The organism is Rhodopseudomonas sp. BAL398 (assembly GCF_033001325.1).
In the GTDB taxonomy this organism is placed as follows: domain Bacteria; phylum Pseudomonadota; class Alphaproteobacteria; order Rhizobiales; family Xanthobacteraceae; genus JARJEH01.
The window spans coordinates 5,876,360-5,932,822 of the sequence record NZ_CP133111.1; the positions used below are offsets into that span (position 1 = coordinate 5,876,360).

The window sequence follows — 56,463 nt, forward strand, 5'->3', positions numbered from 1 at the left end:
CGAGATCGCCGTCGAATTCGCGGCCCATCGCCACCAGCCCGATCCGGCGCAGCCGGGCGATGTTGAGCGGCGCGTCGGTGCGATGCGGCGCGAATTGCGCAAATGGCAGCTCGATCGTGGTCCATTGCGACGGCGCGACGAATTCCTGCCGATAGGATTGTTGCGGCCGGTCGAGATCGGTGCTGCGCAGATGCGCGCCGTAGCGCTCGCCAGTGCCGAACACGTCGAGAACGATGCCGGTGAGGCCGCTCGCATCGATCGCGCCGCCGTCGGGCGCCAGATCGAGCGCGATCTGGATGAAGCCGCCATTATTCTCGGTGCTGACGCGGCCGCACATCTGCACGGCATCACGGCCCGCGATCGCCATCTCGGCGATGCTGCCGCGCGACACCCCGCCCATCACCGCGTCGGTGACCAGCCGCCAGCACAGCGCGCCGGTCGCGGGCCATAATTCGCCGGGAGTCATCGGATCACCATCGGGAACGTCACCGCGATCGCCCACGCGAAGATCGCCGCATTGGCGAGCGCGCCGGGCAGCGGGTGATTGGTCGCCCTGTAGCTCCAATTGCTGATCAGCCCGAACGCCAGGAACAACAGCAGGATCGCCGGCACGATGATGATCAGGAAGAATAATTTGTGCAGATTGAGCGCCACCGCCGCCGCCAGCGAGGCGAGGAAGCAGAATTTGGCGAAGGCATAGCCGCCGCGCGGCGCGTGTGCCCCGTGCGCCATCCATTCCGCGGTGAGGAAATACGGCACGGTGCCGCAGGCCACCGCGGCGATCAGATGAATCCGCGGTTCGATCGGCAGGAACGAGAAGACGTAAGTATCGAGCGGCAGACCGAAGGCGAGGATGTTGTAGGCGGCCACGGCGGCTGCGGCGATGACGAGCGCCTTGATACTGACCGTCGGACGTGCGTGCTGGCTGTCGGCATCCAATTTCGTCATGCCCGGGCTTGACCCGCCTGCGGGGCCGAAGCCGCTTTGGCGCGGCGAAGGCCCGGGCATCCAAGCCTTGGCGGCATCGCCTTGTGTCCGTGGATGGCCGGGTCGAGCCCGGCCATGACGAAGGAAAGGCATTTGTCCAGGCAAGACCAGCAGGATCGCGCCGGTCAACAGTCCATAGAGCAGAAAATGCAGCGTCAGATAATCGCCGAGCAGGATGATCAGGAAGTCTGTCGGCGCCTTCCACAATATCAAGGGCGTCAGCACCGCGGGCAGGATCGCGGCGATCAGCAATTGCTTCCAGCTCAGGCTGGCGCCCATCGGCACCGGCGCGGCTTTCGGCAGCAGCGTCGACAATGGCCAGGCCAGCGCGATCAGTCCGAAGAACAACAGGCCCAGCGCGCTTGGCCGGCGGTCGATCCAGCCGGAGCTGGTGCGACCGAAGCTCTCATTCATCCATTGCAGCGCTTCGCGCATGCTATCCCGGCTGTACAGCACGCCGATATGTTCGACACCGGACGACAGCGCCAGCCGCCGCGCGCTGCCGTCGTTGAAGTCGCCATAGCTGCGGCCGGCCACGGCGCCGCCGCCGGTGGTCTGGTTGACGATGCGCAAGCCTTCGTCCTTCAGCATCTGCGGCTCGAGCGCGCCGACGATCACCAGGAGATTATGCGGCAGCGTCGCGGTCGATTTCCGGGTGAACACCGAGACCGCGACGGTGGCGCTTATCTCCGGATGGGCGACGGCATATTGCACCACGATATCGGAGGCCATCGAATGGCCGAGCACCGCGACCCGGCCGTCATTGTCCGGCAGGGTGCGGGCGAAATCGGTGACGCGGCCGAGTTCGGCGACCAGCACGCCGGTCACATTGGTCGGCTCGTCGATATCGCCGCGGATCGGCACCGGGTTGCGGCCGTGCCCGGTAAAATCGAAGGTCACGGCGATATAGCCGTTGCGCGCCAGCGTGTCGGCGAAGGGCTGCATCAATTGCTGCGAGCCGGCAAAGCCATGGGCGATCACCACCACCGGCGCCGGGGCGTCGGAGGCCGGCCGATAGATCGTCACCGGAGTCTCGCCGACGTGGGCGGTCGACACCCGTAGCCCGTCGGTCATGCCATGCAACTGCCACAACGCCACCGCCAGCGCGGCGAGCGCGACGATAGCGACGACGATGCGCAGGGGCTTGGCGAAGCGGCGCATCAATCCTCGTCCGCGATGTGTTTCTTGCGGATGCTGCGCACCGTCCACCAGATCGACACGGCGGCGATCGGCACGAACAGGGCGGTTGCGACGCCGGGGTCGATCGGCAGTCGGCCGCTTTCGCTGGCGCCCTTCACCAGATAGCCGAACAACCCGACCACGTAATAAGTGATCGCGGCGGTGGACAGGCCCTCGACCGTGGTCTGCAGCCGCAATTGCAGCCGGGTCCGCGCGTTCATCGATTTCAGCAGGTCCTGGTTCTGCTGTTCCAGTTCGACGTCGACCCGCGTGCGCAGCAGATTGGCGGCGCGCGCCAGCTTCAGCGACAGGTCGGACTGCCGCGCTTCGGTGGTGATGCAGGTCCGCATCGCCGGCTTCATCCGCCGCGCCAGGAATGACGACCAGGTCGGCAACCCGCCGACCTTGCGTTCGCCCAGCGTCGCCAGCCGTCCGGTCATGATTTCATCATAGGCCCGACTGGCGCCGAAGCGATACTGGCTGGCGGCGGCGCCGGCCTCGACCTCGGCGGCCAGCGCGGTCAGTTCCTCGAGCAGTCTGTGATTGCTGGCGAGGTCGCCGGCGCCGCGCATTTCCTGGGTGACCTCGGCCAGCCGGCGTTCGGAATTGGCGATCGACGGCGTCAGCCGCTGCGCCTCGGGCAGGCCGAGCAGCGCCAGCGTCCGATAGGTTTCGACCTCGAGCACGCGCTGCACCAGCGCGCCGGCGCGCTCCGGCGCCATGCCGCGATCGACCACCAGGATGCGGACAAAGCCCGAGGGGCCGGGCTGGAAGTCGGTGGCATACAACGCCGCGCCGTCGGAATTTTCGGCGACCGCGAGGCTGGCGCGATCGAACAGCCGCTCCGGCGCGGTGCGCGGCGGGTCGTCCTTCATCAGATGCAGATCGACCGCGACCAGCACCGGGCCGGGCTGCGGCAGCAGCCGCATCGGCGAGGCGATCGACGACGCATCGGGATGAAACGGTGCCGCCGCGGTGTCGGCGGGGATCTCCCAGGTGTAGGTGGTGAATTCCGAATGCTGCTCCCAACGCAGGATCGTGGTGCCGAACGGCGCGCGATGCTGCTTCTCGCCGGGCGCCGGCGGCGGCAGGCCGCGCGATTCACAAAATGCGATCAGGTTGGCGCGGTCGGCCTGTCCTGCTGCGCCTGCGGTGTCGAAGGCGAAATGCACGATGCGCGATGGCCCGTGCAGCGCCGTAAACGGCCGCGCATGAACCTCGCCGAGCACGGCCGCGCGCAATGGATGCGGCGAAAGTCTTACGTTGCCGTCGCCGATCAATATCCCAGTCGTCATCTCGCTTTTGACCTTGCTCAATACGTCTATCGTTGACTTGAGTAGCATTGCACTGCGACAGACAGAAGCCGAAAGGTTGTACCTGCGATACTTCGTGTTAAGTCGTCGCAGGATCCGGAACTGCGGTCAGAACAGTGGCTTGACGCGCGGTAATTGTTTCTCGTAAGCCGGGTCATTGGTTTGCAATCTGGTGCGGGCCGGTTCTAAGGTTCGGCCAAACTTCGCCGCGGGCCCTTCGCGGTTGTCGAATGGAGCGTGTGGTGGCAGTTTCAGTCCGGATCGGCACTCGCAAGAGCGTCATGGCCCTTGCCCAGACCGAGGACATCGCAAAGCAGCTCAGAGCAGCCGCCAGCGAACTCGAAGTCGAAATCGTCAAATTCGAAACCGTCGGTGATTCCGACCAGATCAGCAAGCTGCTGCCGCATGGCGGCAAGGGCGGGGCCTTCGTCGCCGAGATCCGCGCCGCGGTGATCGCCGGCAAGCTCGAAGCCTGCATGCATTCGCTCAAGGACATGCCGGGCAATGAAGACACGCCGGGCCTGGTGATCGGCGCGACGCTGGCGCGCGATCCCGCCACCGACGCGCTGGTGCTGCGCAAGGGCTTGACGCTCGACGAGCTGAAGGCATCGCGCGGCAAGGGCTACACCATCGGCACCAATGCGGTGCGGCGCGCGGCCTATGCCAGGCGGCTGTTTCCCGAGATCAACATCATTCACTTCCGCGGTGCCGCCGATACGCGCATCCGCAAGCTCGACAATGCCGAGAAGCAGAAACTGCCGGACGGCGGCATGGTCGGCCCCGCCGATGCGCTGATCATGGCGCGCTCCGGGCTGCAGCGGGTCGGCTTCGCCGATCGCATCGTGCATGATTTTACGCCGCAGGAGATGCTGCCCTCGGCCGGGCAGGGCATCGTCGCGGTGGAGTGCGCGGCTGATAATTGGCAGGTCCGCAAATATCTGGCGATGATCGATGACCCCGCGGCGCGGCTGTGCTGCGACGCCGAGCGCGAAGTGCTGTGGGTGCTGAACGGCCACTGCAATTCGCCGATGGCGGCGTATTCGACCATCGACGGCGCGCAGATGACGCTCAGTGCGTCAGTGCTCGACGAAGAGGGCGGCAGTTTCATCGAGGCCTCGCGCGTGGGTCCGGCAAATCGCCCCCGCGAACTCGGCCGCGCCGTCGCGCTGGATCTTCTCGACAAGGGCGCCGCGGCGATCATCGAACGCACGCGGCCGGAGTAACCATCACATGGCGACAGTTTTTCCGTTTTCCGCCATCGTCGGCCAGGAAGAGATGAAGCTCGCGCTGCTGATCGCGGCGATCGATCCCAAGGTCGGCGGCGTGCTGGCGTTCGGCGACCGCGGCGCCGGCAAGTCGACCGCGGTGCGCGCGCTGGCGGCACTGCTGCCGAAGATGAAGGTCGTGGTCGGCTGCCGCTATAATTGCGATCCGGAGCTGCCGAAGGCGTTCTGCGACGAGTGCAAGGAAAAAGAGAAGCACGGCAAGCTAAAAACCGCGCAGGTGCCGGTGCCGGTGGTCGATCTGCCGCTCGGCGCGACGGAAGACCGCGTGGTCGGCGCGCTCGACCTGGAGCGCGCGCTGGCCAAGGGCGAGAAGGCGTTCGAGCCCGGGCTGCTGGCCCGCGCCCATCGCGGCTTTCTCTATATCGACGAGGCCAATCTGCTCGAGGATCATCTGGTCGATCTGCTGCTCGACGTTGCCGCTTCGGGCGAGAACGTGGTCGAGCGCGAGGGCCTCAGCATCCGCCATCCGGCGCGCTTCGTGCTGGTCGGCACCGGCAATCCCGAGGAAGGCGAATTGCGCCCGCAATTGCTGGATCGGTTCGGCCTGTCGGTCGAGGTCAAGACTCCGGACACGCTGCCGGAGCGGATCGAGGTGGTGCGCCGTCGTGACTCTTTCGAGAATGACTCGGCGGCATTCCTGACCCATTGGGCCAAGGAAGAGACCAAGTTGCGCAAGAAGATCACCCAGGCCCGCGAACGGCTGCCGGAGGTCACGGTGAGCGACGCGGCGCTGGAGCGCGCGGCGACCTTGTGCATGGCGCTCGGCACCGACGGCCTGCGCGGCGAATTGACGCTGATGCGCGCCGCGCGCGCGCTGGCGGCGCTGGAGCACGACAAGACCGTCACCGACGATCATCTCAAGCGCATCGCGCCCTCGGCGCTGCGGCACCGGCTGCGGCGCAATCCGCTCGACGACGCCGGCTCGTCGGTGCGGGTCGACCGCGCCATTGCCGAAATCTTCGGATGAGCATCGCGCTCGCATGGTCCGATGCGGCGACCGCGGCGCAATTGTTCGCGGTCGATCCGGTCGGCACCGGCGGGGTGCTGTTGCGCTCGCGCGCCGGCCCCGTGCGCGACCGCTGGCTGGCGCTGCTGCGCGCCGCGCTGCCGCCGGACGACGCCCATAAGCATCTGCCGCTGCATATCGGCGACGGTCGCCTGCTCGGCGGACTCGACCTGTCGGCGACGCTGCTGGCCGGCCGCCCGGTCGCCGAGCGCGGCTTGCTGGCCGAAGCCGATGGCGGCGTGCTGGTGCTGGCGATGGCCGAGCGGATGTCGTCGTCGACCACCGTGCATGTCACCGCCGCGATGGATGCCCACGAGACATTGGTCGAGCGCGACGGGCTGTCGCTGCGGATGCCGGCCCGCTTCGGCGTGGTGGCGCTCGACGAGGGGCTCGAGGACGAATTCGCGCCGGCGTCGTTGCGCGACCGGCTCGCCTTTCATGTCGATCTCGATCAGTTCTCGTTCCGCGACACCGACGACTTCCCGATTTCGCTCGACGAGATCGTCGCGGCGCGGGCGCGGCTGTCGGCGATCCAGGTCGACAGCGAGCAGATCGAGGCGATCTGCACCGCCGCCGCGGCACTCGGCATCGTGTCGCTGCGCGCGCCGCTCTTGGCACTGCGCGGCGCCCGCGCCGCCGCGGCGCTGAACGGTCACGACAAGATCGAGCAGGACGACATCGCGATCGCCGCAAGGCTGGTGCTGGCGCCGCGCGCGCTGGTCTTTCCGCAGGCCGATCAGCCCGATGCCGAGGAGCCGCCGCCGCCCGAACCGCCGCCGGAAGATGATTCCGAAGACAATAACACGGAGCAGCAGACCCCGGATATCGACAAGGCGCTCGACGAAGTCATTCTCGCCGCGGTGCAGGCGGCGATTCCGCCCGGCGTGCTGGCGGCGCTGCGCGCCTCGTCGGGCCGCGCGCGGTCGCGCTCCTCCGGCAAGGCCGGCGAGTTGCAGAAATCGAAGAAGCGCGGCCGCCCCACCGGCTCGGTGCGGGGTGAGCTGCGCGACGGCTCCAAACTCAACGTGATCGAGACATTACGCGCGGCGGCGCCGTGGCAGCCGCTGCGACGGCGTCAGGCCGCGGGCCGCGAAGGCGCGCAACCGCGCATCCTGATCGAGAAGGACGATTTCCGCATCGCCCGGTTCAAGCAGCGCACCGAGACCACCACCATTTTCGTGGTCGATGCCTCGGGTTCGGCGGCGCTGCATCGCCTGGCCGAGGCCAAGGGCGCGGTCGAATTGCTGCTGGCGGATTGCTATGTGCGCCGCGACCAGGTGGCGATGATCGCGTTTCGCGGCACCATCGCCGAGATCCTGTTGCCGCCGACTCGCTCCTTGGCGCGCGCCAAGCGCAGCCTCGCCGGGCTGCCCGGCGGCGGCGGCACGCCGCTGGCGGCCGGGCTCGACGCCGCCTTCATGCTGGCCGACTCGATCCGGCGCAAGGGCCAGACGCCGACCGTGATCGTGCTGACCGACGGCCGCGCCAATATCGCCCGCGACGGCGCGCCGGGCCGGCCCAAGGCCGAGGAAGACGCGATGGCGTCGGCGCGGCAGATGCGCGCCGCCGGCATCAATGCGGTGTTGGTCGACATGTCGCCGCGCCCGGGGCCGTTGGCCGAACAAGTCGCCAAGGAAATGGGCGCGCGCTATCTGCCGCTGCCCTATGCCGACGCCACCGTGCTGTCGCAGGCGGTGCTGGCGTCGACGCAGACGGCGTAGCCGGCGCTGCGGCCAAGTACACAAATTAACCAGTCTTAACGACCGCGTCGCAAAGTATTAACGCAGCGAGCGGCCGCGCCGGCACGATTTATGCCGTCGTGGCGGAACGGATCGGCCGCGGCGATCTTGTCATCACGCGCGCCGTCGGCCCGCATTCACATCAGGCAAGACTTACATGAATCGCTGGATCGTCGCTCTTGGGTTTTTGTTAGTTCCGTCGCTGCCGGCCGTCGCGGCGGACCTGACACCCGACATGATCAACGCGGCCAGCTTCAGCGGCGAGATTCCGAAAGTCGACGACATCAGTCCGCTGGCGGTCAAGGTCCAGGTGCTGCTCGACCGGGTCCGGTTCTCGCCCGGCCAGATCGACGGCCGCTTCGGCGAGAATGTCGAAAAGGCGCTGAGCGCCTTCGCCACGTTCAACCAGCTGCCGCCGGGCAAGGCGCTGACGCCGGAAATCTGGTCGCGGCTGCAGGCCGTCGCCGACGACGCGGTGGTGACCTCCTACAGCATCAGCCAGGACGACCTCAAAGGTCCGTTCCTGAAATCGATTCCGGCGCAGATGGAGGACATGAAGTCGCTCGACCATCTCGGCTATACCGGTCCGAAGGAGGAGCTCGCCGAACGCTTCCATATGAGCCCTGAACTGTTGAGCGCGCTCAACCCCGGCCAGAACTTCGATCACGCTGGCGACAGCATCAACGTCATCGATATTTCGGTCGACGCTGTCGCCGGCAAGCTGAACGAGACCGCCAAGGTCGCGCGCATCGAGGTCGACAAGGATCGCCAGACCGTCGAGGCCTTCAACAAGGACGGCGCGCTGATGGCATTCTATCCGGCCACCGTCGGCAGCGAGGAAAAGCCGACGCCTTCGGGGACCTTGAAGGTGGTGATCGTGCAGCCCGATCCGGTCTATCACTACAATCCGAAATACAAATTCCGCGGCGTCGACACCGACAAGCCGTTCGAAATCGCGCCGGGGCCGAACAATCCGGTGGGCGTGATCTGGATCGGCCTGTCCGCCGAGGGCTATGGCATTCACGGTACCGCCGAACCCTCCACCATCAGCAAGCGCGGCTCGCATGGCTGCGTCCGCCTCACCAATTGGGACGCCAAACGGCTCGGCGCGATGGTCGACAAGGGCGTCGAGGTGACCTTTGTTGGCGACGTGGCGGCGGCGAAGTAGTTACTCCGCGGCACTCGGCAGCGGGCGCGCGCGGTTGATCCGCTGGCGCTGCAGCGGTGAATGCATCGCGGTCCACAAATCGCTGCGTCGCTGCACGTTGAGCCAGAACTCGGCGCTGTTGCCGAACACCCGGGCGAGGATCAGCGCGGTCGGCGCGGTCAACGCCCGGCGATTGTTGCAAAGTTCATTGACATGCTTGCGCTGCACCCCCATCGCCTCGGCCAGCGCGACTTGCGTCAGCCCAAGCGGTTCCATGAATTCGGCGACCAGGATTTCGCCGACGCTCACCGGCTTGCGTTTCGTCGTCAACATGGCTCTCACCTATAGCTGTGGTCGTCGAGATAGATGTCGGACGCTTCACCCAACCCGCCGTCCCATCGAAAGATCAACCGCCACTGCTGATTGACGCGGATCGAGTGAAAGCCTGCCAGTTTCCCGCGCAGCTTCTCAAAATGGTTGCTGGGCGGAACGCGCAAATCCTGATCGCTGGTTGCGTCCTCGATCATTTGGAGCTTGCGGAACGGGCGGTTCTCCAGGCCGACCGGGATGTGGCGCGAGCGAACGTCATCCACGAAAAAGGCGCGAAGCCAATCGTCACGGAAGTTGACGAGCATCGGGGCCTCCGGCAATGGATCATTGTACCACTCGGCGGGACAGGCGGCAAGCGCCGTGCACCGGCATGGCCAGGACATGAAAATGGCCGGGACAGGCCCGGCCATCTCAAATTCTGCGGCTGGACTTCGCGGACTCAGCCCTTAAACGCCCGCACCCGTTTGACCATCTGCTCGACATGGGCGACCGGGGTTTCGGGTTGGATGCCGTGGCCGAGATTGAAGATGTGGCGGCCGGCGGAGAAGTTCTTCAGCACGTCGTCGATCGCCTCGTCGAGCGCCGCGCCGCCGGCGATCAGCACCAGCGGATCGAGATTGCCCTGCACCGCGACCTTGGTCTGAACCTGCTCGCGGACCATTTTCGGGTCGGTGGTCCAGTCGATCGACACGCCGTCGACTCCGGTGCGTTCGACGAAGCCCGGCAGCAGCCCGCCGGCGCCGCGCGGGAAGCCGATGATCTTGGCGCCCGGCACCACCTTGCGCACGCCCTCGACGATCCGCCGGGTCGGCTCCACCGACCAGCGCTCGAATTCGCGCGGCGGCAGCACGCCGGCCCAGGTGTCGAAGATCTGCAGCACGTCGGCGCCGGCCTCGAGCTGCTTCAGCAGATATTGGATCGAGCTGTCGACCAGCACGTCGATGATCTTGGCGAAGGCGCCGGGATGCCGATAGGCCATCATCCGCGCCGGGCCCTGATCCGGGGTGCCGCGGCCGGCGACCATATAGGTCGCCACCGTGAACGGCGCGCCGCAGAAGCCGATCAGCGTGGTCTCGGGGGCGAGCTCCTTGCGCACCATCCGCAGCGCCTCGAACACCGGCTCGAGCTTGGACAGGTCGATGGCGCCCGCCAGCGTGCCGACCTTGTCGGGCGAATCCAAGGGATCGAGCCGCGGACCTTCGCCGACCTCGAAGCGCACGGCGCGGCCCAGCGCATAGGGCACCACCAGAATATCGGAAAAAATGATCGCGGCGTCGAATCCGAAGCGGCGGATCGGCTGCAGCGTCACCTCGGCGGCGAATTCCGGATTGAAACACAGATCCAGAAAACCGCCGGCCTTGGCGCGCACCTCGCGGTATTCCGGAAGGTAGCGGCCGGCCTGCCGCATCATCCACATCGGCGGCGAGGCTTGCCGGTTGCCGGAAAGCACTTCAATGAATGGTTTGGTCACGAGTTTCTGTGTCAAGACATGTATCCATTGCTATACGACAGGCAGTCTTGACGGGTCTGATACACTGTCGACATCGTCTTGACCACGCCGAGATGCAGCCGCAGGCCGCGAACAGGAATTTCCAGATGAATGCAACCGCACCCACCCATGGATCGAACCTCGGATCAAGCGCGACGTCCGCGACCCCCGAACTGCCGGCGCCGGTCTCCGGGGAGCGCCATGACATCGACAGCTTCGCCGGCCGGCTGACCTATTGGGCGGCGTCGTCCGAGGCCAATGCCGCCGGGACGCCGCTGCTGCTGATCCACAGCATCAACGCCGCCGGATCGGCCTATGAGATCAAACCGATCTATGAACACTACGCCAAAAGCCGCCCGGTCTATGCAATCGAGCTGCCCGGCTTTGGTCATTCGTCGCGCGGCAAGCGTCAATACACAATTCGGATGATGACGGACGCCGTGCACGCGGCGGTTGGTGAAATCCGCAAGCGCCATGGCGAGGCGCCGATCGACGCGGCGGCGCTGTCGCTGGGCTGCGAATTCCTCGCCCGCGCCGCCGAAGAGACCCCGGGCGTGTTCCGCAGCTTGGCGCTGATCAGCCCCACCGGATTCGACGGCCGTTCGGTGCGCTGGGTGCGCGGCTCGCGGGCGATTCCGTGGCTGCATTCCTTCTTCGAAGTGCCGCTGTGGAGCGAGGCATTCTGGCGCCTGCTGACCACGCGCGCGGTGATCGGCTGGTTCTTGAAGAAGACCTTCGGCTCGCCGAAATTCGACAAGGGGTTGTTGGACTACGACTATGTGACGACGCATCAGCCCGGTGCGCAGCACGCGCCGTATTATTTCGTCTCCGGCTATCTGTTCAGCCAGGACGTGTTGCGGATCTATCAGGAGCTGCCAATGCCGGTGTGGTTCTCGCACGGCGTCCGCGGCGATTTCGTCGATTACGCCCGCAAGGACAGCGTGGAGGGAAAGCCGAACTGGAGCGTCACGGTATTTCAGACCGGCGCGATGCCGCATTTCGAACTGCCCGAGGATTTCATGCGCAGCTATGATGAATTTCTCGCCCGCGTGTCGATCGCGCCGGTCGCGGAGACGGTGTGATTGGTGATGACACGGCATTTCATCCTGCCGCTTCGTAACCCGACCGGCCTCATCCTCAGAGTCTGACTCTAAAAGGGATCAATAGAATGAGGCCTCCAAGGTCGTCATTGCGAGGAGCTGTTGCGACGAAGCAATCCAGTCTGTGCTTGGCGCCCCTGGATTGCTTCGCGTTCGGACGGCGCGATGCGCCGTCCTCGGCTCGCAATGACGAAATCACTTCTGATTTTATTGGCTTGTTTTTCAGTCAGACGCTGAGGAGCGGCCCACCGGGCCGCGTCGCGAAGGATGACGCCGAATATCCTCATGGTTCGAGACGCCCAAGGGGCGGGCTCCTCACCATGAGGCGCAATCACCCGGGCTGATCCATGTCCGATCTGCTGTGGAGCAAGGATGGCCATGACTGGCCGCATCGCGCGGCCAGCGCCTTTGTCGAGGCCGCGGGATTCCGCTGGCATGTGCAGCGCATGGGCGATCCCCAGGCGCCGGCCATGCTGCTGGCACATGGGACCGGGGCGGCGTCGCATTCCTGGCGCGGCTTGGCGCCTCTGCTGGCCCGGCACTATGATGTGATCGCGCCGGATCTGCCCGGTCACGGCTTCACCCAATCGCCGAAATCGCAGCTTCTGTCGCTGCCCGGGATGGCGGCGGATCTCGCCGCGCTGCTGCGCGTGCTTAAAGTCGCGCCGCGGATCGTGGTCGGCCATTCGGCGGGCGCGGCGATCCTGGCGCGGATGTGCCTCGACGGCAGCATCGATCCGAAATTGCTGGTCAGCCTCAATGGCGCCTTCCTGCCCTATGGCGGGGCCGCCGCCAATTTCTTTTCGCCGCTGGCCAAGATGCTGGTGATGAACCCGCTGGTGCCGCAGCTGTTCGCCTGGCAGGCCGGCAGCCGCGGCGCGGTCGAGCGGCTGCTCGGCAATACCGGATCGGTGATCGATCCGGCCGGTGTGGCGCTCTACGGTAAATTGGTGCGCAGCCCGGGCCATGTCGCCGCGGCATTGCGGATGATGGCGAATTGGGATCTGGAGCCGCTGCTGCAGGCCTTGCCTGGATTGAAGCCGCTGCTGCTACTGGTCACCGCCGAGAATGATCGGGCGATCCCCCCGGCGCAGGCGCTGCGGGTGCGTCAGATCCAGCCCCGCGCGGCGATCGAGCGGATCGCCGGGCTCGGCCATCTCGCCCATGAAGAACAGCCGCAATTGCTAGCTAATCTCATCGAACGCTATACGAAAATCGCAATGCAAGCTGAGCAGACTGATTGAATGTGTAATGGAGATTTGACATATTCGTGCTAGGCATATGTCAATTTTACGTTACAGTGCGCAAATGCTAGATCCAGGCCCCAAACCGGTTTCTCAGACCTCCCGTGATCGCCAGCCGCATGCGGTGGTGATCGGCTCCGGATTCGGTGGCCTCGCCGCCGCGGTGCGGCTGGGCGCCAAGGGCTATCGGGTCACCGTGCTGGAGAAGCTCGACGCGCCGGGCGGCCGCGCTTACGTCTACAAGCAGGACGGCTTTACCTTCGACGCCGGCCCCACCATCGTCACCGCGCCCTATCTGTTCGAAGAGCTGTGGAAATTATGCGGCAAGCGGCTCGGCGACGACGTGACGCTGGTCCCGATGAAGCCGTTCTACCGGATCCGGTTTAACGACGGCTCGGTGTTCGATTACTCCGACGACAAGGAAGCGGTGCTGCGCCAGATCGCGCAATTCTGCCCGGAAGATGTCGATGGTTATGATCGCTTCATGAAAGCCTCCGAGGCGATCTTCAAGGTCGGCTTCGAGCAGCTCGGCGACATGCCGTTCAACAACTTCACCGACATGGTGAAGATCGCCCCCGACATGATCAAGCTGGAGAGCTATCGCAGCGTCTACAGCCTGGTCTCGAAATATTTCCGCGATCCGCGGCTGCGCATGGTGTTCTCGTTCCATCCGCTGCTGGTCGGCGGCAATCCGTTCAGCGCCACCTCGGTCTATTGCCTGATCACCTTCCTGGAACGGCAATGGGGCGTGCATTTCGCGATGGGCGGCACCGGCCGGCTGATCACCGGCCTGGTCGGGTTGATCGAGGGCCAGGGTAACAAGGTGTTGTGCGGCCAGGATGTCCGCGAGATCGTCGTCGAGAATGGCGCGGCGCGTGGCGTGCGGCTGGCCTCAGGCGAGATCGTCGAGGCCGACATCGTGGTGTCGAACGCCGATTCGGCCTCGACCTATCGCTATCTGTTGCCGGCCTCGGTGCGCTCGCGCTGGACCGATCGCAAGATCGAGAAGGCGCGCTACTCGATGAGCCTGTTCCTGTGGTACTTCGGGACCAAGCGGCGCTATGACGACGTCAAGCACCACACCATCCTGATGGGGCCGCGCTACAAGGAACTCGTCACCGATATTTTCAAGCGCAAGATCTGCGCCGATGATTTCAGCCTGTATCTGCACCGCCCGACCGCCACCGATCCGTCGCTGGCGCCGGAAGGCTGCGATACGTTCTACGTGTTGTCGCCGGTGCCGCATATGCAAAGCGGCATCGACTGGCAGGTCAAGGCGGAAAGCTACCGCAAACTGATCGCGCAATCGCTCAGCGACACCGTGCTGCCCGATCTGGAAAACCAGGTGGTGAGTTCGCGCATGCTGACGCCGCAGGATTTCCAGGATCGGCTGTCGTCGTTCCGCGGCGCCGCCTTCGGGCTCGAGCCGGTGCTGACGCAAAGCGCCTGGTTCAGGCCGCATAATCTCAGCGAAGACGTCGATCGCCTGTATCTCGTCGGTGCCGGAACGCATCCCGGCGCCGGATTGCCCGGTGTGCTATCCTCGGCACGGGTACTCGATTCCTTGGTTCCCGATGCCCATGACCTGGTGAGTACATGACGACAAATTCCGACATGGTCGCCTGCCGCGAAATGATCAAGGAAGGCTCGCGCACCTTCCATGCCGCCTCAAAGGTGTTGCCGCGGCGGATCAGCGATCCGGCGATCGCGCTCTATGCGTTCTGCCGCGTTGCCGACGACGCCGTCGATCTCGGACTCGACCGCGCCGCCGCGGTCGAAGTTCTGAAGGACCGGCTCGACCGCGCCTGTCGCGGGCTGCCGATGGCCTATCCCTCCGACCGCGCCTTCGCCGATGTGGTGGCGCGGTTTTCGATTCCGCCGGCGATTCCCGAGGCGCTGATCGAAGGCCTGGAATGGGACGCCGAGGGACGGCGCTACGAGACGCTGTCGGATCTCTACGCCTATGCGGCCCGCGTCGCCGGCACCGTCGGGGTGATGATGACGCTCGTCATGGGCCAGCGCGCCCCCGATATCGTGGCCCGCGCCTGTGATCTCGGCTGCGCCATGCAGCTCACCAATATCGCCCGCGACATCGGCGAGGACGCCCGCGCCGGCCGGCTCTATATCCCGATGGCGTGGATGCGCGAGGCCGGGCTTGATCCGGATCAATGGCTCGCCAATCCGACCTTCACGCCGGCAATTGCCGGCATCGTCAAGCGGCTGATCGACACCGCCGATGCGTTGTACGATCGCGCTACGCTGGGCATCGCCAATCTGCCGAAATCCTGCCGTCCCGGCATTTTCGCCGCGCGCGCGCTCTATGCCGAGATCGGCCGCGAGGTCGAACGCTCCGGGCTCGATTCGGTCTCCAGCCGCGCCGTGGTGTCGACCGGGCGCAAGCTGGCGGTGCTGGCGCGGATGCTGGCATTCCAGGAAACCGAATGGGCACCGGCGAAATATCTGCCGGCGAAATTCGGCGACATGGCCGAAACCAAATTCCTGATCGACGCCATCATCGCCACGCCGCTGCGCGAACCCGCGCCGGCGCGGCCAAAGGTGCGGCCGGTGGAAGCCAAGGTGGCCTGGCTGGTCGAGCTGTTCTCGCGGCTGGAACGCCGCGACCAGATGCTGCGCAGCCGCGCGTAGGTCAGATCACGCCGCCCCGTGTCCCGGGCGCGATGCGGCACGCAGTGCCGCTTCGCAGAACCGGGACCCCGCTTTCGCGCCGCTTCAACCGGGGCCCCGGCTCTGCAGCGCACCACGCCGCATGCGCGGCGCGTTGCACTGCGTCCGGGGCACGCGACCATTGATCGCGCTGGACTTTGTGAGCGCAGTCTCTCGCCGCTACCCATTCGCAAAAAGCCTCGAAGCCGGCGCGCTTGCATGATACCGATGCGGTGATACGCAACGAAAGCCAATGATGACCATCGACACCGAGACCGAACCGCAAAGCCGCGTCGAGCGCCAGCGCGCCCAGGCCAGGATCTGGTTCGAAAGCCTGCGCGACCGGATCTGCGCCGAGGTGGAAGCGCTGGAGCGCGAGGCGCCGGCCGATCTCTTCCCCGGTGCGCCTGCGACCTTCAGCTACAAGCCGTGGACCCGGCAGACCGGGCAGGGCGGCGGCGTCGGCGGCTTTCTGTCCGGCGGGCGGCTGTTCGAAAAGATCGGCATCCACACCTCGTCGGCCAATGGCCGGCTGACGCCGGAGATGGCCAAGACGCTGCCGGGCGACGGCGTCACGCTGGACTACGTCTCCACCAGCATCAGCCTGATCATGCATCCGCGCAGCCCGCGCGTCCCCACCGTGCATATGAACACCAGGTTTCTGTCGACCGCGCAGGGCTGGTTCGGCGGCGGCGCCGATCTGACCCCGATGCTGCCGGAACAGCGCCGCGACGATGCCGAGGACACGGTGACGTTCCACGCCGCGATGAAGCGCGCCTGCGACGCCCATGATCCGGGCTACTACGCCAAGTTCAAACCCTGGGCCGACAAATATTTCTACCTGCCGCATCGCGGCACCGCGCGCGGCGTCGGCGGGATTTTCTACGATCACCTCAATACGGGGGATTTCGACAAGGATTTCGCCTTCACCCGCGACGTCGGTCTGGCGCTGCTCGATGTCTATCCGCGGATCGTGCGCCAGCGCATGATCGAGCCATGGGGCGAGGCGGAGCGCGCCGCGCAGCTCGCCTGTCGCGGGCTCTATGTCGAATTCAATCTGTTATACGACAAGGGCACGATGTTCGGGCTGCAGACCGGCGGCAATATCGAAACCATCCTCAGCTCGATGCCGCCGCTGGTGAGCTGGAGTTAGAAGCGTTTTCGAGCGAAGTGGATACCGGTTCGCGCGAAGAAAACGCGTCAAGACAAGAATCGAGAACTCCGGTTCTGATCTATCAGAACCGGAGTTCTAGAAGCCGGCGAGGGCGCGATGGAGAACTATCTCGGCCTGATCGAACTCGGTGTCGTGTTTCTGTGCCTGATCGCCGGCTGGGTGCTGCTGGAGCGCCAGGGCCGCCGCCTCGATCGCGAGCGCGACGCGCGGCGCGACGATAAAGACTAGCCGGCCGTCGCGGAGCAACGCCATGAACGCCGACAGCGCATTCAACTATTTCGAATTGATCATCCTCGGCCTGATCGTCGCCTCCTGGGGCGTACTCGAATGGCAAGGCAAACGCCTCGACAAAAAACGCGCGGCCGACCAGAAGCAAAGCGAGCCCAGCCCGAAATAGCAAAGCGGAGAAATCCTCTCGTGTCCCGGACGCGATGCGGCATTCTTCATGCCGCTTCGCAGAGCCGGGACCCCGGTTGTGGGCCTCTCCAAGCGGGACCCCGGTTATACCAATGGACTTTGCCGTTGACTCTCAATCTTGTCATGGCCGGGCTTGTCCCGGCCATCCACGTCTTTGATCAGGCACTGCTTTCAAGGCGTGGATGCCCGGCACAAGGCCGGGCATGACGAACGAGAGGCAACGACCGTTGGTATTACGCACCTGCCCAAGCGGGGCCCCGGCTCTGCAGCGCACCACGCCGCTGCGCGGCGCATTGCGCTGCGTCCGGGGAACGTGGCCGATGCGAATGGGGTAGCCGGTCAGCGCGTCACCAATTCGCGCTGGCAAAGATGTTCGTGTCCCGGACGCGATGCGGCATTCTTCATGCCGCTTCGCAGAGCCGGGACCCCGGTTGCACGCCTCTCTAACCGGGACCCCGGTTACGCACCTCCCCAAGCGGGGCCCCGGCTCTGCAGCGCACCACGCCGCTGCGCGGCGCGTTGCGCTGCGTCCGGGGAACGTGGCCGATGATTCAGCCCGTGGTGGTCACCAGCTCGCGCTGGCCTTCATGGTCGGGGCGCCGGCGGCATTGGCGGTCCATAGTTCCATGCCGGTCGCGGTGTCGTTGGCGTTGACGGAGAATTCGGCGCCGTCGAACAGCGGCTGCACGCCGCGATAGCTGAATTTTTTCGGTGCCTGGCCACCATGCAGCCTGGCGGCAAACTCCACCATCAGCGCGGCCTGCATCGGGCCGTGGAACACCAAGCCCGGATAGAGCTCGACCTTGGTGGCGTAGTCGCGGTCGTAATGGATGCGGTGGCCGTTGAAGGTCAGCGCCGAATAGCGGAACAGCAGCACCGGATCGGCGAAGTGGGTTTCGCGATGCGCCGCGGCCGGCGGTGCCGCTGCGGGCTTGGCGGGCGCCGCCATGGCGGTCGGATTGTCGCGATAGACCAGATCCTGGCGCTCGCGAATGGCGACGCCGCGCGCCGTGGTGATCTCGTGATTGACCGAAACGAAGCACAGCGCCCCGGTCGAGCCGGTCTTCAGCGTCACGTCGGCGATGGTCGAGGTTCGCGTCGCCTCGTCACCGACCCGCAATGGCTCGACGAATTCGATCTCGCCGCCGGCCCACATCCGGCGCGGCAGCGGCACCGGCGGAAGAAACCCGCCGCGGGCAGGGTGGCCGTCGGGGCCGAGCATCGCCATCGGATAGACCGGCTGCGCCAGGCACCAATGCGCGGTGAAGGGTGCGGCGTCGCCTGGGACCGGCGTGCCGATGTCGCAAAACAGCGTCGCCCGCAGCCCCTTCACCAGCTGCGCGGTGACAATGTCGCTGGCCTGTTCGGAGCGGCCGATCCATTGCCGCAGATGGTCGAGATCGATGGTGGTCATGATAAAGGCTTTCCCGGTTTGGCCTTGTCGCCGATCCCCGGCACCGCGCCATAGCTGCGCGGCGCGTCGACCACGATCGCGGCCGGCGCCGGATAGCTGACCACGCCCGCGGGACTATCCACCGAAATCCGCCGCAGATGCGGGTGGCGGGCGAGATCGGCCATGCTGTTGACCTCGGCGAAGGCGATGTCGGCGCTGGCCAGATGCGCCAGCAGGTCCTCGCGGCTCAGCGCGCCGAAGGCGTCGGCCACGGTCCTGTCGGTGAAGGCGCGATTGCGCACCCGCTCGACGCCGTTGCACAGCCGCGGATCGTCGATCAGCTGCGGCTGGCGCAGCACTTCGGCGCAGAGCTTCTTCCATTCCCGCTCGCTCTGGATCGAGATCAGGATGTCCTTGCCGTCCTTGGAGGTGAACACGCCGTAGGGCGCGATCGACGGATGCGCCAAGCCCATCCGCTGCGGCGGGTTGCCGGCCTCGGCGTTGAGCAGCGGCACCGTCAGCCAGTCGGCCATCACGTCGAACATCGAGATCCGGATATCGGCGCCCTGGCCGGTGCGGCCGCGCCCGATCAGCGCTTCGAGGATCGCCGCATGCGCGGTGGCGCCGGTGGCGACGTCGACGATCGACATCCCGACCCGCGACGCGCTTTCCGGCCCGCCGGTGATCGAGGCGAGGCCGCTTTCGGCCTGGATCAGCAGATCATAGGCCTTGCGCTCCGCATAGGGGCCATCGTCGCCATAGCCCGAAATGGTGCAGATGATCAGCGCCGGATAATCCTTGCGCAGCCGTTCGCGGGTGAAGCCGAGGCGGTCCATCGAGCCGGGCTTCAGATTCTGCAGCAGCACGTCGGCGCCGGCGATCAGCGTCTCCAGATCGGCACGGCCGGCCGGGGTGGCCAGATCGATCACCGCGGATTCCTTGCCGCGGTTGAGCCAGACGAAGTAGCTGCTTTGCCCTTTGGCGGCGGCGTCGTAGCCGCGGGCGAAATCGCCCTCCGGCCGCTCCACCTTGACCACATGGGCGCCGGCATCGGCCAGCCGCGAACTACAAAACGGCGCCGCCACCGCCTGTTCGACGGCGACAACGGTTAGGCCTTCAAGCGGCAGCATGGCAAATTTCCGTTGTTTCGCATCCGCGATCAAAAATCATGGCAGGGTGTCGCACCGCGACGAGGCCTGCTCCCTCTTCCCTCCGGGGAGAGGGTTGGGGTGAGGGGGGTCTCAACGCAACGAAGCGCCCCCTCACCCGGCGCTGCGCGCCGACCTCTCCCCGGTGGGCAGAGGTGCAGGGCTTCCGCATGGCGATGCCTCGATCGAGCGTCATGAGCCGATCAATACGAGCGCGGCATGCCGAGCACGTGCTCGGCGAGATGCGACAGGATCAGATTGGTGGAGATCGGCGCCACCTGATACAGCCGCGTCTCGCGGAATTTGCGCTCGACGTCGTATTCCTCGGCGAAGCCGAAGCCGCCGAAGGTCTGCACGCAGGCATTGGCGGCGTCCCAGGAGGCGTCGGCGGCCAGCATCTTGGCCATATTGGCCTCGGCGCCGCAATCCTGCCCGGCCTCGTATTTGCGCGCGGCTTCCTTGACCATCAATTCGGCGGCGCGCATCTGCGCATAGGCCTTGGCGATCGGAAACTGCACGCCCTGATTCTGGCCGATCGGCCGGCCGAAAACCACGCGCTCCTTGGCATAGGCGGTGGCCTTGGCGATGAACCATTTGGCGTCGCCGACGCATTCGCTGGCGATCAGGATGCGTTCGGCATTCATCCCGGACAGGATGTAGCGAAAGCCCTTGCCTTCCTCGCCGATCAGATTCTCCGCCGGCACTTTGAGGTCGGTGAAGAATACCTCGGTGGTGGCATGGTTCATCATGGTGCGGATCGGGCGGATCTCGAGGCCGTTGCCCTTGGCCTGTTTCATGTCGACCAGGAACACCGACAGCCCGTCGGTGCGCTTGGCCGACTGGTCCTTCGGCGTGGTTCGCGCCAGCAGGATCATCAGGTCGGAATATTCGGCGCGGCTGGTCCAGATCTTCTGGCCGTTGACCACGTAGTTGCCGTCCGCATGCTTCTTGGCGAAGGTTTTCAGCGAGGTGGTATCGGTGCCTGAGGTCGGCTCGGTGACGCCGAACGCCTGCAGCCGGACTTCGCCGGTGGCGATCTTCGGCAGCCATTGCGCCTTCTGGGCGTCGTTGCCGTGCCGCAGCAGCGTGCCCATGGTGTACATCTGGGCGTGGCAACCGCCGCCATTGCAGCCGGCGCGCTGGATCTCTTCGAGGATTGCGGCGGCGGCCGATATCTTCAGGCCGGAGCCGCCATATTCTTCCGGAATCAGCACCGACAGATAGCCGGCCTCGGTCAGGGCATCGACGAAGGCCTTGGGATAGGCCATCTCGCGGTCGAGCTTGCGCCAATATTCGCCGGGAAACTGGGCACATAATTTGGCGACGGCATCGCGGATGTCATGGAACTCGTCCTGTTCCGCGGCTTGGTTTTTCATCAAGGAAATTGCACTCTGGTCTGGGATCGCGGTGCAGAATTCCGCGATCCGGGATGGTCAGGAGATCCGGGATGGTTAGGAGACACGAACCGGCAAGGCCTCATAGCCTTTGACGAAGCTCGAATACACCCGCTTCGGCTCTCCGACAACTTCAATACGATCGAACCGCTTGAGCATTTCCTCCCACACGATCTTGAGTTGCAATTCGGCGAGTCGCATCCCGACGCAGCGGTGAATACCGAAGCCGAACGACAGATGGGTGCGCGGGCGGGCGCGGTCGATGATGAAATCGTTGGGGTTCTCGATCGCCTCCTCGTCGCGATTGCCGGAGACGTACCACATCACCACGCGGTCGCCCTTCTTGATCTGCTTGCCGCCGAGTTCGGTGTCGACCAGCGCGGTGCGCCGCATATGCGCCAGCGGCGTCTGCCAGCGGATCACCTCGGGCACCATGGTATCGATCAGCGCCGGATTGGCGCGCAGCTTGGCGAATTGATCCGGGTTCTCGTTCAGCGCCAGCACCGAGCCCGACATCGTATTGCGGGTGGTGTCGTTGCCGCCGACGATCAGCAGGATGATGTTGCCGATCAGATTGTCATGGGTCATGTGCCGCGTGGCGTCGTGATGCGCCATCATCGACAGCAGATCGTTGCGCGGCTCGGAATTGACGCGCTCATTCCACAGCTTGGTAAAGTACGTCGCGCATTCGCTCATCTCGGCGCGGCGCTGCTCCTCGGATTCCACGATCATGCTTTTCGGCAGCGCGGTGGCGACGTCGGACCAGCGCGTCAGCTTGCGGCGCTCCTCGAACGGAAAGTCGAACAAGGTCGCCAGCATCTGCGTCGTCAGTTCGATCGAGACCCGGTCGACGAAGTTGAAGGTCTCGTTGCGGGGCAGGGCGTCGAGCACTTTTCCGGTGCGCTGCCGGATCAGGATCGCCAGCTGATCGAGATGATCGGGCGTGAACATCGGCGACACCGTCTTGCGCTGTTCGGCGTGGCGCGGCTGATCCATCGCGATGAAGCTCGGCCAGTCATAGCCGTCCGGAGCATCCCGGATCGAGATGCCGCCCAGACTCTGGTCCGAGGAGAAGATGCCGTGATTGGTATCGACATGCATGATGTCGTTGTATTTGGTCACCGACCAATAGGGCTCGATCGGCGCGTTGGTGCAGTAATGCACCGGCTCCTCGGCGCGCAGCCGCTCGAACCACGGCCACAGCGTATCGTCGCGGAAATGCCGCGGCGCGCCCGGATGGAATTGCGCCAGCGGGGTGGCGTAGGCTTCGGCGCGGGCGGCGCGCTGGCGGGCGGCCTTTTCGGATTCGATGGTGCCGTGCATCGCGGATCTCCCTCACGGCCGGATTTGCACCCGGCGATTATTGCGGCCAATTACATCCGGTTGCGGCGCCAAGGGCAAGGCGCCGGGTCAATTGCGCTGCGCACGATATTGCGACGAGGCGCGCTCGGTGATTGCTGCAAGCGCGTTGGTGCGCCGCCCGCGCCAAGGCCAATCCGGGCCTTCTGAGACGGCTTTCGGGCCAGGCTGTCTTGCGCCCAGGCGCTGGCGTGCCGGCCGCTTTGTCGCCCGTGACATCACCTGCGCCAGGCCTTATGGCTGGTTGCTGCCGCGACGGCCTTGACCGGAGACAGACATGATCCCCAATGCGCAACGGATGTTCAATTTCGACCTCGGCGAGACCGCGGACGCGATCCGCGAGACGGTACGGGATTTTTCGCAGAACGAAATTGCCCCGCGCGCCGACGAGATCGACAAGAGCAATCAGTTCCCGCGAGACCTGTGGCCAAAGCTCGGCGCGCTCGGGCTGCACGGCATCACGGTGGAGGAGGAGTATGGCGGCTCCGGGCTCGGCTATCTCGAGCACTGCATCGCCGTCGAGGAGGTGTCGCGCGCGTCGGCCTCGGTCGGCCTGTCCTATGGGGCGCATTCCAATCTCTGCGTCAATCAGATGCGCCGCAACGGCAATGAAGCGCAAAAGCGCAAATATCTGCCGAAGCTGATCTCCGGCGAACATGTCGGCGCGCTGGCGATGTCGGAGCCGGGTGCCGGCTCCGACGTGGTGTCGATGAAGACCCGCGCCGAGAAGAAGGGCGACCGCTACGTGCTTAACGGCAGCAAGATGTGGATCACCAATGGGCCGATCGCCGAGACGCTGGTGGTCTATGCCAAGACCGATCCGGCGGCGGGCGCGCGCGGCATCACCGCCTTCATCATCGAGAAAGGCATGAAGGGCTTTTCCACCGCGCAAAAACTCGACAAGCTCGGGATGCGCGGCTCCGACACCGGCGAATTGGTGTTTACCGATTGCGAGGTGCCGGAGGAGAATGTGCTCGGCGAAGTCGGCCGCGGCGTCAACGTGCTGATGAGCGGGCTCGACTACGAGCGCGCGGTGCTGGCGGCCGGGCCGCTCGGCATCATGCAGGCCTGCCTCGACGTGGTGATGCCCTATGTGCATGAGCGCCAGCAATTCGGCCAGCCGATCGGCATGTTTCAGCTGGTGCAGGCCAAGGTCGCCGACATGTATGTGACGATGAATGCCTGCCGCGCCTATGTGTATGCGGTGGCGAAATCCTGCGACCGCGGCGAGACCACGCGCGAGGATTCCGCCGGCGCCATTCTCTACGCCGCCGAAAAGGCCACCCAATGCGCGCTGGATGCGATCCAGCTGCTGGGCGGCAACGGCTACATCAATGATTATCCGACCGGCAGATTGTTGCGCGACGCCAAGCTTTACGAAATCGGCGCCGGCACCTCCGAAATCCGCCGCATGCTGATCGGCCGCGAATTGTTCGAAAAGACCGCGTGAGGTCGCTTCACCCTCCCCTGGAGGGGGAGAGTCGCTTGCGCAGCGAGCATGGTGGGGTGATGAAGCGTTCAACTGCGGTGCTTGCGGCTTCACCCCACCCCGTCTCGCATCGCGCTGCGCGCGCTGCTCGCCGACCCTCCCCCTCCAGGGGAGGGTGCCCCCGCTACTCCCGCAGCTCGTTCACCCTCGCCACCCATGCCCGCACCTCGACCAGCACCTGCGGCAGCACCGCCTTCACCTCGGCCACTGTCATCCCGGCTCGGATCGCCGGGAAACGCGAAGCGCAAGGTTAGAGGCTTCTGAGGTTGTGATCAGTTTGGCAAAATTCGCACATGGTCGCCATGAGAACAATTCTGACGATAGGTCATTCGACCCACTCTTACGAAGAGTTTCTGCACCTTCTTCGGGGGGCTGGCGTTACTGCCGTGGCCGACGTGCGGAGTTTGCCGTTTTCTCGTCGTCAACCCCAATTTAACAGGCCGGAACTTAAGCGAAAATTGAAGTTGGACAAGATCGATTATGCCTTTCTCGGTGATGAGCTAGGGGGACGCCCAAAGGCAAGGGACTTGCTCCGTGAAGGAATGGCTGACTACGAAAAGATGGCGCTCACGAGAGGATTTGCGAGAGGACTTGACCGAATTAGTGAAGGCGCAAAAAAATATAAGATCGCTCTCATGTGCGCTGAGCGTGATCCGTTAGAATGCCATCGTTGCCTTCTTGTCGGGCGGGCTTTGAAAACGCGCGGGTTCGCTGTACGGAATATACTTTTTGACGGACATCAAAAAAGCCAGGAAGAAATTGAAAGCGATCTGGTCGAAATGCTTAAGCAAAGCGGAGCTGATCTTTTTCCAACTGATCAGATCGCTAGTGCGTACAGAGATCGCGCGAATCGGGTCGCATTTTCTGCACTTGAAAAGCCATCCTCCGATAAAGTCGAAGCGGCGGAGTGAATGTCATTGTCGACTGCCATCAAGGTTGCCACCATTGGATTTACGCAATCCACAGCGGAACGTTTTTTTACCCGGCTGAAGAGTGCCGACGTTCGGACAGTTATTGATGTCCGTCTTCACAACACGTCTCAATTGGCGGCCTTCGCCAAGGCGGATGATCTCGCTTTCTTCCTAAGTGAAATCGGCGGCATCAGTTACGTTCATCAACCATTGCTTGCGCCGACCGACACGATGCTCAAAACATACAAGAAAGAAAAAGGTGATTGGGGCGTCTATCAGGGGCGGTTTCTTCAGCTGATGGAAGAGCGAAGAATCGAGGAGAGATTGAGCCCTGACATGTTTGATGGGGCGTGCATGCTTTGCTCAGAAGCGCTTCCCCATCATTGCCATCGACGGCTAGTTTGCGAGTATTTGAATGAGAAGTGGGGTGGAATCTTGCACGTTCGCCACCTTTGATCGCAGTTGCATTGACGTCTCAGACTTAAAAGTGGCTGAAACAATTCAGTCCTACTCCCGCAGCCCGTTCACCTTCGCCACCCATGCCCGCACCTCGACCAGCACCTGCGGCAGCACCGCCTTCACCTCGGCCACGGTCATCCCCGCCTTGATCGCCGGGTGATACAGGATGTTGAGGATGTACTGATCATAGACGTCGAAATACCCCATCTGAACGTCGTCATTGAACATCGTCCACGGCACCGAATCGGTGTCGTTGATCGGCCCCAGCGACTGCAGCAGCTCCTCATAAGCGCAATCGAGAAACACGAAGTCGCCATTGTCGACGGTGAGGATCACGTCGGAATGCTGGATCTCGTAGCGCTCGTTCTTGCGGAAGCCGGACAGGCATTGCGGATCGAGAGAATCGTGGATCTCGCGGGCGCGGTCGGCGCCGTAGAAGCGGGCGATGGTGCTGTCGAGATCGCGGTCGCGCACCAGCCGGACGCTGACATTGGCGGCGTCGGCGCTGTCCGCCATCGCGATGTCGAGGTGCTGCACCCGGGCGGCGATGTCGGCGATCACGCGGGCGAGCTGCGCCCTGCGCGCGGGGCTGTCGGCGCCATCGGCGAACACCCGGACCGGCGTGTCATATTTGCGGATGCGGTCGACCCGGCCGGCGAGATGGAATTCGGCGCCGAACGCGGTCTTGAAGAAGCCGTCGAGGATCTCGGCATCGCTGAAGATCTTGCGCTCGACGCGCTGCTTGGCGGCGATCGCCGCCGGTTCAGCCCCGGCGGGGCAGGGCGCCACGAGGGCGCCGAGCATCGTGGCGGTCAGGACGACCGCGAGCAGTCGTCGAACCTGCCGGGACCGCGGAGCGTTTTGCATCGCCGCAACGCTGCCGCAATCCGCTGGATCGCGCAAGACGATCCTGCGCCGCGGCGCCCGGCCGTGGATCAGTTGTTCTTCACCACCACCTTGGCGCCGACCCGGACCCGGTCATAGAGGTCCTTGACGTCGTCATTGGTCATGCGGAAGCAGCCCGACGACACCGCCTGGCCGATCGTCTCGGGCTCGTTGGAACCGTGGATGCGGTACAGCGTCGAGCCCAGATACATCGCGCGGGCGCCGAGCGGATTGTCGATGCCGCCGGGCATGAAGCGCGGCAGATCGGGACGGCGCGCCAGCATCTGTGCCGGCGGGGTCCAGCTCGGCCATTCCTTCTTGGCGGTGATGCGGTGCACGCCGCCCCAGCGGAAGCCGTCGCGGCCGACGCCGATGCCGTAGCGCAGCGCCTGGTCGGGGCCGGTGACCAGATAGAGCCGCCGCTCCGCGGTGCTGATGACGATGGTGCCGGGCTCGTAATTGCTGTGGAAGCCGACCACGGTGCGCGGAATCGGGCCGCTGCCGGTGGTGCCGCCGGCGCCGAAATTGGCGAAGAAATTGGCGAAGGACGGCGAATCGTCGACCTGGAAGTCCTGGCTCGGCTGCTCCCGCCGTTCACGGGCATCGGCGGGCACCGCCACGGTGATCAACGCGGCGACGGCGACAAGCAGGGCAAGCAAACGTTTCATCATGGTCCTCGCGATAAAATCGGTGCCCGAGAGAGGCCACAATTCGTCCGGTTTCGCAAGCCACGCCCGCGTGAGACGCGCTGGCGGCGCCATGGTTGCCGGCAATGGTGGGAAAACCGCAACAGCGCGCTCCCCCCGAAGGCGATAGCAGCAATGCGCGGAAGCCTTTGACGCGACCGTGGAACAATGTTTGATCGATCGAGCAACAAATCCAACGGGGAGTGAACGATGAACGGTGCGGAAAGCCTGGTGCGAACCTTGGTCGCGGGCGGAGTCGATGTCTGCTTTGCCAATCCGGGAACCTCGGAGATGCATTTCGTCGCCGCGCTCGATCGTGTCGAGGGGATGCGCTGCGTGCTCGGCCTGTTCGAGGGCGTCGTCACCGGCGCCGCCGATGGCTATTACCGCATGAAGGGCTCGCCGGCCTCGACCCTGCTGCATCTCGGCCCCGGCCTCGCCAATGGCCTTGCCAATCTGCACAACGCCAAGAAGGCATCGTCCGGCATCGTCAACATCGTCGGCCAGCACGCCACCTATCATATCGATTACAACGCGCCGCTGACCTCCGACATCGAGGGCCTGGCGCGGCCGATGTCGTCCTGGGTCCGCACCTCGCCGGATGCCAAATCGGTGGCCGGTGATGGCGCCGCCGCGATCGCCGCGGCGAAGAGTTCGCCGGCGCAGATCGCCACGCTGATATTGCCCGCCGACACCGCCTGGAACGAGGCCGACGGCATCGCCGCGGTGCCGGAGCCGTCGCAGCGCGCCAGCTATTCGCCGCGCGCGGTGGAAACCGCCGCCAAGATCCTGCGTGGCGGCGCCCAGAACCTGCTGCTGCTGACCGGCGGCGCCTTGACCGAGCACGGCCTGGCGCTGGCGGCGCAGATCGCCGGCAAGACCGGCTGCAAGGTGATGGGCCAGACCTATAATCCGAAAATGGCGCGCGGCAGCGGCCGGTTTGCGATCGACCGGATTCCTTACGTGATCGAGGCCGCGCTGCCGATCCTGAAGGACTTCAAGAACATCGTGCTGGTCGAGGCCAATGATCCGGTGGCGTTCTTCGCCTATCCGAACAAGCCGAGCCTGCTCAAGCCGGAGGGCTGCGAGGTCCACCGCATGACCGAGGGCGGCGAGAATTCGGTCGCAGCCCTGGAAGCGCTGGCCGGCGCGCTCGGCGCCAAGCCGTCCGATGTCCAGCCGCAAAAGATGGTTGAACTGGCCCGGCCGAGCGGCGCGCTGACCCACGCCTCGATCGCGATGGCGATCGCGATGGCGATCCCCGAACGCGCCATCGTGGTCGATGAATCGATCACCACCGGCCGCGGCTTCTTTCCGCCGACCGCGGCCGCCGCGCCGCATGACTGGCTGCAGAATATGGGCGGCTCGATCGGCTTCTCGACGCCGGTCGCCACCGGCGCCGCGGTTGCGTGCCCCGATCGCAAGGTGATCTGCATGGTCGGCGATGGCAGCGCGATGTACACGCTGCAATCGCTGTGGACCCAGGCGCGCGAAAATCTCGACGTCACCACCATCGTCTTCGCCAACCGCACCTACCAGATCCTGAAGGGCGAGTTCGACGGCGTCGGCGCCGGCGAGATGGGCCGGCGCGCCGCCGACATGCTCAATATCGACCGCCCGGCGCTGGACTGGGTGTCGCTGGCCAAGGGCATGGGCCTGCCGGCGCGCTCGGTGACGACCGCGGAGGAATTCAACAAGGCGCTGGCCGACGGCCTCGCCGGCGGCGGCCCGAACCTGATCGAGGTGCTGATGTAGCCGGCGCCGCGCCCGAATGGTTTTGCGCCTGGGCGCGGTCTGGGCCATGATGCCCGAATGGAGCTGCAACTCTGGAACCCGGCACGCGTTTCTTGAACTGTCGGTCCAGCGTCGTCGTTCCGGGGCCGCAAGCCTGGAGCCGGGATGAAGCGATATCTGATTTTTGGTTTGCTCGGTCCGCTGATTGGCGGGCTGCTGCTGTTGTTCGCCACCAGCTATCTGTCGGGCTATTGGGCCAACGCCGATCTGATGGAGATCCAGAAATTCTTCGTCGTCCTGTTCAAGTCGCTCAAATACAGCTACCTGTTTGGCATCCTGCCGGCGCTGATGGTCGCCGCATTGGATGAGATCTTCTCCAATATCAGGCGGATCAGTCCGCTGCTGCGGATGCTGCTGATCGGGCTGATCGGATTTCTCGCCACCGCCTTGATGTATAGCAACCGCGGCCCGGACAGCGGCACGTTTCAATTTTTCCTTTACGGGCTGGTCGGCTTGGTGCCCGCGACGCTGTCGTCCTTTCTGGCGCACAAATTCATCGACGCCCCGGCAAACGCGGCCGTGCCCTCGGCGCGGTGACTTGGCATGGCGGGGCGCGCGCCGTTGCGCGCGAACTGGAATTCATACTGACGACCGAGTAATCGACAGCGTGCCCCGGATGCAGTGCAACGCGCCGCGCAGCGGCGTGGTGCGCTGCTAAGGGTCCCGGTTGGGGCGGCGCGCAAAGCGGGGTCCCGGTTCTGCGACGCAGCGCTGCGCGCTGCATCGCGCCCGGGACGCGGGCACTGCGAAAATTTCACGCCGGCTTCATTTTGCACACGAGGCCACGGACGCGTCCCGCGTCCGGCGTTCCGCGCGCCCTCTTGGCAAGAGGGCGGAACGTTCACCGCAAAACCCGGGCGCAAACGCGCCGCGGGATCGCGAAGGTGTATCTAGAATTTCGTGGTTGTTTGACAATCAAATCCGAATTCGTGTCCCGGGCGCGGTGCAGCGCGTAGCGCTGCTCCGCAGAACCGGGACCCCGCTTCCACTGCCGACAACACCACCGGGGCCCCGGCTCTGCAGCGCACCACGCCGCTGCGCGGCGCGTTGCGCTGCGTCCGGGGCACGGACGACAGCGATTGCGGGTAGCAGCCGTGGCGGCGGTTGCAAGAAGTTCAGAGCATGCTCACCGGCTCACGCCTAGCATCGACGTCGTAAGCGCTATTTGAAAATCGAATCCTAACTCACCGCCCGTGTCCCGGGCGCGATGCGGCACGCAGTGCCGCTTCGCAGAACCGGGACCCCGGTTCAACCGTCGCCGAAACCAGCGGGGCCCCTTCTCAGCAGCGCACCACGCCGCAAGCGCGGCGCGTTGCACTGCGCCCGGGGCACGACGACAGCAATTGGCGGAATTCAGCGGGACAGCCGCCATGGAGCGTCGGCGCGTCATGCAGAACGCGTCGCCGCCCGCGTCAGGGAGCGGCACGCGGCGCGGCTATGGCCGCGGCGCGTCGCCCCAGGAGCTCAGGCTTTCGATCGCGTCTTCCTGCAATGCTTCTTCCAGCCGCGCCTTCAGCGCCGCATGGCGATCGCTGATCGCCCTGGCATCGGCGGCAGTGATCCCGGCATCGCGACTCTGGACCAGCCGGCTGAGGCGAAGAAACTCCTCGGTCTCCTCCGCCGACAGGCCGATGATCACGGTGCCGCCCGCGCTGTCCCTGGTCAGCGCGCGTTTCTGCTCCAGCCACAGCCGCATCGGCGTTTCCTGCTCGAGCAGCGCGGTGATCTTCTGTTCGTATGAATGAGGCATTGGTTTCGATCCGCTTCCAACCCTGTCGGTCTCCCGACCCTGACGATGGTCTCGTGAGCCATCTGTCGGCTGGCTAGCCCGAGCTGCGCTACGGCCGCATTGTGCCGAATCAAATGTGGTTGAGACTGCCCTGCGGCATTTTTGCGCGGAAGGTAGTGGGGTGGGGCGGAATGGTGGGCGCACAAGGGATCGAACCTTGGACCTCTCCCGTGTGAAGGGAACGCTCTCCCGCTGAGCTATGCGCCCGGGATGATCGCGAAACACGGCAACGGCCGGTCCCCAACGATCTCGTGGCGGGATTTACGGAGTGCAGGGCGGGGGTGTCAAGCGCTCTGCAGTCCGAGGGCCGTTATTCAGCCGATCTGGCTGGCGCGGGAGGCATGCGACTGCAGCGCCCGGATCCGTTGCGCCAGCGTGCCCTGGGCGGGCTCGACGCCATTGACCGGCTCGGCGCCATTGGGGCGGCTGGTTCGGGCCGGTTCCGCCGCCAGGATCGCCTCGATCGGCGAATCCGGGCCTTCCAGCGTGATCGCCAGCTTGGCAACCTCGGCGGCGATGTCGTTGATCCGCTCGCGCAGCAGCGCGTTCTCCATCCGCTCGGTGGCCCAGCTGGTTTCGGCCTGTTGCTGGATGGCGTTGAGTTCGCGCTGGGTCTGGGCGCGCTCGGCGAGGGCGACGCGCAACTGCTCCTCGAGCGCGGCCTTCTCGCTGCGCAACCGGGCCAGTTCGGACGTATTGCCGCCCTTCTTGGCGGCGTCGTCGCGCAATTGCTTGTTCTCGACGTCGCGCTCGACCAGCAATTTGGCCTGGGCGGCAAGCTGAGCCTCGAGCTCGCTGACGCGGCCGCCAAGCATCTCGGCTTCCTTGACCTGGGCGATCAGCTGGCGGTCGAGATCGTTGACGCGCTGGCTGAGGCTTTGCACGCGGTCGCGCGCCTGATCCAGTTCGCGGGTGGCGGCTTCGGATTCGTCGCGCTGCTGCTCCAGCCGCGCCTGGGTGGCGGCGAATTCCTGCTCGGCGTCGTCGACGCGGCTTTTCAGCGCATCGATCTGGGTCCGCACCGCGATCAATTCGACCTGGCGGCTGTCCGCCATCATCGAGCGGTCATTCAATTCGGAGTTGATTCGTGCCAGCTCGGCCTGTTTCTCGGTCAAGGCGGCTTCGGCGCCGCGCAGCGCCTGGGTCTTGGCGGCGAATTCCTCCTCGGTGGCGCGCAGCTGGTCCTTGACGGCGGTCTCGCGGGCTTCGAGCGTGAGGATCGCGGCGTTCTTCTCCTCGAGCTCGAGCTTGAGGCGGTTGATCGCGTCGCTTTTCTTGCCGAGTTCGGCGAATTGGCTGGTGGTCTTGTTCTTGAGCTTGTCGACGCTCATCTCCAGCCGCCGCGCCGACATCGCGAATTCGGCGCGCAGCTGGTCCTTGTCGGCCTGGATCTCGGCCATCGACAGCGGCGTGGCGGCTTCCAGTCGCTTGGTGGTCAGCCGCACCGCGCGGTTATGGACCAACGGCACGACCATCAGCCAGCACAGCATCGAGATCAGAAAACCGATCGCCAGATACATGATCGGTTCGATCATGGATGTCTCCTCTACGCGGAATGGTCGTGCCCGCTCCGCAACGCCAAAGCCGGCGTGGCGGATTGCGTCGGCGCAGTCACGGTTTCAAAGCGGTCTGTCGCGGCCAATGCACTCGCATCGCCCAAAACCCGCCGCGGACCATGCCATGAGGCGCAAGGCCAATGCCAGCGCAATGCTGCGTTAACGTGAATCCGTAACCAGTCCCGGCGCCCGGCCGGGGCCGGTCAGAACGGGTTCCAGGTCGCCTTCGGGGTGTATTTCAGATAGCCGATATTGGCGCCCAGCCGCAGCCCGATGCCGGAGCGGATCGGCACCAGCACGATATTGTTCGCGGTCAGCGCGGTCATGCCGAAGCCGCCGACGATATAGGCGGAGCCTTCGATGCCGGCGAAGCGCTGATAGATCGCGTTGGTCGACGGCAGATTATACACCAACGTCATGCTCCTGGCACCGTCGCCGCCCCAGTCGAAGCCGACCGACGGGCCCTGCCAATACACCCGCAGATCGCCGGCATTCTTGGTGTAGAGCGTGCCTTCGCCGTAGCGCAGCCCGGCGACAAAGGCGCCCGAGCCTTCCTCGCCCAGGATATATCCGTTCGGCAGGCCCCATTGGCTGACCGCGCGCTCGATCACCGAGGCGAGCCCCCTGGAGACATTGCCGAAGAAGCGGTGGCCGGCATTGGTCAATTCGTCTGGCCGATAGGTGCCCTGGCTCTGCGCCGTGCGCACCGGCGCAGGCTGCTGCCGAGGCCGATAGGGCTGCTGCTGCGGCTGGTATGGCGGTTGGTATTGCGGTTGAGGCTGATATTGCGATTGCGGCTGATAGGGCGGCTGGCCTTGCTGCGCTGCTGCAGGCGCGATCAAGGCCACCGCGGCGAGCGTCCGCGCTGCGAGGCGTAAAGCGAAGCTCATGAAATGTACCCCTGGGTATTGAAATGGTCGCGCCGGCTTTAACCGGATGCTGACCGGCATCCGTTACGCTGCGTCGATCGTCCCTCGACTCGAGCGTTATCGGCATCAACTATGACGGCACAACGGCAGGAAAGAAAAGGCTGGCGCCCAACAATGGCCCTGATCTGGTTGCTGGCGGCCACGGCTCCGGCGATGGTGGCGCAGGCTGCGACCACCGAACGGGTGGTGGTCAATCGCCATACCGGGCTGGCGATCGGCGGCTTCGACCCGGTAGCTTATTTTACCGATCACGAAGCCACAATGGGCGACGGCCAATTTGAAGCTTCGGCGCGCGGCGCGGTGTGGCGCTTCCGCAATGCCGACAATCGCGCCTTTTTTCTTGCCCGTCCCGACATTTACGCCCCGCAATTCGGCGGCTATGACCCGGTCGATGTGGCCCGCGGCGTGACCGTTGCGGGCAATGCGCTGGTCTGGCTGGTGGTCGGCCAGCGGCTCTATCTGTTCGGGCGCGAGCAAAGCCGCGATGCCTTCGCGGCGGACCCGGAGCGGTATCTGCGCGCGGCGGCCCGGCAATGGCCGCTGTTGCTCTCGACGCTGGCGGAATAGCGGTCAGGGCACCGCATTCGGATCGCCCCAGGCGACAAATTCCGGCACAATGAATTTCTCGCCCGGCTCGTCGAAGCGCAGCGCGGCGCCCTTGCTGTCGGTCACCCGGCCGCCGGCCGCGGTGACAATAGCGTGCCCGGCGGCGATATCCCATTCGCAGGTCGGCGCCAGACGGGGGTAGATATCCGCCCGGCCTTCCGCGACCCGGCAGAATTTCAACGCGGAACCCATCATCTGTCGTACCGCGCCCGGCCTGCCGTCGATAAAGGCGATGGTTCGGTCGTCGAGATGCAACCGGCTGATGGCAACGATCCAGTCATGGCCGGCGGCGGGAAGCGGCCTGACATGGACCGGCTCCGTCGCATAGGTCGCGCCGTCGGCGTGGATGGTTAGCCGCTCGGCACCATTGCCCACCAGCCCGCGCCAGGCCAGGCCCAAAGCGGGCGCGCCGACGATGCCAAGCAGCGGCTTGCCATCGGTGACCAGCGCCAGATTGACGGTGAACTCGTTGCGGCCGGCGACGAACTCCTTGGTGCCGTCCAGCGGGTCGATCAGAAAAAAGCTGCCCGAGCCGGGCCGGCCGAGCGCGGCGCGTTCCTCGGACAGCGCCGGAACGCCCGGCATCAGACGCGCCAGCCCCTCGGCGATGATCCGGTCGGACAGCAGATCCGCCTCGGTGACCGGTGAGCCGTCGGGCTTGCCCTCGACCGCCATCGCGTTGCGGTCGACTTTGAGCGTGGCAGCGCCAGCGCGCAGCACCAGCTCCGTGAGCGGGTCCATCAACGCCGCCGCTTGGTCGCGACCGATCTGTGGTCCGGGCAAATTCGCCTTATTCATGAACGTTGTCTTCCCTAAGATGCCCCGACCGGTAGCCGATGTGTTGGCAGCACAACCGCTCGCAGTGTATCAAGCCAACGAGCATGGCTGATTCGTCCCGCCCGAGCCGAGCGGCTTTCGAGGAACATATGAATGTCTGACATTGCCTCTCCCGCCCAAACCCCCGCTCAGGTTCCTGCGCCCGACGCGCTCGAGCTTGCCGCGCTTTTGTGTTCGCGGGTTTGTCATGATCTCATCAGTCCGGTTGGCGCAATCGTCAATGGACTTGAGGTGCTCGATGACAGTCCGAAGCAGGAAGATCGTGAATTTGCCCTCGATCTGATTCGAAAGAGCGCCAAGACGGCGTCGGCTCGGTTGCAATTCTGCCGGCTTGCGTTCGGCGCGGCGGGCTCGGCCGGCGCGCAGATCGACCTCGGCGATGCACAGAACATGGCGCGCGGCCATCTCGAGGACGAAAAGACCAAGATCACCTGGAATTTGCCGCGCATCCTGCTGCCCAAGAACCGGGTCAAGCTGCTGCTCAATATGATGGTGATCGCGCAGCAGACGATTCCGCGCGGCGGCCTGCTGACGGTCGATTCCGTTGGCGAGGGCGAGGCGATTGGCTTCCGGGTCACCGCGTCCGGGTTGAACGCACGCGCGCCGCAGAACATCATCGATCTGCTGAGCCCCGGCCACAACGGGGCGGTGGAATCCCATGCGGTTCAGCCCTACTACACCAAGCTGCTGGCGCAGTCCTGCGGGTTGAACGTAGTACTTGCTCCCGAAGGCGAGACCGTCGTCGTCAGCGCGTCCTGACCCACCGGATCATGGTTAACCGTGCGTTAATTCTCCCTGTTAAGGGAGAAACCGATCTCTATTGTCTGATCGGATGCGGCTCGACCGAAATACTCAACCAATATTAAACGCTTTCCGCACACAGTGACCGCAATGTTTTGAGCGTGACGAGTTTCACGCGTCACTGCGATCGAAGGCGTGTGTCATGGACGATCTCTTGCGGGAATTTCTGACTGAGACGAATGAGAGCTTGGACACGGTTGACAATCAACTGGTCCGGTTTGAGCAGGATCCGAACAACGCAAAGATCTTGGACAATATTTTCCGGCTTGTTCACACCATCAAGGGAACGTGCGGATTCCTGGGTCTGCCACGCCTCGAAGCGCTGGCTCATGCGGCGGAAACGCTGATGGGCAAGTTCCGGGACGGCATGCCGGTGACCGGTGAGGCGGTGAGCTCGATCCTGGCCACGATCGACCGGATCAAGGAAATCCTGGGTGGCCTGGAAGCCACGGAGACGGAACCTGAAGGGGTCGACGCCGATCTGATCGACGAGTTGCAGCTGCTGGTGGAACGCGGCATGGCGGCGATGACGCACACTGAAGCTGTAGCTGAGCTCGAACCTGAACCCGAAGCAAAGCCGGATGCTGTGACGGCGGCGGTTGCCGACCCCCATGCGGTGCCGCAGATTTTAGAACGGGAATTGCGTCCTGGCGAAGTATCGCTGGATGAGCTGGAGCGGGCGTTCCAGGAGACCGCGACGGAAGTCGTAACTCCCCCGATCGCCCCGGCGACCGCGCCGGTTGCCGAGGCCGAAGCGGCGACAGCGCCGATCGCGGCCGAGCCCAAAGCCGCCGTCAAGCTGGTGAAGCCCGCGGCGAAAAAGACGGCCGTCGAAATCGAGACGCCGGAAGGCGACCGGGTCGCCAACCAGTCGATCCGCGTCAATGTCGACACGCTCGAGCATCTGATGACGATGGTGTCGGAGCTGGTTCTGACCCGCAATCAGCTTCTGGAAATCAGCCGTCGCCACGAGGATACCGAGTTCAAGGTGCCGTTGCAGCGGCTCTCGACGGTGACGGCCGAGCTGCAGGACGGCGTGATGAAGACGCGGATGCAGCCGATCGGCAATGCCTGGCAGAAATTGCCGCGGATCGTGCGCGATCTGGCTGGCGAACTTGGCAAGCATATCGAACTGGAGATGCACGGCGCCGACACCGAGCTAGATCGTCAGGTGCTGGATCTGATCAAGGATCCGCTGACCCATATGGTGCGCAACTCCGCCGATCACGGCCTGGAGACCCCCGCCGAGCGCGCCGCCTCCGGCAAGCCGGAGCAGGGCACGATCCGGCTGTCGGCCTATCACGAAGGCGGCCACATCATCATCTGCATCGCCGATAACGGCCGCGGGCTCGACACCGACCGGATCAAGGCCAAGGCGGTGGCCAATGGCCTGGCTTCGGAAGCCGACATCGAAAAGATGACGGAAGCGCAGATCCACAAATTCATCTTCGCGCCCGGCTTCTCGACCGCAGCGGCGGTGACCAGCGTGTCGGGCCGCGGCGTCGGCATGGATGTGGTGCGCACCAACATCGACCAGATCGGTGGCACCATCGAGATCAAGTCGGTGGCGGGCGAGGGCTCCAGCGTCACTATCAAAATTCCGCTGACGCTGGCGATCGTGTCGGCGCTGATCGTGGAGGCCGGCGGTGACCGGTTTGCGATTCCGCAGCTCGCGGTGGTCGAGCTGGTGCGGGCGCGGGCCAATTCGGAACATCGCATCGAGCGCATCAAGGATACGCCGGTGCTGCGGCTGCGCGACAAGCTGCTGCCGTTGATGCACCTGAAGAAGCTGTTGGAAATCGACGACGGCGCTGCGCTGTCCGACCCGGAGAACGGCTTCATCGTGGTGACCCAGGTCGGCAGCCAGACCTTCGGCATCGTGGTCGACGGCGTATTCCACACCGAGGAAATCGTCGTCAAGCCGATGTCGACGAAGCTACGCCATATCGGGATGTTCTCCGGCAACACCATTCTGGGTGACGGCGCGGTGATCATGATCGTCGATCCGAACGGCATCGCGCAGGCGCTCGGCACCTCGGTCGCGGCCCAGCACGACATGTCCGAGCAGAACGCGGCGGCGCGCGGCGGCAATGTGGAGCAGCTGACGTCGCTTCTGGTGTTCCGCGCCGGATCGCCGCAGCCCAAGGCGGTGCCGCTGTCGCTGGTGACGCGCCTTGAGGAGATCGCGTCCGATAAGATCGAGTTCTCCAACGGTCGCCACATGGTGCAATATCGCGATCAGCTGATGCCGCTGGTGCTGATGGATGGCGTCAGCGTCGCGACCTCGGGGGTGCAGCCGATCCTGGTGTTCGCCGACGACGATCGCACCATGGGCCTGGCGGTCGACGAGATCGTCGATATCGTCGAGGAGCATCTCACCATTCAGGTTGGTTCGAGCCGCGAGGGTGTGCTGGGGTCGGCGGTGATCAAGGCGCTCGCGACCGAAGTGATCGACGTCGGTCACTTCCTGCCGATGGCATTCGCCGATTGGTTCAGCCGCAAGGAAATGAAGCAGTCGACCACCGCGCAGTCGATCCTGTTGGTCGACGACTCGGCGTTCTTCCGCAACATGTTGGGCCCGGTGCTGAAGGCGGCCGGCTACAAGGTGCGGCTGGCGACCAGCGCGGTCGAGGGGCTGGGCTTGCTGCGCAGCGGAGGCCGCTACGACGTTGTTCTGACCGACATCGAGATGCCGGAGATGAACGGTTTCGAGTTCGCCGAGGCGATCCGGGCCGACACCAAGTTGGCGACGACGCCGATCATCGCGATCTCGTCGCTCGTCAGCCCGGCGGCGATCGAGCGCGGCCGCCAGGCAGGCTTCCATGACTACGTTGCCAAATTCGATCGCCCTGGGCTGATTGCGGCGCTGAAGGAACAGACGGCCCAACAGGCAATGGCCTCCGAGCTGGAGCAGGCGGCATGAAAGACGCAACCATGATCAACATCATCGACAATGTCGGCGGCGGCTCCACCCAATACGCCACCGCGATGATCGGCGGACAATTGTTTGGGTTGCCGATCAGCCGTGTGCAGGACGTGTTCATGCCCGAGCGGCTGACGCGGGTGCCGCTGGCGCCGGATGACGTCGCGGGCGTGCTCAACCTGCGCGGCCGGATCGTCACCGCGATCGACATGCGGACCCGATTGGGACTGCCGAAAGCGACCGACGGCAAGCCGCCGATGGCGATGGGCGTCGATCTGCGCGGTGAATCCTACGGCCTGTTGATCGACGCGATCGGCGAGGTGCTGACGCTCCCCGACTCCGGCCGCGAGGTCAATCCGGTCAATCTCGATCCGCGCATGGCCAACATGTCCGACGGCGTCCACCGCCTCGACGGACAGCTCATGGTCGTGCTCGACGTTGATCGCGTCCTCGACATCGGAACCGCGAGATTGGCGGCGTGATGCGTCATTGTGGTCATGGCGATCGAACTGCACGCGTCCATGCGGGCGCGTACAAACCCAATAGGGGCGGAATATGAAGACATGTCTGGTCGTTGACGATTCAAGCGTCATCCGAAAAGTCGCTCGGCGGATTTTGGAAGGTCTGGATTTCGAGATCGTCGAAGCCGAGGACGGCGAAAAGGCGCTGGAGGTCTGCAAGCGCGGATTGCCCGACGCCGTGTTGCTGGACTGGAACATGCCGGTGATGGACGGCTATGAATTCCTGCGCAATCTGCGTCGGATGCCCGGCGGCGATCAGCCCAAGGTGGTGTTCTGCACCACCGAGAACGACGTCGCCCACATCGCGCGCGCGCTGCACGCCGGTGCCAACGAATATATCATGAAGCCGTTCGACAAGGACATCGTCACGGCGAAGTTCCAAGAAGTCGGCCTGATCTGATCCCTGCATCGATCCGGAATCCGCAACCGCCTTCGCGTCGTTCGACGCGTAGCGCGGTCATGACTTGCTGTTGCGTTGGTGTATCATGAGTATAGCTTTGGCCCGTGAATCGACGGTTAGTCCGACGCAGTTCGAGCCATTGCGGGTCATGGTCGTCGATGACTCGGTGGTGATTCGCGGGCTGATTTCGCGCTGGATCGAAGCCGAGCCGGACATGGTGGTGGCGGCGTCGCTGCGGACCGGGCTGGACGCGGTGAACCAGGTCGAACGCATCAAGCCGGACGTCGCGGTGCTCGATATCGAGATGCCGGAGCTCGACGGCATCGCCGCGCTGCCGCAGCTGTTGGCCAAGAAGCGCGATCTGATCGTGATCATGGCCTCGACCCTGACCCGCCGCAATGCGGAGATCAGCTTCAAGGCGTTGTCACTCGGCGCTGCCGACTACATTCCGAAGCCGGAAAGCACCCGCGAGCCCGCCGCCGCCGACATCTTCAAACATGACCTGCTGCAGAAGATCCGCAGCCTCGGCGTGAGGGTCCGCCGCAAGGTCTCGGCCGCAACCACCGCGACGGCGGTCGCTGCCCGGGTCCGCGACACCAGCCCGGTCGTGCCGCACCCGGTCGCCTCGGCTCCGCTGGTGCGCCGGTCATTCGGTGCGATCGCGCCCCGCGTGCTGCTGATCGGCTCGTCGACCGGCGGGCCGCAGGCGCTGATGACGCTGGTCGCCGAGCTCGGCAGTCTGATCGATCGGGTCCCGGTGCTGATCACCCAGCACATGCCGCCGACCTTCACGACGATTCTCGCCGAGCACCTGGCGCGAACCAGCAAGCGGCCGGCGCATGAGGGCGTCGAAGGCGAGGTCATCAAGGCCGGCCAGATCTATCTGGCGCCCGGCGGATGCCATATGCGCGTCGCCCGTCAGGGCGCCAATGCGGTGATCGCCCTCGACAACGGGCCGCCGGTGAATTTCTGCAAACCCGCGGTCGATCCCTTGTTCATGTCGGCGATCGATTACTGGCAGGGCGCGATCCTGGCCGTGTTGCTGACCGGCATGGGCTCCGACGGCATGCGTGGCGGCAAGGACATCGTCGCCGCCGGTGGAAGTGTCATTGCCCAGGATGAGGCCTCGAGCGTGGTCTGGGGCATGCCCGGCGCCGCCGCCAATGCCGGCATCTGTGCGGCGATCCTGCCGCTGAATCAGATCGGGGCGAAGCTTGTCCGGGTGTTTTCGGGGGATCGCACATGATGCCTCTCGATTACGACTATTTGCGCAAACTGCTGAAGGAGCGCTCCGGTCTCGATCTGTCGGTCGACAAGCAATATCTCGTCGAAAGCCGGCTGCTGCCGCTGGCACGCCGCCTTGGCCTCGCCGGGCTGCCCGAGCTGGTGCAGAAATTGAAGGGCAACGCCGAGGCGATCATCGCGGATGTGGTCGAGGCGATGACCACCAATGAAACCTTCTTCTTCCGCGATAAGCTGCCATTCGATCATCTGACCGAAGAGATGCTGCCGGCGCTGCTGGAGGCCCGCGCGGCGCGGCGGTCGTTGCGGATCTGGTGCGCGGCGTCCTCGACCGGGCAGGAACCGTATTCGATCGCGATGTGCCTGAAGGAAGCAGGCGCCGCGCTGAACGGATGGCGGGTCGAGATCGTCGCCACCGACCTGTCGCAGGCGGTGCTGGAGAAGTCCAAATCCGGCCTGTTCAGCCAGTTCGAGGTGCAGCGCGGCCTGCCGATCAATCTGTTGATGAAATATTTCAAGCAGGTCGGTGATATCTGGGAGATCAGCCCGGAGCTCCGCGCCATGGTGCAGCACCGCCAGCTCAATCTGCTGCAGGATTTTTCCCAGCTCGGCACCTTCGACCTGATCTTCTGCCGCAACGTGCTGATCTATTTCGATCAGCGGACCAAGAGCGCGATCTTCAACAGGCTGGCGCAACGGCTAGAAAGCGACGGCTATCTGGCGCTCGGCGCCGCCGAAACCGTGGTCGGACTGACCGACGCGTTCAAGCCGCACGCCTCGCGGCGCGGGATCTATCGGCCGAACCTGGTGCGCGCCCCGGCGCTGGTGCCGGTGATGCGGCCGGCGCTGCAGCTCGCCGCGCGCGCGGGCTGAGCGGGCCTGCGATCGCCACCACAGGCGACGATCACCAACGCCATCGCACTTCACAACAAAAACCCCGCCGTTGCCGGCGGGGTTGGAGTTTGGAGGCGAGAGCCGGGCAGGCTCTCCATGGAACTTGTCTGGACGAAATTCGTCAGGCCGGGATGCGGACTTCTTCTTCGTGCGGCTCGCGCAGCACGTAGCCGCGGCCCCACACCGTTTCGATGAAGTTGCGGCCGTCGGAGGCGTTGGCGAGCTTCTTGCGCAGCTTGCAGATGAAGACGTCGATGATCTTCAGCTCGGGCTCGTCCATGCCGCCGTAAAGATGGTTGAGGAACATTTCCTTGGTGAGCGTCGTGCCCTTGCGCAGCGAGAGCAGCTCCAGCATCTGATATTCCTTGCCGGTCAGATGCACGCGCTGGCCGCCGACCTCGACGGTCTTGGTGTCGAGATTGACCACCAGATCGCCGGTCTGGATGACCGATTGGGCGTGGCCCTTGGAGCGGCGCACGATCGCATGAATGCGGGCGACCAGCTCGTCCTTGTGGAATGGCTTGGTCATGTAGTCGTCGGCGCCGACGCCGAGACCTTTGACCTTGTCCTCGATGCCGGCGAGGCCGGAGAGGATCAGAATTGGGGTCTTGATCTTCGAGACACGCAACTGCTTGAGAACGTCGTAGCCGGACATGTCCGGCAGGTTCAGATCGAGCAGAATGATGTCGTAATCGTAGAGTTTACCGAGATCGACGCCCTCTTCCCCGAGGTCGGTCGTGTAGACATTGAAACTCTCGGATTTGAGCATCAACTCGATCGACTGCGCGGTGGCGCTATCATCTTCTATCAGCAAAACGCGCATGCCAGTCCCCTAATAGTCGCCGCTCCGGGCGTCAGGCGTCCGCACTACCGGCGGCACTGGAAACGCCTCTGAACAACTGATTCGGATCCTGACCTCATATGGTTAACAAAACCTGATTCACGTCCGCAAGCTCTATCCGTGCTTTTTTCCACGAATCGACCTAAGATATTGCGTCGAAGCAGTTTTTTGCCACCTTATTCGTTCAGGTTCCACATTAAGAGGCGGGCCTAACCGACTCTCACGATTCGCACCTTCGTTCTGATGGGCGAACGCTTTCAGCCACCAAAGACAGTGACGTAATGATTAACGATGCGGGTAAACACGAAGTTAAGACCCGCTCGACACAACGAGGAAACTTAAGGGTTTCACCATGAAAGCGCTGGCGGAGCAGATTGGCGACATCGACGGCGTCAACATTTACGGCCGGGTCGTCGGCGTCCGCGGTCTGATGGTGGAAATCGCCGGGCCGATCCATGCGATGTCGGTCGGCGCGCGGATCGTGGTCGAGACCGGCGGCGATCGTGTCATTCCCTGCGAGGTGATCGGCTTCACCGGCAACAATGCGGTGGTGATGCCGTTCGCCGGCCTTGATGGCGTTCGGCGCGGCTGTCGCGCGGTGATCGCCAATGCGGCGGCGCAGGTGCGGCCGTCGCCATCATGGCTCGGCCGGGTGCTCAACGCGATGGGGGAGCCGATCGACGGCAAGGGGCCGCTGACCCAGGGGGCCTCGCCGATGTCGTTTCGCAATTCGCCGCCGCCGGCGCATTCGCGCAAGCGGGTCGGCGTGCCGCTTGATCTCGGCGTGCGCGCGCTCAATACGTTTCTGACCTGCTGCAAGGGGCAGCGGATGGGCATTTTCGCCGGGTCCGGCGTCGGCAAATCGGTGCTGCTATCGATGCTAGCGCGTAATGTCGATGCCGACGTCTCGGTGATCGGCTTGGTCGGCGAGCGCGGCCGCGAGGTCCAGGAGTTCCTGCAGGACGATCTCGGCGAGGAAGGCATGGCGCGCTCGGTCGTGGTGGTGGCGACCTCCGACGAGCCGGCGCTGATGCGGCGACAGGCGGCCTATCTGACGCTGGCGATCTCCGAATATTTTCGCGACGAAGGCAAGGACGTCATGTGCATGATGGATTCGGTGACGCGTTTCGCCATGGCCCAGCGCGAGATCGGTCTGTCGGCCGGCGAGCCGCCCACTGCCAAGGGCTACACGCCGACGGTGTTCACCGAGTTGCCGAAACTGCTGGAGCGCGCCGGGCCGGGGCTGGGCGAGGGGACCATCACCGGAATCTTCACGGTGCTGGTCGACGGCGATGACCACAATGAGCCGGTGGCCGACGCGGTTCGCGGCATCCTCGACGGCCACATCGTGATGGAGCGCGCGATCGCCGAACGCGGGCGCTATCCTGCAATCAATGTGTTGAAATCGGTGTCCCGGACGATGCCGAAGGCGTGCGATCCCGCCTATCTGCCGACCATCAGGCGAGCGCGGCAGATCATGGGCACCTATGCGGACATGGAAGAACTGATCCGGCTGGGTGCCTACCGTCCCGGTTCCAGCGCCGAGGTCGACGAGTCCATCCGGTTGCATGAACCGCTGCAGAATTTTCTGCGACAGGGCAAGGACGAGGCTACCGCCTTGCAGGCCGGCTATGCACAGCTCGAGCAAATCCTCGGCAGTTTAGAAACGGAAAGCTAACTTTGTCCGGCCATTATCCTTGTCACATGAGTCGGTTGGCCGGCTGGACCCTTTCGGGAGGCCGGTATTGTCCCGCGTTGATTTGGGACTTCTGGGGAGTACGAGTCGATGAAGTCACGTGAAACGTTGATCCGGCTGAAGAAGTTCCAGGTCGACGAAAAGCGCCGACGTGTCGCGCAGATCGAAGGCATGATCGCGGATTTTCAGCGGATGTCGGTCGATCTGGAACGCGAGATCCAGATCGAGCAGGAACGCGCGGGCATCAACGATCCCACGCATTTTGCCTATCCGACCTATGCCAAGGCGGCGATTCAGCGCCGCGAGAACCTGACCCGCTCGGCCGATGAACTGCGCATCCAGCTCGAGGATGCCAGGTCGTTGCTTTCCGAGGCCTTCGACGAGCTGAAGAAGGTCGAGCTGCTTGACGAACGCGATCAGGCGCGCGAGCGCGCCGAGGAAAGCGCCCGCGAGCAGGCCGATCTCGACAGCATCGGCCTGATGCGCGCTCGGATCGGGGTCGTCGCCTGACCGACGACAGGTGGGTCCGCGATCTCGCCTCATCCGAAAGTTCAAACATTACAACCCGGGCTCGATTGGCCCGGGTTTTTCATGATCAGTATCAACAACCTCTGCCCGCAACATGGTGGATTGTCCGCGCGCAGGATATGCTACGGATCACATGCGGCCGCAGGGCCTGGATAGAGTGGCGGTGGGGCATCGCCTAGTTTGGGGACGTCGAATGCTGACGCCGGCTGAGTTGGTCTGGCTGATTGCCGCCGTTGCGAAGGGCGATCAGGCCGCGTTCGAGCGATTGTATGTCGCCACGCGCGCGAAACTTTTCGGAGTGGTGCTGCGTATCTTGCGGCGACAGGATCTCGCGGAGGAGGTCATCCAGGAAGCCTACGTCAAGATCTGGAACAACGCCGGACAATTCAATCCCGGCCTAGCCTCGCCAATTACCTGGATGACGTCGATCGCGCGCAATCGGGCGATCGACGTGGTGCGCAAGCGCGGCGAAGTGTCGATCGAGGAGGAGCCGTCCGCGATGGATGTCGCGGCCGACACGCCCGATCCATTGGCTCGTCGGGAAATGACGGAAGAGTTGAAGCGCCTGCTTGAATGCGTCGGGCATTTGCAGCCGGACCGGCAGAAACTCGTCCTGCTTGCTTACTACAATGGCTGGAGCCGCGAACAGCTCGCGGCGAAATTCGATACGCCCGTCAATACGGTCAAGACATGGTTGCGCCGCAGCCTGTTGGACATCCGGGAGTGTTTGGGATTGGTATGATGGCCGACAGCGAAGACCATACCGCGCTCGCCGCGGAATACGCACTCGGCACGCTCGATGCCGAGGAGCGGGCGCAGGTCGAGGCGCTGATATCCGCCGATGCAGATTTCGCGGCGGTGGTTGAGGCTTGGAAACTCAAGCTCGCTCCGCTGAATCAGATGGTCGGATCGGTCGAGCCGCGCGCTGAAGTGTGGGATCGGATCAAGGCCGCGATCGGCATGTCCGAGGCGCCGATCGCTGCGACCGCGGCTGCCGCGTCGCCGTCGATGCCGCCCGCTTCATCGCCGAACGAGGCGGCGCCCGTCGCCGAGCCCGGCCTCAGTCCGGAATCGATGCGGGTGGTGAGGTTTGCAAAGCAGACCTATGTCTGGAAGCGGGTGGCCGGGTTATCGATGGCGGTGGCGGCGTCGCTGCTGGCGATCATTGGGGTTCAGCTCTATCAGCCCGATTTGCTGCCCGACCCGCTGCGTCCAGCGGTGCGCACCCGGACCGTGGAAGTGCAAGCACCGCCTGCCGCGACGCCGGCGCAATTTGTCGCCGTGCTGCAAAAGGACGGAAGTTCGCCGGCCTTTATCCTCACGGTCGACGCCGCGACCAGGAATTTCACGGTACGCAGGGTGGCGGCGCCGCCGGAGCCGGGCAGGAGCTACGAATTGTGGCTGGTATCTGACAAGCTGCAAAAGCCGCGATCGCTGGGCGTGATCGGCAGCAAGGAGTTTGTTACTCGGCCGGAATTGTCCGCTTATGACTCTGCGATCGTCAATCAGGCGACCTACGCGGTGACGATCGAACCGGAAGGTGGATCGCCCACCGGCGTCGCGACCGGCCCGATCGTGTATACCGGAAAGCTGATCGAGAACGTGCCGACCGCGCCGCGGTGAGCCAGGTGCCGCGTTGGGGCCATGAGCCTCTTGAGCCTCGAGCCGTCGTGTTCAAAAGAAAACCACCCAAAAGAAAAACGCCCGTGGGGAGCGGGCGTTTTTCATGGTCGGGTCACCGGGGCAGTGAAGGCGACCGTATACTCACGAAGAAACAGCCGGGGCTGAAGACTGTCTCGCCTCGTGAATTCGAAAAATCAGCGGACCAGTGTCGCGCCCGAGCTGGTAACCATCACTGGCTTGCCGGCCTTGATCACGCGCGCGGTCTGGCTGTAGCCGTCAGGAGCATTCATCCGCGCCGAAATGCCAACGCCCGCCACGGTGATGCCAGCCACGAGGGCGACCACAACGATTTTGAGGTGAGTCGTCCGATCCGCGCTGTAAATCGAATGGTTCATGACAAGCCTCCTGACGTGTTTCCGGCTTCGCGAATGAGTAGCTGCAATCCAGACGCAGGTTCAAATTAGCTTGCAGTCAAACGTAGGAAGCCGGCTTTCAGTTCCGAAGATGCGATCACAAGCCGGTGAAAACTCTTGAATGGCCGCGATCCAACCTCGCCGCGCAGCCTGGGTTCAGGAGAATTATCGTTATTTGTCAATCTCTTAATGAGTGGCATGACGAACTCCCGCAATGGCGCCTCGGCGGCATCCGTTTGCACAAAGGGCTTGGCTGTGACCGAATAGTCTCAGATGGGACGCGGTATTTAGACGCTGCCCACCGTCTTGAGCCGGGCCCGCGGATGGATTTCCGCCTGCGACAGCACCGTGGTCTGCGCTCTGAACCGCTCGACCAGCGAACGCACGAATGGCCGGATCGAGGCCGATGTCACCAGCACCGGCGCCTCGCCTTCGCGGGCGGCCTGCTCGAACTTGTCGCGCACCGTGGTCATGAATTCAGACAGTTTCGACGGTTGCATCGCCAGGCTGCGGTCTTCGCCCTGGCCGATGATGGATTCGGCGAAGGCCTGCTCCCATTTTGCCGACAGCGCGATCAGCGGCAGGTAGCCGTTGTAGGAGGTGTTCTGCGCGCAGATCTGGCGGGCGAGGCGAGCGCGGACGTGTTCGACGATGGTCGACGGGTTGCGCGAGATCGCGAGCGCGTCGGCGACGCCCTCCAGAATGGTCGACAGATCGCGGATCGAGATCCGTTCGGCGAGCAGCAATTGCAGCACGCGCTGGATGCCCGAGACGGTGATCTGCGCCGGCACGATGTCCTTGACCAGCTCGCCCTGTTCCTTCGGCAGGTCCTTCAGCAGCTTTTGGGTTTCGCCATAGGACAGCAGGTCCGACATGTTGTTCTTCAGAAGTTCGGTCAGATGCGTCGACAGTACCGTGGCGGCGTCGACGACGGTGTAGCCCTTCATTGTCGCTTCTTCCTTCAGGCTGGCGTCGACCCAGGTCGCCGGCAGGCCGAAGGTTGGCTCGATGGTGTGAATGCCCGGCACCGAGACCTGATTGCCGCCGGGGTCCATGACCATGAACTGACTCGGCCAGATCCGCCCCTGGCCGGCGTCGACCTCCTTGATCTTGATGATGTAGGTGTTGGCCTCGAGCTGCACATTGTCGAGGATCCGCACCGCCGGCATCACGAAGCCCATCTCGACGGCGAGCGAACGGCGTAGCGCCTTGATCTGTTCGGTCAGGCGATCGGTGCCGTCCGGGCCGTTGACCAGCGGCAGCAGCGCATAGCCGAGTTCGATCTTCAGATCGTCGATCTTGAGCGATGCCGAGATCGGCTCCTCGGCGTCCGCGGCGGCGGCGGCGGCATCCGGCGTAGCGGCGGTTTTGGCCTCGGCCACGGCAGCAATCCCGTTGCGCTTGCGCGCCGAGATCGCCAAGGCGGCGGCGCCGCCGCCCATGATCAGGAATGGGAGCATCGGAATGCCCGGCAATAGCGCCAGCACCAGCATCACGCCGGCTGACATGCCGAGCGCCTGCGGATAGCCGGACAATTGCTTCATCAGCGCCTTGTCGGCCGCGCCGCTGACGCCGGCCTTGGAGACCAGCAGGCCGGCCGCGGTCGACACGATCAGCGCCGGCACCTGGGTGACCAGGCCGTCGCCGACGGTCAGCAAGGTATAGGACCGTGCCGCCTCGCTGAACGACAATCCCTGCTGGGCGACGCCGATGATGATGCCGCCGATCACGTTGATGAACACCACCAGCAAGCCGGCGATCGCGTCACCGCGAACGAATTTCGAGGCGCCGTCCATCGCGCCGAAGAAGCCGCTTTCGTCCTCGAGCTCCTTGCGGCGCTTCTTGGCGGCGGCTTCGTCGATCAGGCCGGCGCCCAGATCGGCGTCGATCGCCATCTGCTTGCCGGGCATGGCGTCGAGGTGAAAGCGCGCGGCGACTTCGGCGATGCGCCCCGAACCCTTGGTGATGACCACGAAATTGACGATCACCAGGATCGCGAAGACGATGATGCCGATGACGAAATTGCCACCCATCACGAAATTGCCGAAGGCCTCGATGACGTGGCCGGCGGCGGCGCCGCCTTCGTGGCCCTTCGACAGGATCAGCCGGGTCGAGGCCATGTTCAGCGACAGCCGCATCATGGTCGAAATTAGCAGGATGGTGGGAAACGAGGAGAATTCCAGCGGCGCCTGGATGAACAGCGCCGTCATCAGGATCAGGATCGACAGGGTGATGGAGATCGCCAGGAACAGATCCAGCACCATCGAGGGCAGCGGCAGGATCAGCACGACCAGAATGGTCAACACGCCGAACGCCAGCGCCAGATCGCCGCGCCTGAGGATCTTGCCGATCTCGCTCAGGCTGGGAATGCCGTTTCCCGTCGCCTGGCCCGCAGTCGTATCCGACATTATCGCCGCTTTCCCCCGCATGTGTCGCTCGCGGGTGCCTAACGCCTGCGCGGCGGCCGAAGGGCCGCCGGCTCGAAACTGAGGCACCGCACTGGCGTCCACGGGCGCTCCCCCGTTTTACGCGGCTGACGACACTCAAGATCACTCGGCAAATTTTGCCCAGTATATGGTTAGCAAAGCGTTAATGCTGGTTCGCTGCGGCGGTGGGCAGGCCGCCCCACAACGCGGCATCGCGGCGCGCTCTTGACGCCGGCAGCGGCGCTGGCGACATTCGGGCCGGGTGGAAACTGTTTCAAAGAAAAACAAAGAAAATCAAACAAATGTCCGCATTCGTCCTGGATTCCCGCGCGGCGTCGGTGCGGCTGGCGCTGGCCTTGCTGATCGGCTCGATTGGCAGCGTCGGGATGTGGTCGGTGGTTGTGGTGCTGCCGGTGGTGCAGGCCGAGTTCGGCGCCAGCCGTGGCGCGGTGTCGCTGGCCTTCACCCTGACCATGCTGGGCTTCGGCCTGGGCGGGGTCGCGATCGGGCGGCTGACCGACCGCTTCGGCATCGTCGCGGCGATCGGGCTTGGCATCGCGGTGGAGGCGCTGGGCTATTTCGGGGCCGGGCTATCGTCGACGCTGTGGCAGTTCACGCTGCTGCATTTTGTGATCGGCGCTGGCGCCTCGGCGACCTTCGGGCCGTTGATGGCCGAGGTGTCGCACTGGTTCAATCGCTACCGCGGGGTCGCGGTGACGATCGCCGCCACCGGCAATTATGTCGGCGGCACGGTTTGGCCGCCGCTGGTCAATTGGGGCACGCAGACGATCGGCTGGCGCTCGACCCATCTGGCGATCGGCCTGTTCTGCGCGGTGGCGATGAGTGCGGTACTGCTGCTGCTGTGGACCCGGATGGGCGGCGAGACCCGGCGCAGCCACCTCAATGCGCCGCCGCCGCGGGTCGATCTGCAGCTCAACACCAATCTGCTGACCGCGCTGCTGTGTCTCGCCAGCATCGCCTGCTGCGTCGCGATGGCGATGCCGCAGGTCCATATCGTCGCCTATTGCGGCGACCTCGGCTATGGGGTGGCGCGCGGCGCCGAGATGCTGTCGCTGATGCTGGCATTCGGCATTATCAGTCGGATCGGCTCGGGGTTCCTCGCCGACCGCATCGGCGGCATCAGGACGCTGCTGATCGGCTCGGTGGCGCAGGGCTTTGCGCTGCTGTTCTATCTGTTCTTCGACGGGCTGACGTCGCTCTACATCATCTCGGCGATGTTCGGCCTGTTCCAGGGCGGCATCGTGCCGAGCTATGCGATCATCGTGCGCGAAGCGATGCCGGCCCGCGAAGCCGCCACCCGCGTCGGTATCGTGATTCTGGCGTCGGTGTTCGGCATGTCGCTGGGCGGCTACCTGTCCGGCGTGATCTTCGACTCGACCGGCTCCTACGCCGCCGCCTTCGTCAATGGCCTGGCCTGGAACGCCGTCAACGTCACCATCATGGTGGCGCTGCTGCTGCGCGCCCGCCGCCGCCTCGCGCTGGCCTGACGGCAGCCGCGCCAAGTTGACCGCGGCTGCTGCCGCGTCCGGACCGATCGCCTCGGCCGCCACCGCCGGAACGTTACGATTGCCGCGCCGGGGCTGCCATTGTAAGGGGTACCGGCACCGTCCGTCGCCCGCGACCCGGCGGGGCCTGTAGCTCAATGGTTAGAGCCGGCCGCTCATAACGGTCTGGTTCCTGGTTCGAGTCCAGGCAGGCCCACCAATGATCCAGCAGCCGGCGGAGAAACTCGGAAGTTGATCGATTTTCCAAGGCCGCGACGGCCGAGGATTTGCGGCAAGGCGGCGGCTGCGGGCGACCTTGTCGCCGCATCCTATACGGCGAGCAGTTTGAGGATGCGGACCAGGTATAGGCGATCAGCCAGAGCAGGAAGTGGCGGCGACGTGAGCTAAGCCGCAATGCTCGGTCTTGCGCATAGTGCCGTGCTGCGTGCTCCAACCGAAACTGCACGCGATCATGGCTCGGCGCGACTGCGACATGCTGGTGCCTTGGTGGCGGGAGGTGCGTGCATCGATGGCGTTGCGCCTGCCGGTCGAGGTGGCGGCGTCGTGTTGCGCCACCTGCGGATGACGTCGCTGCCACGCAGATGGGCCGCACGATCGGCGTGTCGTGGGCCTTGTCTTCGTACAAGTGATGCGCCGGCCGGCCGGCTTGGAGTTGGCCTTCAGCATTTTCTCCGAAACGCGACGCTCGGCCGTCGCGCCGGCGAGCGTGACCACGCCGGCCGCCGCCTGTCCCTGCCGATTCGCCATGGCGGCATGTCCCATGCAGGACAGTTTGGCCTCCCGACCGGCGCCCTTGCGGTCCAGCCGGCTGTCGGGGGCGGTCTGCTCGCATCGGTGTCGTTCTTGCGGTTCTGAAAGTCGGCGCCGCCGTCGGCCTCGTCCGAGCCGCCCTTGCGTGCGCTCCGCCGCCCATCGCTGCCTCACGCCACTGCGCTCGACGCGGGCGGGGACTCGGCCCCGGAAAGTCGCTCAACCCCGCCGCTCGCGCATGGAGATCGGACTTTCTTTGGAAATTCTTGCCCGCTTGATCTGAATCAATGCGGCAAATCGAAGCAACGATATTTGTGGTGTGTGGCATACCAAATGCAACAAAAATTTACCCGGTGTGCTATTCTGCATTTTGGAGGTGAATTATCACATTGATTTTGCTTGTTTTTAAACAGGTTGGCGCCGAAAAACGTTTCGGCCTGTTCGAAGAGGGCAATGTCAAATGTAGCCAAAGCAAGGTTGGCATGCCACCAAGAGCCATAGCGGCCAACGGCAGAGTTGAAGAAGTTCCAATTGGTTGAACGACGAACCGCCCTGCCACGTGCAGGGCTCGCAGAGGCGCACGCACCCGGACGTACCGCTGCCATAACGAATCTCCCGGTGAATAAAGGATCTAACGGTGACTAAAGCTCTTGATGGAATTCGAGTGATCGATTTCACCCACGTGCAAGCCGGGCCGGCCTGTACGCAAATGATGGCATGGTTCGGTGCCGACGTGATCAAGGTGGAGCGCCCGGGTTCAGGCGACATCACCCGCAACCAGTTGCGCGATATCCCGGACGCCGACGCGCTGTATTTCACCCAGCTCAACTGCAACAAGCGTTCGCTGACGCTGGACACCAAGAACAAGACCGGCAAGGAAATCCTTGAGAAGCTGATCAAGGTCTCCGACGTGATGGTGGAGAATTTCGGCCCCGGCGCGCTTGATCGGATGGGCTTCACCTGGGAACGTATCCAGGAGCTCAACCCCAAGCTGATCCTGGCCTCGGTCAAGGGATTCTCCGAGGGTAACCGGTTCGAAGACCTCAAGGTCTACGAGAACGTCGCGCAGTGCGCCGGTGGTGCCGCGTCGACCTCCGGCTTCTGGGATGGTCCCCCGACCGTGAGCGGTGCCGCGCTGGGTGACAGCAACACCGGCATGCATCTGCTGATCGGCATCCTTGCCGCGTTGCGCATGCGTGATAAGACCGGCCACGGTCAGAAGGTTGCCTGCGCGATGCAGGATGCCGTGCTGAACCTGTGCCGCGTCAAGCTGCGCGACCAGCAGCGCCTCGATCGCACCCATGTGCTCGAGGAATATCCGCAGTTTCCGATTCGGGAAGACGGCAAGTACGGCAAGTTCACCGATGCGGTTCCGCGCGGCGGCAATGCCGGTGGTGGCGGTCAGCCGGGTTGGGTGGTGAAGTGCAAGGGCTGGGAAACCGACCCGAACGCCTACATCTACTTCACGATCCAGGGCCAGAACTGGGCCGCGACCGCCAAGGCGATCGGCAAGCCCGAGTGGGTCGAAGATCCGGCCTACAAGACCGCGCTCGCTCGTCAGGACAAGATCTTCGACATCTTCGCCTACATTGAGAGCTGGCTGGCCGACAAGACCAAGTGGGAAGCAGTGGATATCCTGCGCAAGTACGACATTCCCTGCGCGCCCGTGATGTCGATGAAGGACATCGAGGAAGATCCGTCTCTGCGCGAGAGCGGTTCTATCGTCGAGGTTGATCATCCGGTTCGCGGCAAGTTCCTGACCGTCGGCTGCCCGATCAAATTCTCCGAACTGAAAATTGAAGTGAAGACGTCACCTCTGCTTGGCCAGCACTCCGACGATGTGTTGGACATGCTCGGCTACAACAAGGGCGAGATCGCCCGCATGCACGAGGAAAAGGTGGTCTGACACTGCGGTCTATCGGGTGCGGGGGAGGACCTCCGCACCAGCTAGGCGCAGCCGATACCACGAAACAAATCTACCGGATGCGGGCTTGATTCCCGCACCCGGTAGGAGAGTAGACAACGAGAAGCTAAGTCCACCGATTGCGGGGCTTGACCCCCCGCACTGGCAGGCGAAGCGCATCACGAGACTAAAAAAACACCTCTTGGGGAGGTGTCCTTTCTAACCCCAGTTCACCAAGATCAATCAGAACCAGCGGACTACACCGTCGGCAATGACGCCTCGCGATGTCACGAGTTCGCCGTCCCGGCAGACCGCTTTCAAGAGGGCTACCCACATGAAGAATATAGCGCCAGACGACTCGGCACAACCAAATAATGTGAGATGGCTATATCTGAGCCTATCGATCATCTGCATGATCATGATCGCTAATCTGCAATATGGATGGTCGGTCTTCGTCGCGCCAATGCAGCACGCTCATAACTGGGCGGTTACCAGCATCCAGGTCGCTTTCACCATCTTCGTCGCATTGGAAACCTGGGCAACGCCGGTCAATGCATTGATCTGCGATCGGATCGGGCCACGCTTCGGGCCCCGCCTCGTGATGGGAGCCGGTGGCATTCTGGTCGCGGCCGGTTGGGTGCTGGACGCCTATACCTCGTCGCTCACGGCCCTGTATATCGGTGGTGCGTTGACCGGTTTCGGCGCCGGCGCGATCTACTGCGTCTCGGTCGGAACCGCGGTTAAATGGTTCCCCGATCGCCGCGGTCTGGCGACGGGTCTGGTTGCCGCCGGCTTCGGTGCCGGTGCCGCGCTGACCATCATTCCGATCAAGATGCACATTGCGGCCTACGGTTACGAATCGGCATTCCTGCTGTTCGGGTTGATTCAGGGCGGTGTTGTCCTGGTTGCCTCGCAGTTCATCCGCCATCCTAATCCCGGCGAAGTGAAAGCAGTGGCCGGCGGCGCATCGAAGCAGTCTCTCCGCAGCTACACTTCCAAGGAAGTGCTTGGCAGCTGGGTGTTCTGGGTTCTGTATGTCTGTGACGTGTTGATGTGTGCCGGCGGCCTGGTGGTCACCGCGAATCTGGTGTCGATCGCAAACTCGCACAACATCTCCACCGTGATGATCTTGGGTGTCGCCACGCTTTCCCTGGCGCTGGTGTTTGCCAACGTCATGAACGGTGTCGCAAGGCCGCTGTTCGGCTGGATCGCCGATCAAATCGGCCTGCCCAAGACCATGATGATCGGCTTCAGCCTTGGTGCCGTGGCGTATTTCTGCCTCTTCATGTTCGGTGGGATCCCGGCGGCATTCGTTCTCTGCACCGGTCTGGTGTTCTTCTGCTGGGGCAATATTTTCAGCCTGTTCCCGGCGATGTGCACGAACCTGTTCGGAACGAAGTACGCCACCACCAACGCGTCGCTGCTCTATACGGCGAAGGGAACCGCTGCGCTTCTGGTGCCGCTTGCTTCCATCGTCACCCGGATCACCGGAAGTTGGGACAGCGTGTTGTTGGTGGCAACCGTCATCAACGTGATCGCGGTGTTCGTCGTGGGACTGATCCTCACCCCGGCGGCGAAGAAGTTCCAGTCGGACGAAGTCGCAGCCGATGCGGCTCTCGTCGCCAAGGTAGCCTGACAGGAAAGCCGCTCCTACCGCCGGGCGGTGCAGCTATCCACTAATCGGAAAGTTGCATCGCCTGGCGCCGACTCCACCCCTCCAAGACTCCCGTAATGGGCAACAACGCCCCTCCGGAAAGAACCAAGGAACTTACACTATGGATAAGCAAGTCGAACTATCCTCGGAGACGCAAGAACTCACAGACGGCTTCCACCTGGTCATCGCTGCGCTGAAACTGAACGGTCTCAATACGATCTATAACGTTCCGGGCATCCCGATGACCGATCTGCTCAGATTGGCCCAGGCCGAGGGAATGCGGGTGATCTCGTTCCGCCACGAGTCGAATGCTGGCAACGCCGCCGCGATCGCCGGTTTCATGACCAAGGCGCCTGGCGTGTGCATGACCGTCTCGGCACCGGGCTTCCTGAACGGTCTGGTCGCGCTCGCGAATGCCACCGTCAACTGCTTCCCGATGATCCTGATCAGCGGATCCTCGGAGCGCGAGGTCGTCGACCTTCAGCAGGGTGACTATGAGGAGATGGATCAGCTCGCCATCGCCAAACCGCTGTGCAAGGCCGCCTACCGCGTGCTGCACGCCGCCGATATCGGCATCGGCATCGCCCGCGCGATCCGCGCCGCCGTGTCCGGCCGTCCGGGCGGCGTTTATCTCGACTTTCCGGCGAAGCTGTTCGGCCAGGTGATGGACGCAGCTGCCGGGCAAGCCTCGCTGGTCAAGGTGATCGACCCGGCTCCCGAGCAGATCCCCGCGCCATCCGCGGTGCAGCGCGCCCTGGATGTGTTGCGCGGCGCCAAGCGCCCGCTGATCATTCTCGGCAAGGGCGCTGCTTATGCCCAGGCCGACGACGACATCCGTGCGCTGGTCGAAACCAGCGGCATCCCCTACATTCCGATGAGCATGGCCAAGGGGCTGCTGCCCGACACCCATCCGCAGTGCGCCGCCGCTGCGCGTTCGACGGTGCTGCAAGAGAGCGATGTGGTGGTGCTGATAGGCGCCCGCCTCAACTGGCTGCTGTCGCACGGCAAGGGCAAGAGCTGGGGTACAGCGCCGAAGAAGTTCATTCAGATCGACATCGAGCCGAAGGAAATGGACTCCAACGTCGAAATCGTCGCCCCCGTGGTCGGCGACATCGGATCCTGCGTTGCCGCCTTGCTGAAGGGCATGACCAAGGATTGGGCGCAGCCGCCGGCAGAGTGGACCGCCTCGATCAACGCCAAGAAGCAGACCAACATCGCCAAGATGGCTGCTCGTCTCGGCAAGAACTCGATCCCGATGGACTTCCACTCGGCGTTGAGCGTGCTGCGCGACGTTATCCGCGAACGCCCGGATGCGATCCTGGTGAATGAGGGCGCCAATACGCTCGATCAGGCGCGCGGCGTCGTGGACATGTATCAGCCGCGCAAGCGTCTGGATGTCGGCACCTGGGGTGTGATGGGCGTCGGCATGGGCTACGCCATTGCCGCCGCGGTCGAATCCGGCAAGCGGGTGCTGTGCATCGAGGGCGACAGCGCGTTCGGTTTCTCCAATGCGGAAATCGAGACCATCTGCCGTTACAACCTGCCGATCTGCGTCGTCGTGTTCAACAACGACGGCATCTATCGCGGCGACCATGTCAACGCGGGCGGCTTCAGCGATCCGGCGATCACCTCGTTCGTCAAGGGTGCGCGCTACGACAAGACCATCGAGGCGTTTGGTGGTGTTGGCGTCAACGTCACCACTCCCGATGAGTTGAAGCGTGCGGTCGACGAAGCGATGTCATCCGGCAAGCCGACGCTGATCAACGCCGTTATCGACCCGGCAGCGGGCAGCGAAAGCGGCAACATCGGCAAGCTGAATCCCACGAGTGCTTTGAAGAAGAAGTAACCGCGGGTTGCCGGGGCGAAGGGTCCTCTCATGAGGGGAGCCGCACCCCGGCAGTTGCCGAGCGTCCTCCGCGTCACTGCGCGGAGGACGACTTCGCAGCTCGCAATCAATCATCGTACGGGTGCCAAAATAGTTCGATCATCATTCCAATCAACCTCCAATCATC

The 56,463-nt window shown here is 64.2% G+C and carries 52 protein-coding genes and 2 tRNA genes (1 of these 54 running past the window's edge); 32 read left to right on the forward strand and 22 right to left on the reverse strand.

Annotation, left to right across the window (positions count from 1 at the left end; translation table 11 throughout):
* The 3 genes in view from RBJ75_RS27640 to RBJ75_RS27650 are tightly spaced (each overlapping or abutting the next) and all read right to left on the reverse strand, a layout consistent with a single transcriptional unit that may run on beyond the window.
* Positions 1–466 carry the 5' portion of a CIA30 family protein gene (locus RBJ75_RS27640; RefSeq protein ID WP_276156995.1) on the reverse strand. 26 nt of this gene lie to the left of the window's left edge, so only the first 466 of its 492 coding nucleotides appear in the window; the start codon lies at positions 464–466; its stop codon lies beyond the left edge, outside the window.
* On the reverse strand, positions 463–2,148 hold the full coding sequence (locus RBJ75_RS27645; RefSeq protein ID WP_044416150.1) for a dienelactone hydrolase family protein: 1,686 nt from the start codon (positions 2,146–2,148) through the stop codon (positions 463–465). The genes RBJ75_RS27640 and RBJ75_RS27645 overlap by 4 nt, the downstream gene beginning before the upstream one ends.
* A complete protein-coding gene (locus RBJ75_RS27650) occupies positions 2,148–3,461 on the reverse strand; it encodes a DUF3422 family protein (protein WP_044416157.1) in 1,314 nt (437 codons plus the stop codon). Before RBJ75_RS27650 ends, RBJ75_RS27645 begins: the two co-directional genes overlap by 1 nt.
* Before the next feature lie 260 nt (positions 3,462–3,721).
* Between RBJ75_RS27650 and hemC the strand changes: the two genes are divergently transcribed.
* From hemC to RBJ75_RS27670, 4 genes are all read left to right on the forward strand, one after another.
* Positions 3,722–4,702 (forward strand): hydroxymethylbilane synthase, encoded by a 981-nt coding sequence (gene hemC, locus RBJ75_RS27655; protein ID WP_044416159.1) that lies wholly within the window; start codon positions 3,722–3,724, stop codon positions 4,700–4,702.
* Positions 4,703–4,709: 7 nt separating this feature from the next.
* The gene (gene bchI, locus RBJ75_RS27660; protein ID WP_044416151.1) at positions 4,710–5,732 is read left to right on the forward strand and encodes a magnesium chelatase ATPase subunit I; all 1,023 of its coding nucleotides are present in this window, start codon (positions 4,710–4,712) and stop codon (positions 5,730–5,732) included.
* Positions 5,729–7,492, forward strand: coding sequence for a magnesium chelatase subunit D (locus RBJ75_RS27665; RefSeq protein WP_276156996.1), 1,764 nt, complete (start codon positions 5,729–5,731; stop codon positions 7,490–7,492). The genes bchI and RBJ75_RS27665 overlap by 4 nt, the downstream gene beginning before the upstream one ends.
* A gap of 175 nt (positions 7,493–7,667) precedes the next feature.
* A complete protein-coding gene (locus RBJ75_RS27670; protein WP_276156997.1) occupies positions 7,668–8,678 on the forward strand; it encodes a L,D-transpeptidase in 1,011 nt (336 codons plus the stop codon).
* Here RBJ75_RS27670 and RBJ75_RS27675 read toward each other — a convergent pair whose 3' ends face one another.
* From RBJ75_RS27675 to hemE, 3 genes are all read right to left on the reverse strand, one after another.
* Positions 8,679–8,990, reverse strand: coding sequence for a HigA family addiction module antitoxin (locus RBJ75_RS27675; protein WP_044417895.1), 312 nt, complete (start codon positions 8,988–8,990; stop codon positions 8,679–8,681).
* 5 nt (positions 8,991–8,995) lie between these two features.
* The gene (locus tag RBJ75_RS27680) at positions 8,996–9,292 is read right to left on the reverse strand and encodes a type II toxin-antitoxin system RelE/ParE family toxin (protein WP_044417894.1); all 297 of its coding nucleotides are present in this window, start codon (positions 9,290–9,292) and stop codon (positions 8,996–8,998) included.
* Between the two features lie 134 nt (positions 9,293–9,426).
* Positions 9,427–10,473: a uroporphyrinogen decarboxylase gene (gene hemE, locus RBJ75_RS27685; RefSeq protein WP_173427397.1), complete on the reverse strand. Its 1,047-nt coding sequence runs from the start codon at positions 10,471–10,473 to the stop codon at positions 9,427–9,429.
* Positions 10,474–10,583: 110 nt separating this feature from the next.
* On the opposite strand from hemE, the gene RBJ75_RS27690 reads away from it, so the two are divergent.
* The 7 genes from RBJ75_RS27690 to RBJ75_RS27720 all read left to right on the forward strand — a co-directional run bounded on the left by RBJ75_RS27690 (position 10,584) and on the right by RBJ75_RS27720 (position 17,055).
* Positions 10,584–11,558: an alpha/beta fold hydrolase gene (locus RBJ75_RS27690; protein ID WP_044417898.1), complete on the forward strand. Its 975-nt coding sequence runs from the start codon at positions 10,584–10,586 to the stop codon at positions 11,556–11,558.
* A 365-nt stretch (positions 11,559–11,923) separates the two neighbouring features.
* Positions 11,924–12,820 carry an alpha/beta fold hydrolase BchO gene (gene bchO / locus RBJ75_RS27695; protein ID WP_044418544.1) on the forward strand — a complete coding sequence of 299 codons (897 nt, stop codon included), beginning with the start codon at positions 11,924–11,926 and terminating at the stop codon, positions 12,818–12,820.
* A gap of 64 nt (positions 12,821–12,884) precedes the next feature.
* A complete protein-coding gene (locus RBJ75_RS27700; RefSeq protein WP_044418542.1) occupies positions 12,885–14,420 on the forward strand; it encodes a phytoene desaturase in 1,536 nt (511 codons plus the stop codon).
* Positions 14,417–15,466, forward strand: coding sequence for a phytoene/squalene synthase family protein (locus RBJ75_RS27705; RefSeq protein ID WP_044418540.1), 1,050 nt, complete (start codon positions 14,417–14,419; stop codon positions 15,464–15,466). The genes RBJ75_RS27700 and RBJ75_RS27705 overlap by 4 nt, the downstream gene beginning before the upstream one ends.
* Before the next feature lie 274 nt (positions 15,467–15,740).
* Entirely contained in the window at positions 15,741–16,637 is an 897-nt protein-coding gene (gene hemF / locus RBJ75_RS27710; RefSeq protein WP_044418677.1) for an oxygen-dependent coproporphyrinogen oxidase, read from the forward strand.
* A gap of 117 nt (positions 16,638–16,754) precedes the next feature.
* Positions 16,755–16,886, forward strand: coding sequence for a hypothetical protein (locus RBJ75_RS27715; RefSeq protein ID WP_283804924.1), 132 nt, complete (start codon positions 16,755–16,757; stop codon positions 16,884–16,886).
* A 22-nt stretch (positions 16,887–16,908) separates the two neighbouring features.
* Positions 16,909–17,055, forward strand: coding sequence for a hypothetical protein (locus RBJ75_RS27720; RefSeq protein ID WP_173427403.1), 147 nt, complete (start codon positions 16,909–16,911; stop codon positions 17,053–17,055).
* Positions 17,056–17,640: 585 nt separating this feature from the next.
* Here RBJ75_RS27720 and RBJ75_RS27725 read toward each other — a convergent pair.
* The 4 genes from RBJ75_RS27725 to RBJ75_RS27740 form a co-directional block, all read right to left on the reverse strand.
* Positions 17,641–18,489 (reverse strand): MaoC family dehydratase N-terminal domain-containing protein, encoded by an 849-nt coding sequence (locus tag RBJ75_RS27725; RefSeq protein ID WP_044410979.1) that lies wholly within the window; start codon positions 18,487–18,489, stop codon positions 17,641–17,643.
* Entirely contained in the window at positions 18,486–19,598 is a 1,113-nt protein-coding gene (locus tag RBJ75_RS27730) for a CaiB/BaiF CoA transferase family protein (RefSeq protein ID WP_044410977.1), read from the reverse strand. Before RBJ75_RS27730 ends, RBJ75_RS27725 begins: the two co-directional genes overlap by 4 nt.
* A gap of 221 nt (positions 19,599–19,819) precedes the next feature.
* A complete protein-coding gene (locus RBJ75_RS27735) occupies positions 19,820–20,992 on the reverse strand; it encodes an acyl-CoA dehydrogenase family protein (protein WP_044410975.1) in 1,173 nt (390 codons plus the stop codon).
* Positions 20,993–21,067: 75 nt separating this feature from the next.
* Entirely contained in the window at positions 21,068–22,333 is a 1,266-nt protein-coding gene (locus tag RBJ75_RS27740; protein WP_044410972.1) for a cytochrome P450, read from the reverse strand.
* A 313-nt stretch (positions 22,334–22,646) separates the two neighbouring features.
* Here RBJ75_RS27740 and RBJ75_RS27745 point away from each other — a divergent pair, with 313 nt between their 5' ends.
* The 3 genes from RBJ75_RS27745 (at position 22,647) to RBJ75_RS27755 (ending at position 25,225) form a co-directional block, all read left to right on the forward strand.
* Positions 22,647–23,819, forward strand: a complete 1,173-nt coding sequence (locus RBJ75_RS27745) for an isovaleryl-CoA dehydrogenase (protein WP_044410969.1) — start codon at positions 22,647–22,649, stop codon at positions 23,817–23,819.
* Between the two features lie 341 nt (positions 23,820–24,160).
* The gene (locus RBJ75_RS27750) at positions 24,161–24,769 is read left to right on the forward strand and encodes a DUF488 family protein (protein ID WP_234707411.1); all 609 of its coding nucleotides are present in this window, start codon (positions 24,161–24,163) and stop codon (positions 24,767–24,769) included.
* 6 nt (positions 24,770–24,775) lie between these two features.
* Complete coding sequence (locus RBJ75_RS27755; protein WP_234707410.1) at positions 24,776–25,225, forward strand: DUF488 family protein; 450 nt, start codon at positions 24,776–24,778, stop codon at positions 25,223–25,225.
* Positions 25,226–25,276: 51 nt separating this feature from the next.
* Here RBJ75_RS27755 and RBJ75_RS27760 read toward each other — a convergent pair whose 3' ends face one another.
* Together RBJ75_RS27760 and RBJ75_RS27765 are read right to left on the reverse strand one after the other, a co-directional pair.
* Positions 25,277–26,032: a DUF2927 domain-containing protein gene (locus RBJ75_RS27760; RefSeq protein WP_276156375.1), complete on the reverse strand. Its 756-nt coding sequence runs from the start codon at positions 26,030–26,032 to the stop codon at positions 25,277–25,279.
* A gap of 131 nt (positions 26,033–26,163) precedes the next feature.
* Positions 26,164–26,781, reverse strand: a complete 618-nt coding sequence (locus RBJ75_RS27765) for a L,D-transpeptidase (RefSeq protein WP_044411062.1) — start codon at positions 26,779–26,781, stop codon at positions 26,164–26,166.
* A 228-nt stretch (positions 26,782–27,009) separates the two neighbouring features.
* Here RBJ75_RS27765 and RBJ75_RS27770 point away from each other — a divergent pair, with 228 nt between their 5' ends.
* The gene (locus tag RBJ75_RS27770) at positions 27,010–28,554 is read left to right on the forward strand and encodes an acetolactate synthase large subunit (RefSeq protein WP_044411058.1); all 1,545 of its coding nucleotides are present in this window, start codon (positions 27,010–27,012) and stop codon (positions 28,552–28,554) included.
* Between the two features lie 144 nt (positions 28,555–28,698).
* Entirely contained in the window at positions 28,699–29,130 is a 432-nt protein-coding gene (locus RBJ75_RS27775; RefSeq protein ID WP_044411055.1) for a DUF5413 family protein, read from the forward strand.
* An 898-nt stretch (positions 29,131–30,028) separates the two neighbouring features.
* Here the strand turns inward: RBJ75_RS27775 and RBJ75_RS27780 are convergent.
* The 4 genes from RBJ75_RS27780 to RBJ75_RS27795 form a co-directional block, all read right to left on the reverse strand.
* The gene (locus RBJ75_RS27780; protein ID WP_044408794.1) at positions 30,029–30,343 is read right to left on the reverse strand and encodes a hypothetical protein; all 315 of its coding nucleotides are present in this window, start codon (positions 30,341–30,343) and stop codon (positions 30,029–30,031) included.
* A gap of 171 nt (positions 30,344–30,514) precedes the next feature.
* A tRNA-Val gene (locus tag RBJ75_RS27785) sits at positions 30,515–30,589 on the reverse strand.
* A gap of 107 nt (positions 30,590–30,696) precedes the next feature.
* Entirely contained in the window at positions 30,697–31,917 is a 1,221-nt protein-coding gene (locus RBJ75_RS27790) for a hypothetical protein (protein ID WP_044408797.1), read from the reverse strand.
* A gap of 224 nt (positions 31,918–32,141) precedes the next feature.
* Complete coding sequence (locus RBJ75_RS27795) at positions 32,142–32,828, reverse strand: DUF1134 domain-containing protein (protein ID WP_044408800.1); 687 nt, start codon at positions 32,826–32,828, stop codon at positions 32,142–32,144.
* Between the two features lie 111 nt (positions 32,829–32,939).
* Between RBJ75_RS27795 and RBJ75_RS27800 the strand changes: the two genes are divergently transcribed.
* On the forward strand, positions 32,940–33,434 hold the full coding sequence (locus tag RBJ75_RS27800; RefSeq protein WP_044408803.1) for a YHS domain-containing (seleno)protein: 495 nt from the start codon (positions 32,940–32,942) through the stop codon (positions 33,432–33,434).
* Between the two features lie 3 nt (positions 33,435–33,437).
* Here RBJ75_RS27800 and RBJ75_RS27805 read toward each other — a convergent pair whose 3' ends face one another.
* Positions 33,438–34,271 carry a 3'(2'),5'-bisphosphate nucleotidase CysQ gene (locus RBJ75_RS27805; protein WP_044408806.1) on the reverse strand — a complete coding sequence of 278 codons (834 nt, stop codon included), beginning with the start codon at positions 34,269–34,271 and terminating at the stop codon, positions 33,438–33,440.
* Positions 34,272–34,403: 132 nt separating this feature from the next.
* Here RBJ75_RS27805 and chpT point away from each other — a divergent pair, with 132 nt between their 5' ends.
* The 6 genes from chpT to RBJ75_RS27835 all read left to right on the forward strand — a co-directional run bounded on the left by chpT (position 34,404) and on the right by RBJ75_RS27835 (position 41,070).
* Entirely contained in the window at positions 34,404–35,069 is a 666-nt protein-coding gene (gene chpT / locus RBJ75_RS27810) for a histidine phosphotransferase ChpT (RefSeq protein WP_044408809.1), read from the forward strand.
* A 184-nt stretch (positions 35,070–35,253) separates the two neighbouring features.
* Positions 35,254–38,034: a hybrid sensor histidine kinase/response regulator gene (locus RBJ75_RS27815; protein WP_044408812.1), complete on the forward strand. Its 2,781-nt coding sequence runs from the start codon at positions 35,254–35,256 to the stop codon at positions 38,032–38,034.
* On the forward strand, positions 38,031–38,516 hold the full coding sequence (locus RBJ75_RS27820; protein WP_044408815.1) for a chemotaxis protein CheW: 486 nt from the start codon (positions 38,031–38,033) through the stop codon (positions 38,514–38,516). The genes RBJ75_RS27815 and RBJ75_RS27820 overlap by 4 nt, the downstream gene beginning before the upstream one ends.
* A gap of 73 nt (positions 38,517–38,589) precedes the next feature.
* Entirely contained in the window at positions 38,590–38,955 is a 366-nt protein-coding gene (locus RBJ75_RS27825; RefSeq protein WP_044408818.1) for a PleD family two-component system response regulator, read from the forward strand.
* 85 nt (positions 38,956–39,040) lie between these two features.
* On the forward strand, positions 39,041–40,201 hold the full coding sequence (locus RBJ75_RS27830) for a chemotaxis response regulator protein-glutamate methylesterase (RefSeq protein ID WP_276156819.1): 1,161 nt from the start codon (positions 39,041–39,043) through the stop codon (positions 40,199–40,201).
* The gene (locus RBJ75_RS27835; protein WP_044414656.1) at positions 40,198–41,070 is read left to right on the forward strand and encodes a CheR family methyltransferase; all 873 of its coding nucleotides are present in this window, start codon (positions 40,198–40,200) and stop codon (positions 41,068–41,070) included. The genes RBJ75_RS27830 and RBJ75_RS27835 overlap by 4 nt, the downstream gene beginning before the upstream one ends.
* 142 nt (positions 41,071–41,212) lie before the next feature.
* On the opposite strand, the gene ctrA is transcribed toward RBJ75_RS27835, so the two are convergent.
* Positions 41,213–41,914: a response regulator transcription factor CtrA gene (gene ctrA / locus RBJ75_RS27840; protein ID WP_044414657.1), complete on the reverse strand. Its 702-nt coding sequence runs from the start codon at positions 41,912–41,914 to the stop codon at positions 41,213–41,215.
* A 370-nt stretch (positions 41,915–42,284) separates the two neighbouring features.
* Here ctrA and fliI point away from each other — a divergent pair, with 370 nt between their 5' ends.
* From fliI to RBJ75_RS27860, 4 genes are all read left to right on the forward strand, one after another.
* Positions 42,285–43,610 (forward strand): flagellar protein export ATPase FliI, encoded by a 1,326-nt coding sequence (gene fliI / locus RBJ75_RS27845; RefSeq protein WP_044414658.1) that lies wholly within the window; start codon positions 42,285–42,287, stop codon positions 43,608–43,610.
* Between the two features lie 108 nt (positions 43,611–43,718).
* Positions 43,719–44,138, forward strand: a complete 420-nt coding sequence (fliJ, locus tag RBJ75_RS27850; protein ID WP_044414659.1) for a flagellar export protein FliJ — start codon at positions 43,719–43,721, stop codon at positions 44,136–44,138.
* Positions 44,139–44,349: 211 nt separating this feature from the next.
* Positions 44,350–44,898: a sigma-70 family RNA polymerase sigma factor gene (locus tag RBJ75_RS27855; RefSeq protein WP_044414660.1), complete on the forward strand. Its 549-nt coding sequence runs from the start codon at positions 44,350–44,352 to the stop codon at positions 44,896–44,898.
* Positions 44,898–45,779 carry an anti-sigma factor domain-containing protein gene (locus tag RBJ75_RS27860; RefSeq protein ID WP_044414661.1) on the forward strand — a complete coding sequence of 294 codons (882 nt, stop codon included), beginning with the start codon at positions 44,898–44,900 and terminating at the stop codon, positions 45,777–45,779. The genes RBJ75_RS27855 and RBJ75_RS27860 overlap by 1 nt, the downstream gene beginning before the upstream one ends.
* A gap of 194 nt (positions 45,780–45,973) precedes the next feature.
* On the opposite strand, the gene RBJ75_RS27865 is transcribed toward RBJ75_RS27860, so the two are convergent.
* Both RBJ75_RS27865 and flhA read right to left on the reverse strand, forming a co-directional pair.
* Positions 45,974–46,174, reverse strand: coding sequence for a hypothetical protein (locus RBJ75_RS27865; protein ID WP_044405933.1), 201 nt, complete (start codon positions 46,172–46,174; stop codon positions 45,974–45,976).
* A 305-nt stretch (positions 46,175–46,479) separates the two neighbouring features.
* Complete coding sequence (gene flhA / locus RBJ75_RS27870) at positions 46,480–48,702, reverse strand: flagellar biosynthesis protein FlhA (RefSeq protein ID WP_152647596.1); 2,223 nt, start codon at positions 48,700–48,702, stop codon at positions 46,480–46,482.
* Between the two features lie 218 nt (positions 48,703–48,920).
* Between flhA and RBJ75_RS27875 the strand changes: the two genes are divergently transcribed.
* Both RBJ75_RS27875 and RBJ75_RS27880 read left to right on the forward strand, forming a co-directional pair.
* Complete coding sequence (locus RBJ75_RS27875; RefSeq protein ID WP_044405929.1) at positions 48,921–50,126, forward strand: MFS transporter; 1,206 nt, start codon at positions 48,921–48,923, stop codon at positions 50,124–50,126.
* A 141-nt stretch (positions 50,127–50,267) separates the two neighbouring features.
* Positions 50,268–50,343, forward strand: a tRNA-Ile gene (locus RBJ75_RS27880).
* A 152-nt stretch (positions 50,344–50,495) separates the two neighbouring features.
* On the opposite strand, the gene RBJ75_RS27885 is transcribed toward RBJ75_RS27880, so the two are convergent.
* Positions 50,496–50,891, reverse strand: coding sequence for a hypothetical protein (locus RBJ75_RS27885; protein WP_152647595.1), 396 nt, complete (start codon positions 50,889–50,891; stop codon positions 50,496–50,498).
* Between the two features lie 287 nt (positions 50,892–51,178).
* Positions 51,179–51,499, reverse strand: a complete 321-nt coding sequence (locus RBJ75_RS27890; RefSeq protein ID WP_152647594.1) for a hypothetical protein — start codon at positions 51,497–51,499, stop codon at positions 51,179–51,181.
* 32 nt (positions 51,500–51,531) lie between these two features.
* On the opposite strand from RBJ75_RS27890, the gene frc reads away from it, so the two are divergent.
* From frc to oxc, 3 genes are all read left to right on the forward strand, one after another.
* Positions 51,532–52,800, forward strand: coding sequence for a formyl-CoA transferase (gene frc / locus RBJ75_RS27895; protein ID WP_044405927.1), 1,269 nt, complete (start codon positions 51,532–51,534; stop codon positions 52,798–52,800).
* Between the two features lie 409 nt (positions 52,801–53,209).
* On the forward strand, positions 53,210–54,433 hold the full coding sequence (oxlT, locus tag RBJ75_RS27900) for an oxalate/formate MFS antiporter (RefSeq protein ID WP_234707313.1): 1,224 nt from the start codon (positions 53,210–53,212) through the stop codon (positions 54,431–54,433).
* 139 nt (positions 54,434–54,572) lie between these two features.
* A complete protein-coding gene (gene oxc / locus RBJ75_RS27905; RefSeq protein WP_044405923.1) occupies positions 54,573–56,297 on the forward strand; it encodes an oxalyl-CoA decarboxylase in 1,725 nt (574 codons plus the stop codon).
* The last annotated feature ends 166 nt before the right edge of the window (positions 56,298–56,463 follow it).

Bases quoted from the DNA above. Each gene is read 5' to 3' on its own strand.
- RBJ75_RS27645 (WP_044416150.1), bottom strand. From the start codon at position 2,148: ATGCGCCGCTTCGCCAAGCCCCTGCGCATCGTCGTCGCTATCGTCGCG.
- RBJ75_RS27650 (WP_044416157.1), bottom strand. From the start codon at position 3,461: ATGACGACTGGGATATTGATCGGCGACGGCAACGTAAGACTTTCGCCG.
- bchI (WP_044416151.1), top strand. From the start codon at position 4,710: ATGGCGACAGTTTTTCCGTTTTCCGCCATCGTCGGCCAGGAAGAGATG.
- RBJ75_RS27665 (WP_276156996.1), top strand. From the start codon at position 5,729: ATGAGCATCGCGCTCGCATGGTCCGATGCGGCGACCGCGGCGCAATTG.
- RBJ75_RS27670 (WP_276156997.1), top strand. From the start codon at position 7,668: ATGAATCGCTGGATCGTCGCTCTTGGGTTTTTGTTAGTTCCGTCGCTG.
- RBJ75_RS27675 (WP_044417895.1), bottom strand. From the start codon at position 8,990: ATGTTGACGACGAAACGCAAGCCGGTGAGCGTCGGCGAAATCCTGGTC.
- RBJ75_RS27680 (WP_044417894.1), bottom strand. From the start codon at position 9,292: ATGCTCGTCAACTTCCGTGACGATTGGCTTCGCGCCTTTTTCGTGGAT.
- RBJ75_RS27690 (WP_044417898.1), top strand. From the start codon at position 10,584: ATGAATGCAACCGCACCCACCCATGGATCGAACCTCGGATCAAGCGCG.
- bchO (WP_044418544.1), top strand. From the start codon at position 11,924: ATGTCCGATCTGCTGTGGAGCAAGGATGGCCATGACTGGCCGCATCGC.
- RBJ75_RS27700 (WP_044418542.1), top strand. From the start codon at position 12,885: ATGCTAGATCCAGGCCCCAAACCGGTTTCTCAGACCTCCCGTGATCGC.
- RBJ75_RS27705 (WP_044418540.1), top strand. From the start codon at position 14,417: ATGACGACAAATTCCGACATGGTCGCCTGCCGCGAAATGATCAAGGAA.
- hemF (WP_044418677.1), top strand. From the start codon at position 15,741: ATGACCATCGACACCGAGACCGAACCGCAAAGCCGCGTCGAGCGCCAG.
- RBJ75_RS27715 (WP_283804924.1), top strand. From the start codon at position 16,755: ATGGAGAACTATCTCGGCCTGATCGAACTCGGTGTCGTGTTTCTGTGC.
- RBJ75_RS27720 (WP_173427403.1), top strand. From the start codon at position 16,909: ATGAACGCCGACAGCGCATTCAACTATTTCGAATTGATCATCCTCGGC.
- RBJ75_RS27725 (WP_044410979.1), bottom strand. From the start codon at position 18,489: ATGACCACCATCGATCTCGACCATCTGCGGCAATGGATCGGCCGCTCC.
- RBJ75_RS27730 (WP_044410977.1), bottom strand. From the start codon at position 19,598: ATGCTGCCGCTTGAAGGCCTAACCGTTGTCGCCGTCGAACAGGCGGTG.
- RBJ75_RS27735 (WP_044410975.1), bottom strand. From the start codon at position 20,992: ATGAAAAACCAAGCCGCGGAACAGGACGAGTTCCATGACATCCGCGAT.
- RBJ75_RS27740 (WP_044410972.1), bottom strand. From the start codon at position 22,333: ATGCACGGCACCATCGAATCCGAAAAGGCCGCCCGCCAGCGCGCCGCC.
- RBJ75_RS27745 (WP_044410969.1), top strand. From the start codon at position 22,647: ATGATCCCCAATGCGCAACGGATGTTCAATTTCGACCTCGGCGAGACC.
- RBJ75_RS27750 (WP_234707411.1), top strand. From the start codon at position 24,161: ATGAGAACAATTCTGACGATAGGTCATTCGACCCACTCTTACGAAGAG.
- RBJ75_RS27760 (WP_276156375.1), bottom strand. From the start codon at position 26,032: ATGCTCGGCGCCCTCGTGGCGCCCTGCCCCGCCGGGGCTGAACCGGCG.
- RBJ75_RS27765 (WP_044411062.1), bottom strand. From the start codon at position 26,781: ATGAAACGTTTGCTTGCCCTGCTTGTCGCCGTCGCCGCGTTGATCACC.
- RBJ75_RS27770 (WP_044411058.1), top strand. From the start codon at position 27,010: ATGAACGGTGCGGAAAGCCTGGTGCGAACCTTGGTCGCGGGCGGAGTC.
- RBJ75_RS27775 (WP_044411055.1), top strand. From the start codon at position 28,699: ATGAAGCGATATCTGATTTTTGGTTTGCTCGGTCCGCTGATTGGCGGG.
- RBJ75_RS27780 (WP_044408794.1), bottom strand. From the start codon at position 30,343: ATGCCTCATTCATACGAACAGAAGATCACCGCGCTGCTCGAGCAGGAA.
- RBJ75_RS27790 (WP_044408797.1), bottom strand. From the start codon at position 31,917: ATGATCGAACCGATCATGTATCTGGCGATCGGTTTTCTGATCTCGATG.
- RBJ75_RS27795 (WP_044408800.1), bottom strand. From the start codon at position 32,828: ATGAGCTTCGCTTTACGCCTCGCAGCGCGGACGCTCGCCGCGGTGGCC.
- RBJ75_RS27800 (WP_044408803.1), top strand. From the start codon at position 32,940: ATGACGGCACAACGGCAGGAAAGAAAAGGCTGGCGCCCAACAATGGCC.
- RBJ75_RS27805 (WP_044408806.1), bottom strand. From the start codon at position 34,271: ATGAATAAGGCGAATTTGCCCGGACCACAGATCGGTCGCGACCAAGCG.
- chpT (WP_044408809.1), top strand. From the start codon at position 34,404: ATGTCTGACATTGCCTCTCCCGCCCAAACCCCCGCTCAGGTTCCTGCG.
- RBJ75_RS27815 (WP_044408812.1), top strand. From the start codon at position 35,254: ATGGACGATCTCTTGCGGGAATTTCTGACTGAGACGAATGAGAGCTTG.
- RBJ75_RS27820 (WP_044408815.1), top strand. From the start codon at position 38,031: ATGAAAGACGCAACCATGATCAACATCATCGACAATGTCGGCGGCGGC.
- RBJ75_RS27825 (WP_044408818.1), top strand. From the start codon at position 38,590: ATGAAGACATGTCTGGTCGTTGACGATTCAAGCGTCATCCGAAAAGTC.
- RBJ75_RS27830 (WP_276156819.1), top strand. From the start codon at position 39,041: ATGAGTATAGCTTTGGCCCGTGAATCGACGGTTAGTCCGACGCAGTTC.
- RBJ75_RS27835 (WP_044414656.1), top strand. From the start codon at position 40,198: ATGATGCCTCTCGATTACGACTATTTGCGCAAACTGCTGAAGGAGCGC.
- ctrA (WP_044414657.1), bottom strand. From the start codon at position 41,914: ATGCGCGTTTTGCTGATAGAAGATGATAGCGCCACCGCGCAGTCGATC.
- fliI (WP_044414658.1), top strand. From the start codon at position 42,285: ATGAAAGCGCTGGCGGAGCAGATTGGCGACATCGACGGCGTCAACATT.
- fliJ (WP_044414659.1), top strand. From the start codon at position 43,719: ATGAAGTCACGTGAAACGTTGATCCGGCTGAAGAAGTTCCAGGTCGAC.
- RBJ75_RS27855 (WP_044414660.1), top strand. From the start codon at position 44,350: ATGCTGACGCCGGCTGAGTTGGTCTGGCTGATTGCCGCCGTTGCGAAG.
- RBJ75_RS27860 (WP_044414661.1), top strand. From the start codon at position 44,898: ATGGCCGACAGCGAAGACCATACCGCGCTCGCCGCGGAATACGCACTC.
- RBJ75_RS27865 (WP_044405933.1), bottom strand. From the start codon at position 46,174: ATGAACCATTCGATTTACAGCGCGGATCGGACGACTCACCTCAAAATC.
- RBJ75_RS27875 (WP_044405929.1), top strand. From the start codon at position 48,921: ATGTCCGCATTCGTCCTGGATTCCCGCGCGGCGTCGGTGCGGCTGGCG.
- RBJ75_RS27885 (WP_152647595.1), bottom strand. From the start codon at position 50,891: ATGGCGAATCGGCAGGGACAGGCGGCGGCCGGCGTGGTCACGCTCGCC.
- RBJ75_RS27890 (WP_152647594.1), bottom strand. From the start codon at position 51,499: ATGGCAGCGGTACGTCCGGGTGCGTGCGCCTCTGCGAGCCCTGCACGT.
- oxlT (WP_234707313.1), top strand. From the start codon at position 53,210: ATGATCATGATCGCTAATCTGCAATATGGATGGTCGGTCTTCGTCGCG.
- oxc (WP_044405923.1), top strand. From the start codon at position 54,573: ATGGATAAGCAAGTCGAACTATCCTCGGAGACGCAAGAACTCACAGAC.